Below are 57,266 nucleotides of genomic sequence, written 5' to 3'. Positions count from 1 at the left end.
GACGCCGGTCCGCGGGAATCATCCTGGCCGCGGGTGCCTCCCGGCGCCTGGGCCGGCCCAAACAGCTGCTGCCCTACGGCAGCGGAGTCCTGCTCGATGCCGTCCTGGAAACTGCCCGGGACTGTTCCTTCAGCCAGACGGTGCTGGCCCTGGGCGGCGCGGCGGCCGAGATAGAGCGAACCGTCGACACCAGCGGCTGCGATGTGGTGCTCAACCCGGACTTCGGCGAAGGGTGCGCGTCCTCCATCGCCTCCGCGCTCGCGGCCCTGCATCCGGACACTGACGCCGTGGTCCTGCTGCTCGGCGATCAGCCCGGTGTCCGGGCCGCGAGCGTCCGGGCCGTGCTCGGCGCCCTCGAGCAGACGGGTTCCGCCGCCCCTTCCGCCGCCGCCGCCAGTCCTGGCTCTGCCGGTGCTGGCCGTGCCGGTGCCGGTGCCGGTTCGCCCGGCATCGCGGTGTGCCGCTACGACGACGGCGTGGGCCACCCGCTGGCGTTTGCCCGGCGCCTGCTGCCGGACCTGGCTGCCCTGCACGGGGACAAGGCAGTCTGGAAGCTCCTCGAACAGCGCACGGACGACGTCATCGAGGTCCGCACGCCCGGTCCCGTCCCGCTGGACGTGGACACCGAGGAAGACTACAGGCGCGTCCTTGACAGCCTGCAGGGGGCCGTATGACGACGGCGGCGCGGGCCGGCGCGGAGGAGGACGTGCGGCGCCGGGTCCCGGATGTGGCGTCGCTGATGGCCGCGCTGGACCGCACCAACTACCTGGCCGACGTCGGACTCGCAACGGCCCTGTTCCTGGCCGTCCGCCTGCCGCAGCCCATCCTGCTCGAAGGCGAGGCGGGAGTCGGGAAAACGGAGGCCGCGAAGGCGTTGGCCGAACTCCTCGACACGCCGCTGTACCGGCTGCAATGCTACGAGGGGATCGACGCCGGCGAGGCCCTGTACGAATGGAACCATCAACGCCAGCTCCTCGGCATCCGGCTGGCCGAAGTCCGCGACACCGAGGTCACGGAAACGGACCTCTTCGCCCCCCAGTACCTTTTGCGGCGGCCGCTGCTGCAGGCGCTGGAACATCCCGGCCCGCGGCCCGCCGTGCTGCTTCTGGACGAGATCGACCGCGCCGACGCCGAATTCGAGGCCTTCACGTTTGAACTGCTGGCGGAATCCGCCGTCACCATCCCGGAGCTCGGCACAATCCGCGCCACCCATCCCCCCATCGTGATCCTCACTTCCAACCGGACGCGGGACCTTCATGACGCCTTGACCCGCCGCTGCCTCTACCACTGGATCGACTACCCCGGACCGGCCCGGATCGCCGAGATCGTGCGCCGCCGGGTTCCCGCCAGCAGCGGCCCGTTGGCGCTCCAGGCAGCGGCCGTCATAACCCGGCTGCGGATGCTGGACCTCGCCAAACCCCCGGGGATATCCGAGGCAATCGACTGGGTCTCGGCCCTGGCCGTGCTCGGCGTGGAACGGATCGACCCCGGAATCACCGAGCAAACGTGGGGCTCAATCGTCAAGAACCGCGATGACCTTGAACTCGTCGGCTCCCGCGGCGCGGCCTGGCTTGTGGACGGCACCGATGGCTGAGGACAACAACCCCACCCCCGCACCGCCGCCACGGGTCGAGGCAGCAGCCTTGTCCGCCGCGTTCGTTACGGCAATCCGGAGGGCCGGTCTTGCCACGTCGCCGGACCGGGCGGCACGGCTGGCCGAGGCGCTCCACCTGATCCCACCGACCCAGCTTGAGCAGCTCTACTGGACCTGCCGCGTGGTGCTCGTATCCGCGCGCGAACAGGTGCCCCTGTTTGATGCCGTCTTCGCAGCCGTGTTCCGCCCGAATGCCGGCACCGCACAACCGGGCCGGGCGGCCCGCCCGGCAGTGCCGGCACCGCCCGCAGCGGAGCCGCGGACCAGGCCCGCGACAGCAGGCACCCGGGAGGCGGGCACGGCCGCCGGCAAGGACCAGGATCCGCGCGTGGCCTCCCCCGGCCGGGACAGCTCCGCGGAGGACCGCCGCGCCGACAGGGAGGCCGTCCTTGCCATGGTTTCCGCGGACGAACACCTCCATGAGACCTCCTTTGCCGAGCTTTCTGCCGATGAAGTACACGAGGTGCGGCGGCTGGCCGCGGCGCTGCAGCTGGCGACACCGCCGCGCCTGAGCCGCCGCACGCGCACGTCGGCACACAGCACAGCGAGCCTGGACGTCCGGGCGACAGTGCGCGCTGCCCGTCGCTCCGGTACAGACGCTCCACTGTTGCTCTATGCCCGCCGCCGTGAGCAGCGCCGCAAACTGGTGCTGCTGTGCGATGTTTCCGGATCGATGGAACCGTACGCACGCGTCTTTGTATCCCTGCTGCAGGGTGCTGTGACCGGGGCCGGGGCCGAAGCTTTTGTCTTCTCCACGAGGCTGACCAGGCTTACGCGGCAACTGGCCCTGCGCGATCCGGACCAGGCCCTGGCCCGCGCCGCCGTCTCCGCGCCCGACTGKGCCAGCGGAACCCGGATCGCCGAGTGCCTCCGGCGTTTCGTCGACGAGCACGGCCGCCGCGGACTGGCGCGTGGCGCCGTGGTGGTGGTGTTTTCGGACGGCTGGGCCTACGAGGATCCGGAACAGGTCGCGGCGCAGATGGCCCGCCTGCGCCGGCTTGCCCACAGGATCATCTGGGTGAATCCGCGCAAGGCGGCGCCCCAGTACCAGCCCCTCGTCGGCGGGATGGCAGCAGCTCTGCCCTACTGCGACGCATTCGTCAGCGGCCACAGCTACCGGGCTTTGGCAGAGCTGGCGGCCGCAATTCGGGGTAACGGCCCGCAACCAGGCCACCGGCACGGACGAGCGAAAGGCAAGGAACCAGCTCATGCAAATTGACAGCACGTTCTCGGTGGTCGCACCGATAAGCCAGGTGTGGGACACACTGATGGACTTTGAAAGGGTGGCCGGTTGCCTTCCCGGGGCCAAGATCCTGAACAAGCTCTCGGATGAGGCCTACCAGGTGGGCATGACGGTAAAGCTCGGCCCGGTCACGATGCAATACAAGGGCCTGCTGAACGTCATTGAAAGAAACGCCTCGGAACGCCGCGCCGTCCTTGGCGGCAAAGCCCAGGAGACCCGCGGACAGGGCACCGCCGAGGCCACCGTCACCCTGACGCTGGCCGAAGACGGCGGGGCCACACGGGGGTCCGTCAGCGCAGATCTCGCGCTGTCCGGCAAGGCCGCGGCCATGGGCAAAGGCGTAATCGGGAGCGTCACGGAGCAGATGATGACCCTCTTCGCGAACAACCTGCAGGCCATGCTCGCAGAGGGCCCACGGCCGGTCCCCGAAGCACCCGCGGAGCCGGTCCCGGCCGCTGTCCCGGAACCGGTCCCGGCGTCGGCCGCACCCGAGCCTGCCCCGGCCGCTGTCCCGGTACCAGTCCCGGCGTCGGCCGCGCCGGGCGGCAGCCTGGATGCGCTGAGCCTGGCCAGGGGAATGGCGGCGGAGCAGCTGTCCAGCCCGGTGAAAGTCCTCGGCGTTGTCGCGGTCGTGGCGTGCGTCGCCTACTGGGCCGGCCGGCGTTCAGCGTTCCGGCTGCTCCGGCTCTGCGGCAGGCTCTGAGGAGCGGCGATGCGCGATGTCCTGGCGGCCATGTTGCCCGACTGGCGAAGGGGTGCCACAGCAGGCTTGGCCACCGTCGTGAGCACTTTCAAATCGGCGCCACGGGTCCCCGGGGCCGCCATGCTGGTGACGGCCGACGGCCAGGCCGTGGGCTCCGTCTCCGGCGGCTGCGTGGAGGGTGCCGTGTACGAACTGGCCACCCAGGTCAAGGACGACGGCGAGCCGGCCCTGGTGCGCTACGGGATCAGCGACGACGACGCCTACGCCGTGGGCCTGACCTGCGGTGGCATCATCGACATTTTTGTTGAACCTGTCTCCCAGCGCCGCTTTGCCGAGCTCGACGCCGTCGCGCAGGACATTACCGCCGGGCGCCGCGTGGGGGTCGCCACGGTCATCGAACACCCGGATGCCGACCGCGTGGGGCGGCACCTCATCGTCAGGCCGGGGGGATGGGAAGGCGACTTGGGCTCTGACCGGACCAACCGCGCCGTCGGCGACGACACCCAGGGCCTTCTCGCCGCCGGCCGGACGGGTATCTTGAACTACGGCGTTGACGGCGAGCGGCTCGACACCGGCATGCGCGTCTTCTTCGCCAGCTACGCGCCGCCGCCACGCATGGTCGTCTTCGGCGCCATTGACTTCGCCGCGGCGCTGGCCCGGCTGGGCGCTTTCCTGGGGTACCGGGTAACCGTCTGTGATGCGCGGTCCGTTTTCGCCACGCCAGCGAGGTTCCCCGACGCCGCCGAGGTGGTCAACGCGTGGCCCCACCGGTATCTGAGCGACCAGTTCGCCCAAGGACTGCTGGATTCCCGGGCCGTGCTGTGCGTCCTGACCCACGATCCGAAGTTCGATATCCCTGTCCTGGTGGTGGCCCTGCGCGGCAGCCCCGTCGCGTTTATCGGCGCTATGGGATCCAGGCGCACGCACGAGGACAGGATGGCACGGCTGCGCGAGGCAGGACTGAGCGAGGCAGAATTGTCCAGGCTCCACAGTCCCGTGGGCCTTGATCTCGGTGCCCGCACGCCGGAGGAAACGGCCGTGTCCATCGCTGCAGAGTTCATCGCCCGGCAGTGGAGCGGCAGCGGGGAGCCTTTGCGGGAACTCGGCGAACGGATCCATCACGACGAGCAGTTGTGAGCGTGCCGCCATGAACAGCCAGCCATGATTGCGGACGACGCCCTGCGCTGAACGATGGCTGCGCTGCTGCTGGCGGCAACGCTGTACACGGCGTTCCGTGCCATTCGACAGTCGCCACCGGCCACCCGGGTGGGTTTGGCCTCCACGTCGCGATGATGACGGCTATGACGCTATGCTCGCCCCCCGGATTCCAGTGGCCGCGGCCCTCGCTGCGTAATTAGAAGAACCCGCAGATTCACTCATGCACGTCGACCCCCGGGACTCGTCAGCAGCCCGGATGGACTGTCGATTTGTCGGGGAAAGCCGCCGGATGCTCGATTCGATGGACGCATGAGCCCTAGACTATAAGACACGCTGGGACGCAATCCTTCCGGGGGAAGCAGGACGGTATGGCAGCCACACAGCATGGATATTGCCTGAAGGGCCCGGACGTCAAAGGCCTTCTGCGCCCCCGCCTGATCCCGTGCATTGAGGGCGCCACAAGCGCACGGCTTGGACTCGTGATCGCTCCTCCCGGAACGGGCAAAACGACTCTCCTGGCGCAATGGGCGGCGCATCGCTCCTCCACGGTGGCATGGTTCCGGCCGAGTCCGCGTGACGCGAAGCCGGGCCGGATGCTCACCCGATTCGCCGCCGCGCTCGCCATGGCTGCAGACGAGGAATCCCCCCGGTCCTTCGCCGAGTTGGAGCTCTTGGCCGGCCGGCTTGAAAAGCCGCTCGTCTTCGTCGTCGATGACCTGCATGCGCTGGCGCATACTTCCGCGGAGTCGGAACTTGAGCGGCTACTCGCACTGAACTCACCACAGGTTCATTTCCTCGTGGGCAGCCGCCGCCCGCCACCGTTCAATCTGGCCAGGTCCGAGCTCCCCGCTGCCGTGACGGTTTCCGGTGATGACTTGCGCTTTCGCGCCAATGAAGTGGACCAACTTTTCCGGAATATGTACAAACAGCCCCTGAGTTCGGCGGGGACGCTGAACCTGGTGCAGAGGACCGATGGCTGGGCCGCTGCGTTGCACCTCTTTCACCTGGCAACCAAGAACCGTTCCGAAGTCGAACGAAGGCGAGCGGCCGAGTCCCTCGGCCCGGCGCCGCAGTACGTCACGAGCTACCTGACACACCATTTCCTTGCCGGGGTGTCGGAGGACATGGAACTGCTGCTTCGCCAGACTTGCCTGTTCGACGTACTCACTCCGTCCCGCTGCGACGCGCTCCTTGAACGCCGTGACAGCCGGCAACTGCTGCGGCGCCTGGAGCAGCTCGGTGTCATCTCGAGCGAGGACGGCGGTGCAAAGGTGCGGGCCCCCGAGGTGCTTCGTCAATACTTCGTTGCAGCGTTGATCGAGTCAGAGCACAGCTTGCCGCAAAGTACGCGTGAGCGCACAGCGAAAATCCTGGAACAGGAGGGCGACGTCGGCGCGGCACTGCGGGTGCTGGCAGAAGGCCAGGACTGGGCCAAGGTGGGGAGCCTTCTGCACAGGGCGCGAAGCACCGCTGTACAGCCTGGCACTTGCGAATGGGCAGCCCTGGTTCCACGGCCTGCCGTGCGAGATGATGCCGCGTTTGCGGTGGCCACGTCACGGCGGCTCGTCGACGACGGCTGCATGGCGGCCGCCTACAGAACCGCCGCGCAGGTCCCTGCGTTGACCAGCGTTCCCGAGTGGCTTGCGCTGGCCCGGAAGCTTCAGCTGATGGCCGCATCGTGGGCCGGAGGCGCGCCCACCACGGGCCCCGGCCCGGCGCGCGGCTTGCGGGACGCGACTCGAGGGAATCCTGGCGGCGTGGCCCGATCGATGGGCGACGCCCGCCGGCCCCAGGAATTTCTTGCCAAGGGGCTGGCCTGCCTTCTGGCCGGTGATCAATGCTCTGCCCTTCCACCGCTGCGGCGGTGTGCCGGACTGCTCGACGACGAACCGGTGGCCGCACTTGCTGCCCAGCTTGCGCTGGCAGTTTTTGGGCCGGAATCCACTGATGCGGACCTTAGCGGCCCTGCCGCCGAGCTGGACGCCGTCCAGCGGCAGGCCCAACGCCGCGGTTTCACCTGGCTTGCCCGCGTCGCGCAGGGTGTCCAAGCCGGTCTGCCGGGATCCTCAAGTTCTCAGGACGCCGTCCGGTCGATCATTGACAGCTGTGAGCAGAGGGGTGACGAGTGGGGTGCGGCATTGGTGGCCGCTTCTGCAGCCCTGATGCAGTGGCGGGCGGGACGCCCGGATACCCGGGCGTTCGACGCGCTGGCCGGGCGTTTCCGAGGTCTCGATGCTGGGGCCCTGGAAGCCTGGGCGCAGTCGGCGCAGGCCCTCGTTAGTGCCACGATGGATCTGCCGGGAGCCGCCGAGGAGTCGCGTTCCGCGGAGGCATTTGCCCGGGCGGCGGGTGTTCCCGGCGCGCTGGCGGTCGCTTACGCGGCCGTGGCGGCGCAGTGGCCGGAGCACTACGACGAACTGATGAATGTGGCACGCGAGACCGGCAGGTCGGCCGGATTGGTGTGCCGCCCGTGGACGTGGATGTTGCCTGCGCCGCCGGCGCTCGCGGCGCGGTTCGCCCTGCCCAATCCGGGGCCGGCGGCCGGCCGTGCGGAACTCGCGGACCGGGACGTCGGCGTTCCTGCAGTTGAGGTAGCGGACTGCTCAGCCCTGCCGGCCCTGCAGATAGGTTGTTTCGGCGGATTTGCGCTCCTCAGTGACGGAGTTGGCGTGAACTTGTCCAGGGTGCGGCCCCAGGCACGGACGGTGCTCCGGATTCTTTCTCTGAACGCCGGCCGCCCGGTTCACCGCGAACGGCTTGCGGGCATCCTGTGGGCAGACTTGGACACTGCCGCGGCACAGCATGCGTTACAGGTGAGTGTGTCCAGTTTGCGGGGTGCACTCCAGCCTGAGGGACAAGCCGAGGCCCAGCACCTCCTCATTCGGCAGGGCGAGGCCTACGCCTTGGTGCTCGGTAAAGGATCGGTGTTCGACCTCGCGGACTTCGACCGGACAATCCATGATGCATCGCTGGCACGGTCAGCGGGAGACAACGCTGCCGCCGCTGAAGGGCTCCGCCGTGCCGTCCAGCTGTACACCGGTGAGGTGCTCCCGGAAGATGGCCCCGCGGAGTGGGTGAGCGCCACCCGCGAACGGTACCGCCTGCGGGCCGCCGAGGCTGCGGCGTCGCTGGCGGGCTTGGAGCTCCATCTGGGCAACCCGGCCGATGCCGCCGCGGCCGCCACCCGGAGTGTTGAAATCGATCCGTGGCGGGACGAATCATGGCGGACCCTGGTCGAGACCTTCCGGCGCCTCGGGGATCCGGCTGCGGCGGAACGCGCGCAACGGCGATACGACCTCATTTTGAATTCTCTGGGCGTGCCGGCGGAATCTGCACGTACCAGCACAGAAGTCACCGCCGGCCGAAGAACTGGACTTCCTCGACGGACACGGGTCCGTCCGTCGGACCTGCCGAATCCAGGATCCTAAGCATCACGGTCGAGGTCTGGTCCGCCCCAAAGTAAAAGTTCTTGGGACCTGACTCGCAGCCGCTGAGGTCAACAGTGAGGGACGCTCGAGCTCCATCGCCGCGAACGGCGACGATCTCGGCCTTGACCGGCTTCTGTTCCTTGCCGGGGTCCTGATCCACACCGGACGCAGCACAGAAAATGACTACGTACGTCAAGCGAAACGGGGGGCCGAAACCGGCCTTGAGGTAGTCGACGCCGGCCTGCGCGGGGCCCCTCGACGCCCACGAGCGTTCAGAGCCGTCGAAGGCCAGGTCCGCACCGCGTCCCGGTTTGGAGCTCGACGCATCTTTATCCTGGACAGTAATTTTTTCCTCCGAGATTTCGTCCACCACGCGCGTCATGGCTGCGGCAATCACGCCCCGGCCAAGGTAGGCGACGCCGCAAAATAGTCCCAACACCGTGAGGAGGGACACGGCACCCACGGGGAAGCGGCGCTGTATCCGCCATCTGGGCCGGGTTCCTGCTGGCAGCGCGGGAGGCTTCGTGCGGCCCAGGATCTGCTGCCACCACGGCGGAAGGGGCGGTGCAGGCGCTGTTTCCTCGAGACCGGCCCCGCATTGTCGGCAGAAGTGCACGTCCGGCTTGTTGCCCGCCCCGCACCGGCGGCAGATGAGGCCGCCCGGAAACTGCGGAGGTTCGTCGTGCGGTGCCTGTGGTGTGGCCTTGTATGGAGCGTGGTCTCCCTCCTTTCCGGGTTGGCGCTCTTGCAGTCCGGCGCCATGTGTCGCGGCATCCCCTGTCGCCGTGCCGCCGATGCTCTCGGGAGCACCCACACGGGCGTTGCCCGCCACGTGCGCCCCCGACTTCGCTCCGCCGGACGGGACGGAGTTCCGCAGGTCCCTGGACGCAGTAACCGGTGATGCAGCGTGCCGGGTGTCCGACGGTCCGGGAACTATCGGAAGCTGTGCCGTCGTCACGTCTGGATCCAGGTTTGTGCTCGAGCCTGTCGGCATCGGGCGTGGTTCCTCCGCCTCGGCGGGCGTCCGCTGCCAGACAAGGTAGGCTCCGCAATTGCTGCAGAATCGCTCGCCGTCATTGTTGCGGGCGCTGCAGTCTCCACAGATCAGCACCGCGGGCTCCTCAGGAATCGTCAGCGTAGGGGGCAACTGCGGGCACTATCTCCAGGGTATGGGGAACATGCGCCGGTTTCACGGCATTGACAATGCCCTCCAGTCGCCGGATATTCACGTCCTCCCGGGCAGCAGCGTAGACCCGTATGTGCAGCATCGCGGCGGGCCTGCCCGGCAATTCCGTGCCCGGCGTCGAGGACCAGGTGGTGCCACCGCTGTCTTCAACTTCGACGTCCACCACACCTCCGACGGCGAGCCTGACAGCGTCGGCGACCCCCGGGACGGTGCCTCGGCGGCGGTGGATCGCTGCGGCGTGCGCCACAACGTCGCGGCGCCGTGCCGTGGACCATGACTCGTCCAGGCGTACGCCCACCCAGTCGGCCAGCCAATTCAGGAAGTCTTCAGGGGCCAAGCTGGGATTGAGGTAGGAGTCGAGGCCGTCCAGCGTCGTGAATACCGGGGCCAGGGCGTCGTCGAAGGCGAGCAGGAACCGTTGGAGGAAGGCGTCTTCCTGCAGCACGGCCGGCAGCCCGGCGGCCAGCGGCACCGCGCTGGGCAGACCCTCTACCATGCCCCGCATCTCAGACCCCTTCCGTCACCCGAACACGATGGTCAAAGGAGAACACCAACGCATTCCGTTCCAGTTCAACGCGTTGCTGTGGCTCACCACGCTGGCCCGTGATGGGGTCGGCCGCGAACACCAGCACTTCGTCGACGATTTCGGTTCCGGCCAGCCGTTGAAGCACCGCATGGACTTCGCCTGCCTGCACGGGACGGCCGAACGGCCATCCTTCTCCGTCCGGACCGCCCCGGATTGGATCAAAATACTCGTAGAGCGCCCGGAGCGCGTTGCGCTTCAGCGCCTCGCGCGACACTCTGGGCCGCGTTGTGAGTTGGGCGACGACGGTCACCCCACGGTAGTAGGGCGGTTCTACCACGACCCTTGTGCCCACCGGACGGCGTGCGTCCAGATACGATGCGACCACAGAGAGCGTCTCTTCGTCCGGCACCAAATCCTCGAATGTCAGCCTCTGATCTTTGTCCGGGACAGCCGCCGGAACCACCAGCACCCTGACTCCGCCAGCCTCGTCAGGACCGTTGGCCGGGATGCACCGGACCCTGGCAATGTCCGGGGCGGCGCGCTTCGCCAGTTGCTCGTAGTCTTCGGCTGTGATGGCCCGGTCGCGGGTCCGCAATGCAAGGGCCCCACGGAGCTTGGCCTGTTCGATGGTTTCCGGAGCCACTCCGCCGTGGGCGGCACGGCGGTTCTCGACGCTGTTGACAAAGGGAATGCTGGACCGAAGCACTGACAGTGCCCGGGCAGCAACGTTACCCGTGGGTCCCCCGCCCGTGCGGTACAGCGGAACCCTTACGGGGCTACCGGCAGGCGGGACGGCACCGTAATGGCGCAGCGAGCCGTCGGGCTCGCGCACAGCAGGGGGGAAATGGACGAGGCCGGCCGTGCGGTCGAAGGCAACGACCCGGTCCTCAGGACCGCATCCTGCGAACGAGTCCACCTCGGTCCAGGTATCCCAGCCGGAACCGGAGGCGATCTCCACCACGAACGGCTCGCCGCCGGGAACTACGGGGTGACGCCCCACTTCAAACGACTGTCCCGGAACACCTTCGGACATCCCGATAACCTCACCGGCAATCGTCTCTGCATGGACGCCCGGAACAGACCCGCCGATAGTGAAAGCGTTCACGAAACGCACAGTGGGGGAAGCGCTGTAGGGCGGGTAGCCGTCCTTGGGGTCCACCACGCGGCATCGCAGCCAGCCCGCTCGGACTCCCCCCATCAGTGAGGCCGTGTGCGTGTGTGGCACATGGATGATCACGTCGCCGGGCCGGTTGAGCCCGCCGGTCCCGTCGCTGTCCAGCTCGCATGATGCCCAGTCGGCGCCATCCCAGGCCTCCCAGACAAGCGGCGGGTTGCGGGGGTTTACGCCCACACCCCGGACCTCGCACGCGAACCGCAGGGCCACCGCACAGGAAGGCGCCTGATCGTTCAAGCCGAGTAGCAGCACGTCCCCCGGCAGCGGTGGCGTACCGAAGCAGGCGAAGTCCCCGTCCCCGTGCAAAGCCTCGGAATGGGGCACAGGAACTCCCCCGCGGCCCTGCGTCATGACGTGGCCCAGCCGTCTGGGCGGCACGGTCAGGTCCCTTGTCGTCGTGAAGACCACCGCCTCGTCCTCTTCGGTGCGCCGGGTCGACACCTCTGTTCCCTGCGGAATGACGACAGTGTCCGGCTGCGGTGCTGACAACCACATCAGGAGCTCAACGGAGGCGGCGGTCGGCGGATGCAGCGTGACACCGAGCAGTTCCAGAAATGCGATGTAGAGGCGGTCAGGTACGCGGTTGAGCCGGTAGAAGAGTTGATCCACCATAAACGCGAATGTTTCGATCAGGGTGACGCCGGGATCGGAGACATTGTGGTCGGTCCACTCCGGACAATACTGCGCGACCATGCGTTTGGCGTCATCCACAAGGTCCTGGAACCGGCGGTCATCAAGGTTGGGTGACGGGAGCATTAGGAAGCAGCCTCCTGACCGGTGCGCGGAATGACGTAGAAGGGAAAGACAAGGTTCCGGGGGTCGTTGGTTCCCCGGACGGTGTACTGCACATCGATCAGCAGCACTCCGTCGTCGGCCCCGTCAAAATGGACCAGCACCTTCTCGACGTCGATCCTGGGTTCCCAGCGGTCCAGCGCCACCCGGATCGCGTAGGCGATGTCGCCGGCTGTTGCCGCGTCTGCCGGTGCAAAAACATAATCATGGATCGCGCAGCCGAATTCCGGGCGCATCGGCCGCTCGCCCGGAGAGGTCGCCAGGATGAGGTGGATGCTCTCCTCGATCTCGCGCTGGTCATGAACGAGCGCGATGCTGCCGGTCCGGTCGGTGCGCAGCGGGAAGGCCCAGCCGGCACCAATGAATTCCTGTCCCACCTTGCTGCCTCCTATTCCCCCAGCGGACTTGTCTGTTGCGTTGGGGTTCAGTTGATGCGGACCAGGCCGCCCTTGACCGTGGTCGTGGCACCGCCGGACAGCTCGGCCGTCGCGTCGCCAGCCACCTTGACGCTCGGGGCCTTCACTTCGGCCGACCCGCTGCCCGTGATCTTCACCGACGCTCCCTTCAGGTCCAGGCCCGAAGTCGCTTCCACGGTCACGTTCTTGCCCTTGATGACCACATCTCCCGTGGACGTAGTGACCGAGACATCCTTCCTGGCCGTGATGGTCACGGGGCCCTCGGACAGGATTTGGATCCCAGCGTCAGGTTTCTGCACGAGCGAGACCTTTTGCTTGCCGCCGTTGGTGCTCACGGTGAGCTGTTCGCCGTCGGGCGATTCCAGGAACTCCACCAGCATCCCCGTGCGGGAGACAAATGCGCGCCGTTGGACGGCGCCGTCAGTGGAACCCACATGGTCCGCCCAAGGTTTGTCCGGCTTGTCCTTGCCATTGAACAGGCCACCCAGGACAAACGGCTGCTGGAAGCTCCCGTGGCCGAAGGCAACAAGGACCTCGTCGCCGACCTCAGGGAGGACGACGGCGCCGCGCGAGGCGCCGGCCCCCGCCTGGACGGTGCGCGCCCACCAACTCTCGTAGGTGTCGGAGAGGACCGGAAACTTCACCTTGACCCGGCCTTGGTTCTCCGGGTCCTTCGCGGCGGTCACCACGGCGTTGACGACGCCGGGAACTGCAGCCCTGCCGTTCCCACCGGCCGCGACTCCGTAGAGGGAACGCTCGGACTCATGGCTCACGGCGAACGTCGTGAGGTATCCGGTGTCGGGGCTGAAATCGTGCCGGGAGGAGCTCAGCGTGTAGCTCCCGTCGAAGGGCTTCCCGGCCCCATTCAGGGTGACTGCAGCACCGGCCCGCAGCTGGGGGTTTCCGCGGGCCACACCTTCCAGTTCAGCGAACGCGCCGCTCAGTCGGGAGGCGAGGGCCGCTGCGGTGGCGTCGCACTGTGCCGCCTGCTCGAACGCTGTAGCCGGAGCCACGTACCGCGGGCTATCGAACTTCTTGGCGAGGGCAACCGGGGTCACCTCGGGGAGCTTGGCGCTGCGGGTCGTTGCCGGGGCGACGGAAACGATGGCCCGTTTCGCAGCAACGTCCCAGCCCCTGACCTCCACATCGGGGACCTGGTCGGCGGAGGTGACCGTGCCCCGCAGGGACACAAGGTTCACTCCCCGTTGGAGCACCAGGGGCTCGTTCCTCGCCCCGCCGGCATCCGGCGGGGCTGTTGCCGCATCCGTCGACGCGGTGAAGTGCATCGCGCCGCCGGACACGGAAAGGACCACACCAGACTCGACGGCCAGCCTGTGCAGGAAGTCCCAGTCGCTGATGCCGTCCTGTGCCACATGCTGCAGCACGGGGCCTTTGGCGTCGATCGTGCCCGCCTTGATTCCGGCGCGCTGGGCCACCTTGCGGACGATGTCCGCGGCGGTGCTCTGCAGGTAGGCCTCAACGCGGCGTCCCCGGAACAGCCGGTGGGAATGGTCCAGGCCTCGGACGATTGTGTACAGGCCGTCGTGGTCCATTTCCGTTTCGAGGGCAGTGACCTCACCGGAGAGCAGGGGCACCGGGCCTCCGGGGCCGCTTTGTTGGACGAGCAGCTTGACGGGCGCCCCGATGCTGATCCCTGCCTTGTCCAGCACTGTGGAGTACTCATCACTGAAGCGGAGCAGGAACAGGTCCGGAACGTTACTGCTGTCGTCGACGTAGCCCGAAACCAGACGTGCGGCAATATCCGGGGGAAGCGGCTGCCCGGCGACTTCCACCAGCAGCATGTTGCTGAATTCTTCACCGTGCGCCACGGATCACCTCCCGTCCCTCGGCCGGGCCATCCCGCAGTGCCACGGACGGCAGCTCATTCACGGCGGGCAGCAGCACAGAGGTGCCGGACCGCAGCCGCATCGGATCATCAATGCGGTTGGCTGCCGCAACCGCCCGCCATAGAGATGCGTTTCCGTATTCGTTGTAGGCGATGCCGGCGAGAGTCTCACCCTCAATCAGGACATGCACTCGTCGCGGCACCAGGGCGCCGGACGTCGGGTTCTGCTTTGGCGGATCACCCGCTATCTCTTCAAGCGCCACGGTGCAAGTGGCGCGCACGGGAACCCCTGCAGCCGTGAAGAGGGTGTATTTGACTTGCACGCTGGCGATATAGGACAGCGACCCCGTCAGCTGCCCCCAGCGGAACAGCACCCACGGCGGTGACCCCTTGTTCTGCTTCAGGGACGCCGGGGTGGGAGTGCAGCAGGAAAACAACTTTTCCACCCGCTTGACCACGGCGTCGTCCTGCTTCGCGGACGCGTCAAAAAACATCTCCAAGGAGAGCTTGGAGGGCATCGGCCCGTTGTACTGCGGCGGCCCCGCTTTCTTGTTGCCCTTGGCGGTCTGCCGGGTCCAGGAGGCCGCCTTGCCCAGCGTCAGCTCCTTCGGGTTGAACTGAAATTCAATCCTCCCCAGCTGGGGTCCGGCCTTGTCCAGCGAGCCGTCCTTTGACGGTTCGAACAGTTCCAGGTACGCGTGGGAGAGCTTTAGTGCCGCCTCTCCGCCGGCGCCTGCAGGGCCGCCTGCGCTGGCAACGGCTGCAGGAGCGGCAGCGGTACTTGGCGCCCTGCCCGCTACCGCACTCGTGGTCATGTCTGGCTCCTTCGGCTAGCGCGTCTTTGAAACAAAGCCATGGTGGGCGATCTCCAGCGTCTCCATGACGACCTTCGGCTGGTCCGGGTTCAGCGACGGGCCCTTCCACCGCACGGGGACGACGTCGTAAAGCTCCCAGCCGGCGATCTTCCGGCCATTGCCGGTCATCGCCTCGATGATTCCCGTGCACCGGGTGTAGCCGGAGGCCATGTCCGCGAACCATTTGGCAATCTTTTCGGTGTCCCGTCCGAGCGGCCGGCTCAATGTGATGTTGGGATATTTGAGCCGCGTGGGCAATTGCCAGATGAAGGAGTTGTTTCCGCCTTCCTCCCGGGACTCGATCACTACCTCACAGCCCAGTCCTTCGCACGTGGTGAACGTTCCGAGATCCAGATTGTCCAGTGCCACGGTGTAGCGGACGCTGACCGCCGTATCCACATCCTCCAACATGATCTTCCTCAGTTCGTGTCTGTCCGCAGACCGCGGCGCTCGCGGTCCAGCAGCATTTCGGCCTTGATGCGCCGGATCAGCGGTCCGGCAAGCCGCTTGGCGAGATCCTCAAGCTGTTCAGGCGTCGCCCCGGCCGGGATGCCCGACGCCGTTGCTCCCCTCACTGCCGGTCCTTGCTCCGCCGATCCGGCCGGACCGGCGTCCGTGCCGCCCTGGACCGCTACGCCGCCATCGGCCTCCCCCGGCCCGCTGGCGGCCCGTGCCGGAACGACCGGCGCAGCCGCCGCAGAATCACTCCCCGGGAGCCCGGTCTCCCGCTGAACGGCTTCACCGCCCTCGTCCCGCTGCGGCGACGGAGAGGCGAGACTCAGGATTGCATCTTGTGGCCTGTCCGATCCGGATTCGAAGGCCGCGTGGGCTCCCGGGCCCGTCGGGATCGCCGTGAACGATGTGTTCGAAAAATATCCCAATGTCGCCGTACGTTCCGGCGTCGAACCGACGGCTCCGGGAACCGGGCCCGCGGAGGCGCTCAAGCGTTGCAGGCGGGCCGGCTGTTCTCCGCCATGTGGTGGCGTAGGCGGGACGGTGAGCACTTGCGTCGGAGGCGCCGACCCGGCCGGGAAGCCGGTTGCTGCCGCGTCCAATGGGCGCGTTCCCTCTGCTGAATATCGCTCCACTGAAATCGTCCGCTGAATGACTCTTCCGACGGCGGCGCTCAGTCCGGGTGGGGCGTCCGGTTCTGCGCCGGGGGCAGCATCGGCCAGAAAGCCAGATTCCGTCCGGGGGCCGGAGTCCCCCTCGATGCCGAGGCCATTGTCGGATTCAGATGGCATGTCGGCCGTTGGAGCGAATGCCGTTGCCGCGGCGGCGACACCCTGTTGGCCCTCATCGGGCCAGGCAGTGTTCGCCGGTGAGTGTGCTGGCCTAGTTGCCGCTGGCAGCGTCAAGGCCCGAGCCTGGGCGCGCGGCGCGGGCGCCGCTACGGGCAGGGCAGTCAGCCGTTGCCAGGTATCCGTGGCCGGTCCCGGGCCGGCAGCGGGGACAATCCGTAGGACAACCGGTCCGACTGAGGTGGGGATTGCCCGGGTCTGCAGCTCGGCTGCCGGCTTGGCGGTGCGCTGGATCCCGAGGGAGCCATGCGGAGAGGATGACGGGTCAGTTGTCGGTTTCACGGCTCCGGTTTGGCCGCTGGCTCGTGGCTCGTCGGAGGACGATTCCGCGCTCTGACCCTGGACCGGAGCAAGGGCGGCGGCGGGGGCGGCCAGTTCCTCCGCGGTCAGTTCCTCCGCGTGCGGGGCCGTTTCGGCTGGGGAATCGTCCGAGAGACTGCGTTGAACTGAGGGGCTGCCGGCTGGCATGGCCTGTTGGCCCGTGGCAGGACCAAGTACAAGTGGAAGCGGGGCGGCTGCGGGCCGCTCATCGACCCGCGGTATGTCGGGATGAATTGTCAGGGCGGGCTCGGGAGGCCCGTTCACAGGCCGGGCTGCTTCACGCACCGCGGAGGAGGACACCGCTGGGGAAGACAGAGCCGGGAAAGACACCGCGCCGAAAGTCTCCAGGGAATCCGAACCGTGACCGGCGTCAGTGACATTGGACAGGAGGTCGACGGCGTGCCCGGAACGGGAGACGACCGGCATGCTTGCCGGGTTTCCTTCAGTGGTGCGGGGTGCCGGATCATTCGCACCGGGATGACTGTCCCCTGCCCGGTCAATTGCTCCGGCAGACCCAGTGGCCGAGAGCGGCGGCGCGGACCCGTCGTCCGGAGCCGGGGCATCGTCCGCCGGCGGGGAGACAGTCGCTGTTGTTGTCCCGGCGTCAGCCCACGGGGCTGGCTCGCCAATCCCGGGGTCCGGCGCCCCGGTGGAATCGAGGCTCGGCGGATCTGAAGGTACTGCGGACGTGGTCGCGGGTCCGGGGGCCGTTCCTCCTCCATTACCCGGAAGGGTCGCGTCAACGGCGTCAGGAGCACTGGCGCCCCGAATGCTGGCGTCAGCCGCCGGTGGAACCACGGGCGCACCAGCGGTTTCGGGGGTTGACGTCCGCTGGACCGGCAAGGGGAAGGAACCGGGACGAGAATCGGGGAAGACATCGGGAGCGGTCCCGGGGCAAAACTCCGGTGTCGCGGCCAGCTCCGAAAACGACAGTGGCATGCCGAGCCCCAGCCTTGGCGGGTGAGGCGCTTGCCGGAATGACGGCGAAGAGTCCGCCGGGGTCGAAGCCCGCTGCACAGCCGGTGCCGACGGCAGTGGCACGTACGTCGCACTTCCGTCAGAGGTGCTGCCGTCGGTGGACCTGGTGCGGGACGGGCCGGAGGGCTCCCCGCGCGAAACCGGTGCGGACACCGATGGGCCCGGGGATGAACCCGGAGACTGCAGTGGCGCCGCATCGACATGCAGCACAGGAAAGGCGTCCGGTGCCGCCGCGGTAAGGGAAAGGCCATCCAGGGTTCCACTGGCCTGGGGGTCGCCGTCCGGCCAACCGCCATCCTGCCAATCGCCGCCCAGCTGGTTGCCGCCCTGTGTGCCGCCGTCGGTCCCGGCGCGCTGGATCGTCGGCATGCCGCCAAGCCTGCCCGGCACCGGCCGGACGTGTGGCGCCGGAGGCGGCAACAGTGTCATCTCCACTGAGGGCGCAGTGTAGCCGCCGGAGCCCGGATCGGGACCGCCGCCGTCGACGTCGATAACGCCTGCCGGCGCCTGTGTGCTGACCAGGTGGGTCATGGGTCCGGTGAAGGACGGATCGCCCCATGAGGCGAGGGAGCCGGTGAAATGGTCCGGGTCCGACGTCAGCTGAATGCTGCCGGCACTGCGCTGCAGCGGCGGCAGGAAAGCCCAGCCGGCGGGCGCAATCCGGGGCTCAGCAGCCGCGGGTGCTGCCGCTTCGCGCGGTTCCTGGCCGGGCGGGGGCTCGGGCCGCTCCCGTTGCCAAGGCCACCGCATGGTTCACCGTTCCTGGGTCAGGCGCGTGTTGATTGCCGCTATCTCCCGGACATAGCGAAGCCGTTGGCCGTGTTCCAGATCCAGAATGTCATCCAGGGGCCAGTGGAAGTGATAGGCCACGTACGACACCTCCTCGTAGATCCGGTCCGGCGTGTACGTCATGATTCCCCCAGGCGGCCACCGGCGAGGTCGGCGGTAAAACGGTGGGAGCATTCCGGGCACGTAACAGCGATCCGGGTATGGCCCTCGGCATTGATCCGCCGGTAGAAGTCCTGAAGGAATGCGACGTCGGAGGCGAACATGTTTTCCACGACGGCAGAGGTGACAGCCCCCAGCGTGCCGAGCGAGGTGATCACCCTGCCCAGAAGGACCACAGTCGTGTAGGCGGCATTCTCCTGGACGCGGGCGTCATAGAGCGGCAGCAGTTCGTCCCGGGCGGTCGCCAGCCGCATGACGCCGGATTTGTGGACGGTCCCGTCCTGGTCCACGTAGCCGCGGGGAAGCTCGAAGCTGAACTCGGTACGCAGCGGTTGACGCCCCTTGTCCGGCCTCCGGTCAGCCGGGACGCCGGGGGCATCGGCCTCCGGGTCCGGCATCACCACCGCTCCATGTGTCCGCTGCATCACGAGATAGTGGATTCGTCGTAGCAGATGACGAACTTCTCTGTGGCCTGCTCAGTGGCGCCGGCCTTCAGCGAATTCAGTTCGACGCTCTTCACCCAGCAGTTGACGAAGTTGTAGGTTTTCAGCGTCTCGCCTTTGTAGTCCAGGAGTGAGACGGCGGCAGTCTTGCGGGCCCCGGCGACGTCGCCCTCCATGACTTTCTTGAGCCAATCGGTCACGGTTTTGCTTTCGGTCAGTCCCCTGGTGACTGTCAGCTCGCCCGCTTTCGGCCGGCCGATGAGCTGGCGGACGACGTATTTGCCGTCCTTCGTCTGCTGCTTCAGTTCGATCTTGTCGACCTCGGTCTTGAGGCCGCTCACCTCGATCACTCGCGGCACTTCGATGCCGTCAATTGTGACCGTGAATCCGTTCGCTGATGAGTTGTCAAAATCGCCGAGGGCCATGGTCTTGCTCCTTTTGAACTGGGATTACTCGCTCACGAGGCTGGTGCCGCCGGAGAACTGGGACAGCTGGAAAATGACGAACTCGGCCGGCTTGACCGGGGCCACGCCTATCTGGCAGACCACTTGTCCGGCGTCGATGCCCTCGGCCGGGTTGGTCTCTTCGTCGCACTTGACGAAGAACGCCTGTTCAGGCGTGAGCCCGAAGAGGGCGCCCTTGCGCCATTCGTTGGTCAGGAAGGCGCTGATGGTGCGGCGGATGCGCGCCCACAGGGCAGGGTCGTTCGGCTCGAAGACTGCCCACTGGGTGCCCTGCAGGATGGACTCCTCCAGGTAGTTGAAGAGACGGCGGACGTTCAGGTACCGCCATTCGGCGTCGCTGGACATGGTGCGTGCTCCCCAGACGCGGATGCCGCGGCCCGGAAAAGTGCGGATGCAGTTGACGCCGATGGGGTTCAGCAGTTCCTGTTCCGTCTTGGTGATCTGGGTCTGCAGGCTTGTGACGCCGCGGATCACCTCATTCGCGGGCGCCTTGTGGACGCCGCGGGTGTCATCGTTGCGGGCCCAGACGCCGGCCATGTGGCCCGACGGCGGAATGAACCGGTTCGTTCCGGTGCTGGGGTCGAAGGCTTTCACCCAGGGCCAGTAGAGTGCCGCGAACTTGGAGTCATAGCCGCCGCCGTCCATGCGCCAGTTCTTGATCTGCTGGGCATTGAGGTTGGGCGGCGGGTCGATGATGGCTATGCGGTCCCCCATCAGCTCGCAGTGGGCAATGGCGGCGAGCTGGACGGCTTTGACTGTTTCCAGATCGATGGCGCCTTGCTCGTAGGCGGCCAGAAGGTCCGGCACGGCCACCATGGTCACTTCGTCGACGGCCTCGAGGCCGCTGAATCCAGTGCGGTCGGCGGCATCGCCGACGTAGTCGTCCACGTTCAGTTTGTCAGTTGTTGGCGGTTCAGGCTCCGGCTCCGGTGCGACCAGCTGGATGGTCCCTTTGTCCGGTTTGACCAGGGCACCGCCCGTGGCAATCTCCTCAATGGTGACGATCTTCGATTCGGCGCTGATCTTGGTGGCGACGTTATTGTTGCCACGTTTGGTGGTGACGTTGTCCCAGACCTCGGGCGGCTTGCCCTCCACCGTTATGACGATCTTGAACTGGTCCTCGGACGGATTTTCACCCCCTGGGTCGGCAATTTCGACCGTTACAGGCTTGGGGTTGGCTGCCGTGGACTTGGCGGTCACGCGGTATCCGGCGAATTCGGCCGTCGGGGACGCCGTCACTGCCTTTGGCTGTTGCTTCGGTTTGTCCTCCCGCGCTCCGTCGGCGCCGATGCGCACCACGTAGCAATTCCCTCCGCCGTTGAGGAAGTAGCCGTAGACGGCATGGGCAAGGTACGAGCCTGGGACGAAGTCCCCAAAGGTGTCGGAGAACTGGGTCCAGTTGGACACAAGGGTTGGTTCATTGTCCGGACCCTTGGCAGCAAGCCCGACGAATGCGGCGACTGCCGTGCCTACTCCCTCGATTGGACGAGTGCCCGCTCCGACCTCGTTTACATACACACCTGGCGAAAGATAGTTCGGCATTTTGTCTCCTCAGTGAACCCAAAACGTGGTTCAAGGGTCCCGCGGAGGCGTGTGCGGCGGTACGGCTATCTGGATGCGCTCATGGGAAGGGTGGAGTGCACGAAGGGGCAAGCCAAGGAGCGGGACGGCGAAACGCTCAATCCGAGCGGCTGTCGATCATGGCGGCGATCTCGCCCTGCTGTCTAGTTGCGCCAGCCCGTATCTCCTGTTCGCTTGGACACTGTGGTTCCTTCTGCCCCTGCGTTAAACGTGCTTCTTTATGGTGATCAAAATCATTCTTCACAGCTGCAACAGTTCGTCCGATGGCGCCTTTTGACAGCATGAAAAACGCCCTCTTAGCATTTTCAGGTGTGTCGCCGGCCCCAACTCTTCCGGGGACCTTTCCGGTGACGACACGCAGTTTGAATTTCCTCAAGAGACTAAAGTCAGCATTCTCCCCAAAGTCCTTTCTCTCGCGTGCACCACGATAGATCAGGATGGTAGCCATAGAGCGATACTCTGCAGACGTCACTTTCGGCATCCCCAACGCCTTGAACATGCTGTCGATGAAGCTTCGGGGAATCACGTGTTCGGACCACGTTGCACGCAGCGGGTCCTTGCCTCCCGGCCGGGGACTCGGTTGAGATTCGTGCGCAGTCACTTTGCCGAGTCCTGCAGGCACTGGACTGACAGCAGTCAATGCCTTTACGCCCGTGACCGCTTTCTTTTCGGGATTGACTCTGCCGTACACGGACCATTTCCCATTTTCCTGAACCGGTTCCAGTAATTCCAATCTATACCGGATCCGGATCGCACTTAACAGCGGTCTCAGGACACGCTCGCCAATAGCATTGCCCTCAAGTCGGTTAACCGCCTTCACGCCGGCGGCCACCCCCTTGTCGAGGCGAGCCTGCTTCTCGTTGGCGATCTGCTCGGGCGTCTTCTCTTTGATCCCAAGCTTTTTCTTCGCCTTACCCAGCAATTCCTTGCCTTTGGTCTTGAGTTTGCCGCCCACTTTCTTCGCGAAACCCATGAACTTCTTGCCAAACTTGATCGCCTTGGTGACCACCCAGTCCACCACCGCATTTATCGGTTTTTGTAGAGTCTCCAGGATTTTCTTGATCTTGCCAGAGATGCCGCCTAGCCCCAGGAGCGAAGCCAAGAAGCCGATGAGCACCGGCAACATCTTGGCCAGCGTCTTTTCGATGTATCCCGCTACGGCACCTACCCMACCGGCAGCGATAGATTCCACTGAGTCGAGGATGGAGTCGACAAACGCTTTGATTTGCTCGGCTTTCTCCACGAAGAACATCACGACGTCGTAGATCATCTTGCAGGCTTTGACGAATGCCGAGGCCGGGTTGAGTAAGGAGATCAGCCAGACGATGCCGGCTTTGATGATCTCGACGGAGACCATCTCTTTGATCTGGCTCATCACCATCTCTTTGATATCCCCAACCTTTTCCAGTACCCACTTCCACAATCCGCCGATGCCTTCAGTGACCAGGATCCTGACGATCTCGAAGCCTTTCTCGAGCTTTCCCATCACGGGCTCGCCGATCTTTTCAACGATTCGCGCCCTGATGTGTGCCCAGGTCATCCCGAAGATGGACATCAGAAGCTGGACGATACCCCTGAGATCAAACTTCGCTGGCAGTTCAATACCTCCTTCGGCCAGGGCACCAAGTAGCCATCCCTGCAGGCCTTTCTTGAGGTGTGCGGCGATGTTCTGTCCAAACTGGACGATGCCACCTTTGACGGCGTTGACGAAGTTGCCCAGAAATCCGATTGGGTCCTTGATTATCTTTCCGACGGCGTTCGCCGCCCGCGCAAGGACTGTCAGGAGCATGTCCTTGAGCTGCATGATCGTCTTGATCGCCCCGCCGACCGCGTCCTTGGCCTTGTCCCACCACCCCTTATTCTCGTCCTGCATGGCCGTGACCTCCGCATCCACGGCCGTCCGGGATTCGACGTACTTCGCTGCAAGGTCCTCGACCAAGGCGTCCTTCTTAGAGTCCACGTCGTTTTCCAGCTGGTCGAACTGCTCAGCGAACTGCGCTGCCGCCGCCTGCGCGACCTTCTGCAAATTCTTCGGCTTGGAATCCACGTAGGCCTTGATCTCGGCGCGGCCCCTCGCGATCCGGTCCTTGGCTTCAGAGAGCTTGCCGCCAATTGTGTCGGCGACTTCCCCGATCAGCCTGCCCATACCCGCTTCGTAACCGCTGCGCGCAGATTCATAGATCTTGTTCGCCTCGGGCGGCAGACTTCCCAATTTGTCACTGAGCCAGCGCGCCTTTCCGTCCCACCCCGCATAGCGTTCATCTTTGTAGCGTTGCATTCGGCCGTTCAGGTCAGCGGTGAAGGCCTCGCGCACGCCCTTTTCGCCCGCCGAAAACTGCGTGGAAACCGCCCCGTCCAGAGAACCCAGAATGGTGGCCACGTCACTTTTCGTTGCGTCGAAGATGGCCTTGACCTCGCCTGCCACCTTTGCGCGTTCTGCCTCGTCCTTGGACTTCGCTGAGTCCTTCGCGGCGGCTGCTTTGCCGAGAGCACCCTTCTTGGCTGAGAGCATGCCTGCCAGCCCGGAAGCACCCGTGCCCTGAGCGGCCTGCTTGGCCGAACCAAGTTGGGCGGCTTCCCTTTCCCTGAAGGCCGCGGGTGCTGACGCCGAGTGCTCTTCGCCAACTTTCTTTGCGGACAGGGCCCCGACGAATTGCGGCTCATTAGAGTTGGCCAACTGCTGTTCCGAGACGTCCGCCTCGGCCATCGCAGCCTCGGTATCGCGCTTGCCGCCGCTAAGGTCGGTCTGGGCGGGCGGGGCCGAAACCGGCATTCCCGCCGCAGCGTCGACCCGGGCAGAGGCAGGTTGCGGCTCGGGCACCAGCGGCGTCACGGGCTTGTCCACGGCCTTCGATTGGTCCGGCGCGGCAGCCGTTTTGTCTGCGATGTCCTTCGCGGAGGCAGCCTTTCCATCGGTGACCTTCCCGGCCACTTGATTCTTGACGCTCTCGGCTTTGCCCGACTTACCGAAATCCTCAGCCTCTTCCAGCGTCTTGGGCGCCTGCGCCGCGATCGCGGCCTTCACCGCAGCAATGAATCCCGCCTTGTCGAAGCCGGCGGGCTTAGCCCCGGCCATTGCTGCGGCCTGGGCTTCCTTTGCCTGGGCCTCTTTGTCTCCTGCTGGAGGGACTGCCGCATTCCTGGCCTTGTCGACCTCTGCCCGGGGTGACGGGTGTTGTCGGAGGGTCCGGCCCTGAGATGCGACCTTCGATGTGACGGCGAGAAAGCGCGGATCGCTGCTGGGAGCCAGGCCCGTTGGCCGGACCGGGCCGGGGCTCTCGGCCAGCCGTTGGACATAGGAGGCCACTGCGGCGTTACCGGCGCTGCGCTGCATCATTTGGAGCATGGCGGGTGACCCAGGCTGTTGGCGCGCGACTGCTGGCCCAACGCGTTGCGCCGGAACCTTGCCGGGTCCGCTCTGGAAAGTCGTGGCCATGGACTGCTCCCGCCAGGATCAGCCCGGCTCTTCTTCTTCCGCCTCGTCACGCTGCACGGCCTGCGCGTCAACGAAGGACCCTTGGGCGGTGTCCTTCTCCTCTTCGTCGTCCTCGCGCTGGACCACGGCGGCGGCGCCGGCTGCGAAACGCTGCGCAGTTGCAGGAACGGCCGGTGCGGACATAGCCCGCTCGGCGGTGGCGGTCGCCTCACGTTCAAACCTGTCGGACGGATCACTCACGCGCACCCCGGTTCCCGTGGCGGTCCCGTCCACCGGGCCGCTCCGCTGCTGGACCACATGTGTCAGTTCGTGGGCGATCATCGTACGGCCGGCGTCGGAGCCGGGATCGTAATTGTCCCGCTGGAACACGATATTGGAACCCACCGTGTAGGCGTGGGCGTTCACCGATGCCGCGGAATTGTGGGCGGCCTCCCCTGTATGGACGCGGACGTCGGAGAAGTTGTGGCCCAGGCGGCCCTCCATGTCAGCGCGCACGGGCTCCTCCAACGGCTGACCGGCTCCGGACGAGACGACGTCGAGCACAGGTGACCCTTCCTCCTCCGCGAGGCCGCGCACACCGCTGTTGCCGACGGCGCGCTGAAGCGCCAGTAAGCCGCGGGACCCGACGACGTCGGTCCGGGCGGCGGCCGCCGCCCGATACAGCACCGCAGGCTCCGCTGCTTCCGCCCGCGCCGGCTTGGCCCCCGGGACGTCGACGTCGGACTGGTCATGGTCGTGGCTGTGCATGGCGCACCCCTTTCATCAGACCTACACCGACGATGCGCCCGGCAAGGACGGCCCGCAAGCGCCGCCACGGCGCCGGAAAGGGCAGGCGCTCCTGCCCGAAAGGGCAGCGGTGCGACCTTAGGCGCCGGATCTCTTCGCAGTGGAAAGCAGCCCCCAATACGGGCCGAACTCGCTCTCCAGCGTTAGCCGCCCCAGCTTGCGGTATTCGCGTTGCACGGCGGTGACCAGATGCGCCATGGTCACCGTCCCGCCGTCGTCGGCTGCCAGGTACGCGCCGGTGACGGCCGCGGACCGGATCGCCCCGCCGGCCAGTTCGAAGGCCTGCCCCAGGAAGACGAGGTCAATGTCCGCTGCCCGGCCGATCGTCCGTCCGAGGCACCGGTCCCAGAGCACGCTGCGGTGCGCCGCATCAGGCAGCGGGAAGTCCACGACGACGTCGAGCCGGCGGGTGAACGCCTCGTCGATGTTCGCCCGCAGGTTCGTTGCCAGGATGGCCAGGCCGTCGAACGTCTCCATCCGCTGCAGCAGGTAGGCGCTTTCGATATTTGCGTAGCGGTCATGGGCGTCCTTGACCTCGGATCGACGCCCGAAGACGGCATCAGCCTCGTCGAAGAGCAGCACCCCATTGACGCCCGCCGCAGCCGTGAAGATCCGCTCGAGGTTCTTCTCCGTCTCCCCCACGTATTTGTCGACGACGGTGGCCAGGTCCACGACATACAAGTCCAGTCCCAGCGCCCGGGCGACCACTTCGGCGGACATCGTCTTCCCGGTCCCGGAATCTCCGGCAAACAGGKCAGCCACTCCGTGCCCGCGTCCGGCTCCCGGCCGCATGGCCCAGTCACCGAGGACCTTTTCCCGGTGCTTGGCCCGCAGCGCCACCTCCTTGAGGGCCAGCAGCACGGCATCGGGAAGGACCAGGTCATCCCAGCCCACCACCGGCTCCACCCGGCGGGCCAGCCGGTCAAGGGCCGATCCGTTTTCGGCGCGTGCCCCGGCACTGAGATGTGAAGCGGTGATGCGGCCGTTGGCGGTCAGGGTGGCCTGCACCTGAGCGGATCCGGCGGCCCGGGCAACCTGCTCCGGGCGCAAGCGGAACGCCGAGGTGGCTGCCGCCACGTCCACCCCATCGAGCGGGCCTAGCGCGGCCCGCCACAGATCCGATCTCTCGGCCGACGTGCTGACCGGGACCTCCACCAGCAGCGGCGGATGCCTGGTCCACGCCGGGTCCCACGCGCCGTCCCCGGTGAGCAGCACAGGCTGCGGTTCGGCATGCAGGGCCTCCAACACGGCGGGTCGGTCCGCCACGGCAGCAAGGGGCCCTGCCACCAGTCCGGTGCCCCGGAGCCTCGCTTCCCGTACGGCGAGTTCCACCAGCTGGAGCGGATCCCGTTCGGCAGCCAGCCGCACCAAGTCCACATACACGCCGTCGCATCCCCTGGACCGCAGCGCCTCGGCTGCCAGCACGCGGCCGGAACCAGTGGCAGGCTCCCGAAGATAGGCGAGGAGGACCCCGGCTCCCAGTGCCCGGGAAAGCGGCGAAGCATCACCCCAGCTCACGGCCGGACGTTCGGTCAGCACAGCCTCGAGAGCCGGTTCGGCGGTGTCATCACCCAGCAGATGCCCGACGACGCGGTCCGGCACCCGCAGTGCCCGTCCGGGCAGCGGGCGCTCGGCGTCCTCGACGACAAGCAGCCCGCCCCTGATGAGCGGGCCGGAAAGCAGCCGGGCCCTGCCGTCGGCTGCGGACAGGGGTGTGCCGCAGAGCGCCAGAGCGACGGCCACGGAGGGGCGGCGGCGGGTGACGTCGTCGTTCAGGTAGCCGAATAGCTGCTCGAAGCGCGGATCCAGATCGGCGGCGAGCGCGACAAGAAGCAAATCGATGTCCAGGGGCAAGAGGCCGAAGGTGGCGCCGAGCTCCCGGAGCCGCAGCCGGTGCCCTGTTTGCTGGGCCTCGTCCGCTAGTTGTTCGCAGTGCAGCTGCCGGGATGAGACACGGCCTGGTCCCTCTTCGGGTCCGTCCCCGTCCACGGACCGGGGAACTTCCCCGAGCAGGCGGTCCACGGCCTCATCGCTGAGATAGAGCCCGCGGAAAGGGTCATCCGGCTGCGGGTCTTCGGCGCGGCGGGCCGMCACGAGCAGGCGGATGCGTTCCTCCACCACTCCGACGCGGCCGAGCACGTGGGCGAGACTGGGATTCGCTGTCATCTTTGCCGTCACCGATCAATCACCCGGCCGTCCGGCGGGGGCCGCGGATCGCGGCAGGCGGAGGGGTGTGCTGGCGGCGGCCCACGTCGGCGGCGCCACCTGTCAGGTCGGCCATATCCAGCTGAGTCCCCTGGGATGCCGGCGGCCCTGCCTGGTAGACAATGCCGGTGTCCACCGGGGCGATGACCACGATGTCGAGGGACGGCTTGAGCTCTCCCCCCAGGGCGGACCACACATCGGCGAACGCACGGTCCTCGGGCGGGGGAAGCCCTACCGTTACGGGCACCACCAACCCGGTCTCCGCGAGCGGGCCGACCACGAGATCGTCGGGGAGCGCGTCGTACTTGAGGAAGCAGCGCAGCAACTGGTCAAGCAGGCGGTGCTCGTCTTCCGGGCGCTGTGTCCACGCCGTGACCAAGTAGGACAGCTTGAAATAGCGGGGAGCGGGCCGGCGCGTCCGGACGTATCCGTCATCTCCTCTCTGCTCGGACAGGCCGCGTTCCCTGCGCCGGACGTCCTCACGGATGTCATAGAGGTACAGGTTGACGGTGGGAGCGTTGCGCCGGGCGGCCCAGTCCTTGGTAGGCGCGTCGAACACCACGTCCACCTCAGAGCCGCCCAAGGCCCCGTTCCTTACCAACGTGCGCAAGGCATCGTCAATCTGCGCAATCACGGTGTATCCCTCCCAATGAGCTCCGGCCCAGCCCGTACGTTGCAGCGGTCTCCCTGCCTATGGAGCCCGTGGCAGGCATCACGGCACCGTACAGTCCACCGTGGCCGCCTACACCACCGTCCGGGACCCGGGTCCGGGCACACCTACGGGCAACAGATCCGGGTGCTAGGGGCAGGGCCTAAATCAAGCCCTCCCGCAGTGCATATGCGACGGCATGGGACCGGTTGCGAAGCTGGAGACGCGTCGTAACGTCATGAACGACGTTCTTCACCGTCCGCTCCGAGTAGGACAGCTGGTTTGCGATCTCGGACGTGTCCAGCCCATCCGCCAGCAGCCGCAATACTTCTACTTCTCTGGGTGCCAAGCCGGTAAACATGATTCCGCGCGGCCCCAGGACGTGCCGCTGCAGTTTGCCGACCTGGTCCAGGAGACGGCCGAGCAGATCCGGAGGTACGCTGCCTTCACCGGCAGCGGCGGCCGTGATCACTGCCACCAGGCGGTCCGGTGTCGCTTCGCTGCGACGGACCAGGCCAACCACCCCGGTTTCAACTGCCTTGACGAGGTCGCCGTCGTCGAGGTGGCCCGCCACGAGGACGGCGCGGGACAAACCGCGCCGCTGCACAATGCGGAGCAGCGTCAGTGCGTCGTCGTCCACCGAGTCCGTTACGACGACGACCACCTGCGCCGGCTCAGCGTCGTTCGCCCTGACCACCCGCACTTCGGGGCGCGCCCGCAGCTCGCTGGCCACGCCCGCCTCGGAGATCGGGTCACGCGCGTGGACCCGGACAGTTATTGGTTCCATGAATCCTCCCATCGAGAATGCGGGGCTKACTGGGTGGGGCACGGTCTGCCGTACTTGCCTGTTCCATCCCGCTAGATCGACCATAGCGGGCGGTGCTCTTCGTGCAGTCAACACAGGCTCAACGGGCAGCAGCAATGCCCGCAAGTCCGGCCGACGGTGGTGCTGTGCCCCCGCGCGTCCCCCATAACCTCAGAGTACGGATGAGGACCTTTCGCCGTTGGACGCAGAGTAGGTCCGCAAGGAGGAGCCATGAGCACCACTGCAACACTGGATTCGCCGCTGGTCAGCCTTGAGCCCGGTGCCAGGGCGACTGTTCCGCTTCACATCCGCAACGACGGCGAAATCGTCGAGGAGTACAGGCTCCAAGTTGTGGGGCCGAGCGGCTCCTGGACGGAAGTGGTGCCCGGAATCGTGTCCCTCTACCCGGGCCAAGACGCCACCGCCTCCGTGGAGTTCCGGCCGCCGCGGTCCTCCGAAGTCCCGGCCGGGGAATTCCCCTACGCGGTGCAGGTGCTGCCGACCGAGCATCCGGAGGACGCGGTTTCTCCTGAGGGCATTTTCCAGCTTCTTCCGTTCCACGAGACGGCGGCTGAACTGCTGCCCCGGCAGTCCCGGGGGTGTTTCGGCGCCCGGCACCGGGTCGCCGTAGACAACTATGGAAATGTGCCCATCACCGTCACCCTCACCGGTTCCGATCCAGGCGATTTGCTACATATTTCCATGCGTGAGCCGACTCTGACCATTGCTGCCGGAACTGTCGAATTCCCCCGTGTTCGAGTGCGCGCGCGAAGAACGATCTGGCGCGGGATGCCTGCCGTGCACTCTTTCACGGTGGCTGCCAAACCGGCGGACGGCCCCCCTGTTGTGCTGGATGGAACCCACTTGCAGGAGCCTGTCCTGCCGCGGTGGATCGTCAAAGCCGTGCTCATCCTTATGCTTTTCGTCTTGATCCTGGTGGCCCTGTCGTTTGTGCTCCGCGATCCTCCCGGGGTAACCCGGGCTGCCGGGGTGAACGACCCCGTAGCATCGGCCAGCCAGACATCCGCTGCGCCGGTTCGGCTGTAGGCGCCCTATGCCTACTGGGCCAGCTCTCCGCGCAGGAGACACCGCGCTCTGCCCTTTGTTCGACGGCCCCAAACCGCATGCCGGCGGACCCGTCACCCCGGCCGCGGCCGTGGTGACCGTTCTCATCGGGGGAATGCCGGCCGCAGTCGCCAATTCCATTCCCGGTGGCATCGTCTGCGTTTCCCCTGCACCGAACGGCATCGCCAGCGGCAGCCTGACCGTGATGATCGGCGGCTTTCCCGCCGCTCGTGTGGGCGACCTGAGCCTGCACGGGACACCCATTGCTCCGGGTCCGGGGTGCCCCACCGTCATCATCGGCGGATGAGCACGGCCGCTGACGGACCCAGCCCGGCGGAGATCCGGACTAGGAAGAACATGGCGAAGCAGTCGGAGACGGGGTTACCCCTTGAGTCTCTGCCGGCCCCGCTCCGAGTGTCGGCGTCGTCTGAGGCACGGCGCATTCCTTCGGCTCGAGTCCTGCGGCCGTTACACAGGAAGCCGGACTCCCGCCAGATTCCACTGGTGCACACGTCACACACCCCGAGGGACTCCCGTCAGGTTCCAAGGTTGGGCACGTCACACATGGTGCCTGCGTTCCGTTGGGCTCGGCCGCCGGACACGTCACACAAGATCCAGGGGGTCCGTCGGGTAAGGCMGCCGGACAGGTCACGCACGGCGCAGGAGACCCGTCGGGCCCCGGCGGCGGACACGTCACACAGGTTGCCGGTGTTCCATTCGGCGCTGCCGACGAACACGTCACGCATGGCGGCGGCGGCGTGCCTGGTACCGCCGTTGGGGACGTGCAGGCTGGTGTCGGGGACTGCGTAGTCTCAGTGGGGGCCGGAGTGGGCGTCTGAGTGGACTCTGTCGGTGTCGGAGTGGACGACTCACTGGACCCAGTCGGCGGCGGACTAGGCGACTCACTGGACCCAGTCGGCGGCGGACTAGGCGACTCACTGGACCCAGTCGGCGGCGGACTGGGCGCAGTGGCGGAACCGGAGGACTGAGCGGTCTGCTGAGCAAAGGGATCAAGCGGCCCTGTGGGCGGGCCACAGCCCGCAACGCCAAATTGCAGCAGGATGAGCAACCCGATGCAAGCAGCGCATCCACGACGAGTACCCATATTGTGTCCCGCTCCGCTCGTAGACGGTTCGCCTGCTGAAATCCCTGCGCGAAAGGGGTCTGGCCCACTACGCATCCAGCTTGCGGTTCGCACCCGACTGAAGCACGCCTCGGCGGGGCACACTTTCGGGCAGACTTGACGGCCGTAATGTTTGAGACCGCGGACGGCTTGAGCCGCTGCCTGGTCGGGCCGCACAGTAGGTGACTGGTCCGCCGTCGGGCGTAAGCTCGTGCCATGGCGAGATACTTCGATGTGCACCCCGAGAACCCCCAAGCGCGTTCCATCCTCCAGGCGGTAGAGATCGTGCGCTCAGGCGGCCTGATCGTTTACCCCACAGATTCCTGCTATGCCCTCGGCGCGCAGCTGGGAAGCAAGGAGGCGCTGGACCGAATCAGGAGCATCCGCCAACTCGATAACAAACACCACTTCACGCTCGTCTGCAAGGACTTCGCGCAGTTGGGCCAGTTCGTCCAGATCGACAACGATGTCTTCCGCAGCATCAAGGCCGTCACCCCCGGCAGCTACACCTTCATCCTGCCCGCCACCCGGGAGGTCCCCAAGCGGCTGCTGCACCCGAAGAAGAAGACAGTCGGCGTGCGCATCCCGGACAACCACGTGGTCCAGGCACTTCTCGCCGAGCTCGGCGAACCCCTGCTGTCCAGCACGCTGCTGCTACCGGACGAGGAAGAGCCTCTTACGCAGGGGTGGGAGATCAAGGAGCGCCTGGACCACGTAGTGGATGCCGTGATCGATTCCGGCGACTGCGGTGCTGAGCCAACCACGGTGATCGATTTCTCCAGCGGCGTCGCGGAAGTCGTCCGGCGCGGCATGGGCGATCCTTCCCGCTTCGAGTAGCGGAAGACGCCCGGCGGCGACGGCACAGCGTACATTGCGGGCCGGGTCCGCTGCGGGCTGGGTGCGGTGCCGGCTAATCGTGGCGAGCTAGGCGGATTCCGCCGCGCTCGTCTGCCGGTTCCGCAGCCACCGACGGACGAGGTCGATGGCGGCGACGAGCCCGGCCAGGGGCGAGAGCACCGCTGCGGCATAGACGAACATCATCCAGGTCAGGGTGGTCACCGGGGCCTGGCGGGTGCTCAGGAGCGACAGTCCGCCGAAGAGGCCCAGGATCCAGAACAGGATGACCCCGGACAGCACTGCAGCTGCGGGGAAGTACTCGTTCGTGACGACTTTCTTCAAGGTTTCCATGGGCCCTCCTCACACCCGGCGGTGGGACTGCCCGCCAGGGTCATTCCAAGTATGGGGCCCGGCACGACGGAATTTCCCGAGAATCCCGGCCACGTGACCAAGCTAACTCCTCGTCCCGGCGGTGGCAGCCTTTTGTGCCCTTCAAATTGGCGCTGCCGGCCCGCCGGGGACGGGGATGCGGGGCGTCAGACCGCGGCCCGGACGCGCTGGAGGAAGGAATCAAGCACCCGTCCGGCATTCTCATGCATGCGCCGCGACTCCGCCGCCGGAAGCTGCCGGCTCTTGGGCGCGTTCAACCGCTCACCCAGGTAGAGCAGCGCCGCCAATACCTCGGAGAGTTCGGAATTACTTTCCGCACGCTGGCGCAGGAGCCGCAGATGAGCCTCCTGCAGGGCCGGGCCCGGGGTGCAGCCAAGATCGCGGTCAAAGAGCCTGCGGCAACGGTCATACGCCGCCAGGCCTTCCGCCGGCAGGCCGGCCTGTTCATAGGCTGTCACCAGAACCGTCCAGGCCCGCTCGTTCAAGGGTTCCGCCCGAATGGCAGCCTGAACCAGGTTGACGGCCTCGTCCGGTTTGTCCAGCAGGGCCGCCGTTTCGGCCGCGAGGATCTGCAGCGCCACTTTCTCGGCTGCATGGCGTGCGCGAGCCTCTTCCGCCCAGTCAGAGGCGAGCTCGAACCCGAGCAGTGGCTCGGCGGAAATCTCCAGGGCCTCGAGCATCAAAGGGTACGCCTCATCCGGAGCCAGCTCACCGGCGTCGCGGACCAGTCCACGGAACCGGAACAAATCCAGATCCACGAGGGTGGGGTCCAGGACGTAACCGCTGTTGGCCGTGCGGAGCGGACCGGTCTTGGTCTGGCCTGGCTGTATGGCACGCCGGATACCGCTGATATAGCTCTCGAGCGTCGCCACGGAGCCATCACTCGCGCCGGCGCCCCAGAGAAGATCGATCAGGCGGGTCTTGGACACGGGCGTGCCAAGGTTCAGCAGAAGAATTTCCAGTATGTGCCGGGGTTTGCATCCCCCCATGTCGGCGGCCGTCAACGCCACGCCGTCCCGGCGCACTTCGAATGATCCGAATAGGCGGACCGAAATGGAGGGTGTAATTTCCGTTGGGCTATCCACGATGTTCTCCGATTTCCCCAGGTAAAACGAACTCAATCGTCTGCGAAGAGCCGGATCAACATCGAAACCAGGCCGTACTGAGACACTGTTCCCTCCGGCTTTCCAATGACACCGTGACACGCCCGGCCGGGCGCAACAAGGCATGCCGCTACCCGATCTTTCGCCCAAAGAAAGACGGGTACAGGCGTCAGTACCGTTGAGTAAGGACGTGGAGCGGCGGGCAGGTATTTGCGGCGCCAAACAAGTAATTCCGCGGGCGGCCGCAATTTGGACCCAAGTAGTTAAGCAGGGCAGGAATTCGGCCTCGGCGGGACTATTTCAGCGGGTAAAATCGCCCTCTCTGGGCGGGATTTTCCCTACTGGTTGTCGGTCATCTCCGCGGGCACCGCCACCAGCCTGAGGTCCGAGCCGTCACGGAGCACGGCAAGTTCCAAGGGCTCCCCGATCGCTTCGGCGAACAGCAGTTTCTGCAGGCTCTCGGCGTTGGACACGTACATCTGTCCGACCTTCAGGAGGATGTCGCCGGCCCGGAGCCCGGCGCGCTCGGCCGGCGACCCCGGCAGGACTTCGACCACAAGCAGGCCCTCCCTGCGGCCTGTCCGGACGACGGCGCTTGGCTGCAGCTGGATCGGCGTGTTCACCAGACCCAGGTACGCCCGGCGGACACGGCCGTCCTTGAGCAGCGAAGCAATGATCCGCCGGGACGTGGCGTTGATTGGAACGGCCAGGCCGAGCCCGACTCCGGCCACGGCGGTATTGATGCCGACGATCCGCCCGCGGGCGTCCGCCAGCGCCCCGCCCGAACTGCCGGGGTTGAGGGCCGCGTCGGTCTGGATGACGTCCTCGATCACGCGCCGGCTCCGCCCGGACCAGACGGGGATGGAACGGCCAAGCCCGCTTACCACGCCGGCGGTGACGGAGCCTGCGAGCCCGAGCGGATTGCCCACGGCGATAACCAGCTGGCCGACCCGAAGGGATTCGGCGTCGCCCATTTCCGCCGGCGCCGCCGTGGGCGCCCTGCCGTGGACCACGGCAAGATCGGAGAGCGGGTCGGCGCCCACCACGTCAACAGCCGTGCTGGTGCCGTCGGCGAAGACGGCATGGCCGGACTGGGCGCCGCCCACCACGTGGGCATTCGTGAGCAGATATCCGTCCGAGGTGAACAGCACGGCCGAACCCGCACCGACCCTGAGCCTGCCGTTGCGCCCGTTGCCGGTCATTTCGAGCGCTGCGACGTGCTGTGTGACAGCCTCGGCCACGCGGATGACCGTTGCGGAATAGGAATCCAGGGGGTCTTCGGACACCTGGGATCCGGATACCCTGCTGATGGACGCGGCCACTGTGCACCTCCTGCAAACCGGTACTCATCCAAGTCAACCACCGCCGCCCCGGCAGTAGTCCTGGAGTGCCTACGCCGTCAGAGAAATACGCCGGATGAAGCGGCTGCGGTGCAACAGTTCAGCCCGGCGCGGATCCGCGGCTAGGCTCGGACGTAGATCCGCCCGACAGCCCAGGAGAACCTACGTGACACCAGCGTCCGCTTCCCCCGCTCCGCTGCCCCCACCGGGCCTTACCTGGGGCATCAAGCGCAGCTTCATGGATTACATCTCGGGACTGCCTGACGGTGCCGTCTCCGCGGCCGACGGCGCCACGGTGATCGCGTCCGGGGAGTTCTGTTTCGCCCCCGCCGGCTCCGAGTACGACCCCGCCAGCGGCACGGGCGTGCTGCGCTTCCGCGGCGATGTCCGCGTTGCCGGACACCACGGAATGATGTTCGTCCGGCTGCTGGATCCGTGGGTCGAGTTCACGGCCGGGCACGGGGTCCTGTCCATCAGCACGGGCGACGGCGGCGGGACGGACCGCTCGGATGTCGGCACCCTGCGTACTGCCGCGCCCCGCAACATGGAAGGGTTCCTGGTCTGGGAGCGCGTCGAGGTGGCCGTATCCCAGGCCGGTTCGGAACTGTTCGACGGCCAGTACGCCGACGGCCAGGCGATGGACCCACTCGTCATCCGGGTGCCTGCGTAAGCCGGACGGCGCCTGGGGATACGTGGCTCCTGCACTGGGCACCGGTCCGTCCGTCTGCAAGGATGTCAACTGTCGCGGCGCCGTCGGGGGCCGAAGTTCGTCGAAGGAGACCTCCATGGTTGAACCCGCCCTGATCGATCAAGAGGCCCGCCGGCATGTGCTCCAGGCGTTGGCGCCGGGCACAGGAATCGGGTGGGACGGGCCGGACCGGGCGGTCTTCGAAGAGCGCTTCGACCGCCATTTCCCGGCCTTGTTCCGGTTGTTCCACGATCTCTACGGCGCACGGCACGATTGGTTGGATCAGCTCWCGGCCCTCGTAATGCAGTCCGCCCGGTCGTGGGCCGAGAGGCCGGCGGAGCTCAAGAGCCTCGACGCCGAACGGGAACACAACACCGGCTGGTTCCAGGCCAACACCATGCTCGGCGGCGTCTGCTATGTCGACCGGTACGCCGAGGACCTGGCGGGTGTCCGCGCCCGGATCCCCTATTTCAAGGAACTGGGCCTCACCTATCTGCACTTGATGCCGTTGTTCCTGGCCCCCGAACCGCACTCCGACGGCGGCTACGCCGTCTCCAGTTACCGCGACGTCAATCCTAAGCTCGGCACCATGGCCCAGCTGCGTGAGCTTGCCGCCGAGCTGCGGGCGAACGGCATCAGCCTCGTCGTCGATTTCATCTTCAACCACACCTCCGACGAACACGAGTGGGCCCGGAAGGCGGCCGCGGGCGACCCGTCGTACAGCGACTACTACTGGATCTTCCCGGACCGGTCGATGCCGGACGCGTTCGAGCAAACTGTGCGCGAAATCTTTCCGGACGACCACCCTGGTTCTTTTGTCGATTTGCCGGACGGACGGTGGGTCTGGACCACCTTCCACACATTCCAATGGGACCTCAACTACTCCAACCCGGACGTCTTCCGGGCCATGGCCGGCGAAATGCTGTTCCTGGCCAACCAGGGCGTGGACATTCTCCGGATGGACGCCGTGGCCTTCATTTGGAAGCAGCTCGGCACGCCCTGTGAGAATCTGCCCGAAGCCCACACGCTGCTGCAGGCGTTCAATGCCGTGTGCCGGCTGGCCGCGCCGTCGCTGCTGTTCAAATCCGAGGCGATCGTCCACCCCGATGAGGTGGCCCGGTACATCGACCCCGCCGAGTGCCAGCTCTCCTACAATCCCCTGCAGATGGCCCTGATCTGGGAGGCGTTGGCCACCCGCGACGTTTCGCTCCTCAACCAGGCCTTGGAGCGTCGTCACAATATCCCGGACGGCACGTCCTGGGTCAACTACGTCCGCAGCCACGACGACATCGGTTGGACGTTTGCGGATGAGGACGCCGCCGAGCTTGGCATCAATGCCTTCGAGCACCGGCGGTTCCTCAATTCCTTCTACGTGAACCGTTTCCCGGGAAGCTTCGCCCGCGGCGTGCCCTTTCAGGACAACCCCCGCACCGGCGATTGCCGGATTTCCGGCACCACGGCGTCGCTGTGCGGGTTGGAGAGTGGAACAGCTGCGGCGGTGAACCGGATCCTGCTGGCCCATTCGGTGGCTTTCAGCACCGGGGGCATTCCGCTGCTGTATCTCGGTGACGAAGTGGGACAGTCCAACGACTACCAGTACGCCGTCGAGGAAGGCCACGGAACGGACAGCCGCTGGGTGCACCGGCCGCACTACCCGGCCGACGACTACGCACAGCGTGCGGACCAGGAAACCCCCGCCGGGGCGGTCTACGCCGGGCTGCGCCGGATGATTTCCGTACGGTCCGTGACGCCGGAACTGGCCGGCACCCGGCTGGTCGGGTTCGCCACGAACAACCCGGGTGTCCTGGGGTACCAGCGTCCGGGAGATGGAACGCTGGTCCTCGCGCTGGCCAACTTCACCGACAGCCCGCAGCAGGTAGCGGCTGTGACGTTTTCCGGCTTCGCGGCCGGCGCCGTGGACATCCTGACCGGCGCCCGGCTGCGCCTCGACGCGGGGCTTGTCCTGCAGGCCCAGCAGTTCCTCTGGCTCCGGGTAACGCCCCGGCCGTGAGGTCCTGGTCCGCGGCTCATCGGCCTGACGGGCCGGGACGTAGCCGTGGTGGTCAAAAGTTGCGGCGTAGCGAAGGAATGTCGTGTCCGGCCGCACACTGGTTGAGGAGAGCGTGCGGCCGGAATCTATGGACGAACGGCCCCGTGATGGCCGGCGGCCGACCTTCTTCGGCCTATTTCCACTGTCCCGCATCCGGCTGAGAATGGACTGAGAGCATCCTCTTCCGGGGGGACCGTGCGCGCCCGCGGACCGCTCCGGCCGCCGCCGGGGGTGTGGGCCCGGGCGGGAGACCACGGCAATGCCGCCGTGATGGTTGTCCGGATCCGCGTATTGACGCATTCTTGGAGCATGGCAGTGGGCAAACGAGCCTCATCCAGCCGTCCCGGCAGGGGCGAGATCCGTTGGGGCGTGCGGAAGCAGTCGACGGCGGTCGCCGTCGGGGTCGTTGCCGTGGCACTGCTGCTCGGCGGTGTGGTCCTCCTTATCCTGCTGCAGGCATCCCTGGCGCGATCGAGCGACGCCGCAGCCCAGCAGAAGGCGCTGGACGTGGTCGCCGAAATGGAGGATATGGACGTCGCGGATGCCCGCGCCTACATCGTTGATACAGCGCATGCGGGCCAGTTCGTCCAGGTGTTGGATACCGCCGGGTACGTATTGGCCAGCTCGGATCCCGAGGTCGCCAACGCCCCGCTCTCAGCCCAGCGGCCCGGCCCGGGCCAGACCATGACGCAAGACGTCTCGAGCCTGCCGAGCATCGGGGACACCGACGATTACCACATCGTCACCGTGGGAGCACGGACCGGCACGCTGAGCTATACGGTGGTGGTGGCCCAGGCCTCACAGATACAGGCCGACACCCTTTCCACGGTCGCGTGGTTCATGCTGGGAGCCACGCCGCTGCTGCTGGTCACCGTGGCAGCGTCCGTGTGGCTCCTGGTGGGGCGTTCCCTCCGCCAGGTGGAGCGGATCCGTGGCCAGGTGGCCCGGATCAACGCCGAGCGGCTGGATGGGCGCGTTGATGTGCCGCCCACCAACGATGAAATCCAGGCCCTGGCGCTGACCATGAACACGATGCTGGACCGGCTGCAGGCCTCGGACAGTGAACAGCGCAGGTTCGTCTCGGACGCCAGCCACGAGCTGCGCAGCCCGCTGGCCACGCTGAGGGCCGGAATCGAGATCGCCGCTGCGGACCCGACCGGGGCGATGTGGCTGCAGATGAAGGATGTCCTCGCCGAGGAGACGTCCCGCATGAGCTTCCTCGTGGAGGACCTGCTGACGCTGGCCAAAGCCAATGATGGCGGCCCGAAGGTGGAGCAGAAGGACGTCGATCTTGACGACGTACTGGACCAGGAGATCCGCCGGCTGCGGTCCACCAGCCGGAACCAGATCACAGTGGAGCTCGTTCCGGCACGGATCCGCGGCGACGCCCACCGGCTGGCGCAGGTCCTCCGGAACGTCCTGGACAACGCCGACCGCCATGCCCTGTCCCGGGTTGCCGTGAACCTGCACACCGCCGGGGACCGGGTCGTCATCACGGTCGACAACGACGGCGACCCCATTCCGGAGGCGGACCGGGAGCGGATCTTCGAACGATTTGTCCGGCTCGACGGCAGCCGCTCCCGGGAGGGCGGTGGCAGCGGACTTGGCCTGGCCATCGCAGCGGGAATTGTGGCAGCCCATCATGGGAGCATCCGGCCGACGGACGGACCAGCAGGTTACTGCAGGTTTGAGATGGCCTTTCCCCTTCCGGAACCTACGCAGACTGCGGAGCCGGTGGACGTCATTCCTCGCGAATCCCGGCGGCACGGGGTCCAGGGATCGGGTCGGCGCTGAGCAGGTAGCCCATGCCGCGCACGGTGGTCAGGGTGTGGATTCCGAACGGGACATCGATCTTGCGCCGAAGGTAGCCGATGTAGACCTCCACAACGTTGTTCGCGCCCTCGAAAGCCGGATCCCAGACGTTTTGCAGGATCTCCGCCTTTGAGACGATCTGGTCGTGCCGTCGCATCAGGTAGTGCAGGAGCCCGTACTCCCTGGCCGTGAGGCTGATGAGGGTATCGCCGCGGCGCACACTGTGGCTGACGGGGTCCAGCGACAAGGTGCCAAGAGTCATGATGACGGGCCGGGCTGGTGCTCCGCGCCGGATCAGCGCCCTGATCCGGGCCACCAGGACCAAGAAGCTGAACGGCTTGGTGAGGTAGTCATCAGCGCCCAGGTCGAAGGCATCGGTCTGGTCGTATTCGCCGTCTTTGGCCGTGAGCATCAGAACCGGGGTCCAGACTTTGCGTTGCCGCAATTCCTTCAAGACGTCATAGCCGTTCATCCGCGGCAGCATGAGGTCCAGAAGGATGGCATCGTACGCGTTCTCCAGCGCCGCAGAGAGTCCCCGCACGCCGTCGTGGGCGACGTCGACCACGAACCCCTCATTCTTCAGTCCGCGGCGCACTGTTTCCGCCAGGGCATGCTCATCCTCGACCATCAGAATCCGCAATCCGGCCCCCTCCCTTTGAGCCAGTATGGCCCTTGATGGGCCGGGCTGGAAGGAATCCGGTGCGTCTAGTGAGAGGGTGGTGCTAATTGCCGTCCGGTTAGGCCTGCGGGGCCGGCCCGAACAGCCAGCCCGAGACATCGCTGCGCAGGATCACATGGGGTCCTCCGGTGGAACTGACACTCCCGTTGGGGACGTAGTAGCCGCGCCCGGCCCCGGGACCGCCGGCGGCGCGGTCGATCGCGTCGGTGAGGCGCCGGGTCAGGTGCCCACTGGGGCCCAGGGACCGCAGTTCATTGAGTTCGTCCTGCGTGAGCCGTCCCAGCACTGCAGCGATATCGGCCATGGTGAATCCCTCCCGACGAATGGTGCGGATGGTGCCCAAGGTGGATGGTCCCTAAAGAATCAGGCTAGGGCACGCAAATTAACAGCACGTGACGCCCCGGTGACCAGTGGCGAACGAAGCGTGCAGGGCAGCGCCGCGGGCGGGCGCCTCCGGGTGTCGCGAGAGTCACTGCCACGACTCCCCCGGTCCCCAGCATTTACACGGCGTCATGCTGTACCGTTCAATCCCGGAGATCCGGAGATCCGGATCTCCGGAGAGACACTGAATCACACCCCCAGCAACTGAAATGAGTACCACCAGGTGGCAACCGATTATGACGAAGTACGCTCCGACGTCGCGGAATCCCGCAACGCTTCCCTGGAGGCGCTCCGTTCGGCGAATGCGCCTGACGCCCGCAGCGTTGTCCGCGAACTCGACGAGGCCGATACCTCCGAAGGCGTGGAGCTTCCGGGAGCAGATCTTTCCGGCGAGGAACTGACCGTCACGGTCATTCCGCAAAAAGAGGACGAGTTCACCTGCTATTCCTGTTTCCTGGTGCGGCACCGGTCCCAGCTGGCCAAGGAGAAGGCCGGCCACGCGTACTGCGCCGACTGCCTCAGCTAGCCCCCGGCAGGAGCCCAGCCAGGCAGGAGAATTCGAACCTGGCAGGTGAAGTTCCGGCACGCTGCGCTACAGTGTCGGCCGTCCGCCGACTACACTGCTGTCACATGCTTCACAATAGTGTCAGGAGGTAGCCGGACATGACCCGCCGGGGCCAGGTCGGCTACGCTCCTTGATTGACGATGCGGCGAGTGCCGGCACGTGGCCGGAGGCTGAGTATGCGTAAGTCCAACAGCAGGTTGGCGGACCCTGCTGCTGCGTCGTCGTCGGCCCCCGCAAATTCCCCGGGACGTTCCCACGCTGGGGCGGCTGAGCCGGCAGATGGACCGACGGGCCCGCGGACGCGGATCGGGATGCCCGCCCGCCCGCGGAGCCTGCAGCGTGAATGGTCCAGGGCCTTCACGCTGGTACTCGTGGCCCTGGTCGCCGGGGCCGCGGTAACCCTCGTCGGCGTCCGTGTTGTCACGGACCATATGCAGCACGCCGCCGCGCAGCACCGCGACGAGTCGGAGGCCGTCGCCGAACTGCGGGCCGGCCTTGATGCCCACGAACAAGCCGGGCTCCAACTGTTGTCCGCAGGGGCAGTGGATCCATCCGCCTTTTTGCAGCAGCAAAAGGACGTCTCCGCCCAGTTCGATGCCGCCGCCGGGATCCTGCCGGTGGCGTACGGCATGCGGGACGCAGTCCGCGAGGCCCGGACCGCGTGGCAGGAGGGACTGTCCGCGCACGGTCTCTGGGGAAGCCAGGTGGCCAGTCTCCACGGCAACCGCGTGGCGGAGGCGCCGGCGTTTGCCGCATCGGGCGCGAGGGCCCGCGCGTTGCTGGCTAACGTCCGTCGCGCCTCGCTTGACGCGCTCGACGACGGCGTCGCTCACGGTGCCGAGCTCCAGCAGATGGTGTCGACCGGCCGCATAGCCCTTTTTGCGCTGGCCGTGGGCGGCGTGTTCCTATTCCGCCGACGGATGACCAGGTACCTGATGCGCCCGGTGGAGGGGCTGTACCGTGGGGTCGTGAAGCTGCAATCCGGCGACTATAGCCACCGGATCAGCGTTGTCCGCGACGACGAACTCGGCCAGTTGGCCGAGGCCTTCAATTCCATGGCCGCCACGGTGCATGACAGTCACCTGGAACTGACCTTCCGCGCCACGCACGACCCCCTCACGGGGCTGGCCAACCGGGCGGTTCTCGCCGAACGCCTCGCCGCCGTGTTTGGCCCCGGGGCTCCTCACCCGGAAGGCAAGGAAGGCTTTGGCGCCGGGCGCAGCGACCACCGCGAAGGCCTGTTGATCATCGACGTCGACGACTTCAAGGACGTCAATGATTCCCTGGGCCATGAGGGCGGCGACGCGTTGCTTATTCAGCTAGCCCAACGCCTCCGGGGCTGCGTGCGCGCCCATGACCTCGTCGCCCGGCTGGGCGGGGACGAATTCGCGATCGTCGTGATGGATGACTGCGGCACGGCGACGGACGACGTCGCCGGGCGTATCCAGGACGCGCTGCGCGACCCCTTCAGCATCGATGAGGTCCGGCTCAAGGTATCCGTCAGCATGGGCGCCGCCCAGCGCGGCGCCGGGACTGCAGATCCAGCCGAGCTGATGCGGCAGGCCGACTTCGCCATGTACATGGCCAAACACGGCGGCAAGGGCCGCTACCAGCTCTTCGATGCCCGGGGCTACGACGAAATGACCTTCCGTGCCGCCCTCCGGGCGGACCTTGCCACAGCCGTGCAGGCCGGGCAGTTGCGCCTCGACTACCAGCCCGTGGTTAACCTGGGCACCGGTGAGATCGCCGGAGTGGAGGCCCTGGTCCGCTGGGAACACCCGACCCTGGGCCGGCTGGGACCGGCCGACTTCATCCCCCTGGCCGAGGAAACCGGCGAGATCGGTTCCATCGGCTGCTGGGTGCTGGACACCGCAAGCCGTCACGTCGCCGGCTGGCGCCGCTCCCCTGGCACGGCCGGGGACCTCTGGGTCTCGGTCAATCTCTCCACGCTTCAGTTGTCCAGCGACCGGAACCTGGCAGCCCTTGAGCGCATCCTGGCCCACCCCGATTCGCAGGCCGACAAAGTGATCCTCGAGGTCACCGAATCCGCCCTGGCCACGAGCGCCGATGGCGGAGTCGCCGCCCTTAACCGGCTGAAGAGCTTCGGCGTACGAATCGCAATCGACGACTTCGGGACCGGGTTGTCTTCGCTCAGCACGCTCGCGGTGCTACCTGCGGACATTCTCAAGATCGACCGCGCCTTCCTGTCCGGGTTGCCTGGGGACGCCCCGGCCACAGCGATGCTTGAGGGGATCCTGGAAGTGGCCCGGAAACTGGACCTGGCCGTCATCGCCGAAGGCATCGAGGACAGCGGGCAGCTGGATCTCCTGCGCTCCCTCGGTTGCGACATGGGGCAGGGCTTCCTCCTTGCCAGTCCCAGCCCGTCCCCTGTTCTCGAGGTGCTGCTGGCCTCGGGGGCTCTTCTGCAGCCACCGGCCGGCCTGGACGCGCCGGCGAACGGCGTATGAGCCTGAGTTAGCGTTGCCCTTCAAGGGCAGGGAAGTCCAGCGAGGGCTCGTCCGCGGTGGCGAGTGTCAGGACGGCCTCCTCGACGGTTTCGTGGTCCTCAAGTTCGCGTTCAACGCGGCGCAAGGCCACGGCCACGTCGTGTTCGCGGAGGTCCCCCAGTATGTCCACTGCCGCCACGACGTAAAGCTTGCGCGGGCCGACGTACTCGAGATGCAGATAGGTGATGCGCTCGATTTCGGGGTGCTCCAGGAGGCGGCGGGCCATGCTGCCCTCGATATCGCTGGTCACTGCCTGACCCACCAGGAAGCGCCGGTTCCGCTCGATCAGTACGACGGCGACGCCGGCCAGCAGGATACCCACGAGAATGGACCCCACGGCGTCCGGCACTGAAGATCCCGTGACCTGGTGCAGGAAAATCCCGGCGAAGGCGATGAGGAGGCCGATCAGCGCAGCCCCGTCCTCGGCAAAGACCGCGCGCAGCGTGGGATCGGAGCTCTTAAGGACCTGTTCGAGGGTGTTCCGGTCCAGCTCGCGCGCCGCCTTCCGGGTCTGCCGGAACGCCTGGATGAAGGACACGCCCTCAAGGACGAACGCGACCGTCAGCACCACGTAGGCGATCGCATAGTCTCCTGCCGGCTCCGGGGTGAGCAACTGCTGGATGCCGTGCATCACCGACACCACCGCCCCGGCCGTAAACAGGCCAAAGGCGGCGATCATGGACCACACGTAGGCCTCGCGCCCGTACCCCATGGGGTGGGCCTTGTCCCGTTTCCTCGCGGCCTTCCGTTCGGCGATCAGCAGGAAGACCTGGTTGCCGGTGTCGGCCCAGGAGTGGGCAGCCTCTGCAGCCATGGACGCCGAGCCGGAGATGAGCGCGGCCACGGTTTTGGCCACCGCGACCAGAACGTTCGCTGCAAAGGCGATGAGCACTGTCAGCGATGCGGTCCAGGACTTCTTGCTGTCACGCTTCACGCAATCTTCCCTCCCGTGGCTGTGGAATGCATGCCAGTGACTACGCTATCTCCCGCGCCCGGCGTTCACGGTGATCTGGTCCCATTCCTGCCTAGTAGGAGCACAATGAAACTAGTACGTTCATCCGCTCTTTTTCCACAAGCTGCTCGGAGTGGTGCGCTATGAATGCTCGCCGGACGCTGTCACCGCCGACTTCACCGCGCCGACGAAGCCCGGAACCTACCCGTACACCTGCACGTTCCATCCGGGCATGCACGGGGTGTTGATCGTCAATGAGCGCCCAAAGCCCCGAACAGTCAGTGCGAGTCTATGGATCCGGCATGACGTTGCGCGTCCTCACGGCCGCCGCCTTGTTCATTGACGCCGCCGTCCACATCCATCTGGCCCCGGGCTACCAGGCGGGGAACCCCGCGGGTATCGGCCAAGGCAATCTTTTCCTGCTGGAATCGGCCGCGGCTGTGCTGTCCGGGTTGTACGTATTGCTGCGCGGCAGCAGGGCCGCCTACGCCGTCGCGTTCGTCGTTGCGTTCAGTGCCTTTGCCGCAGTGGTGGCGTACCGCTACGTGAATATCCCCGCGTTCGGGCCATTTCCGGCCATGTACGAGCCCATCTGGTTTTTCGAGAAGTCCCTCAGCGCCGTCGCCGAAGGCGCCGGAGCCGTTCTGGCCGCCGTCGGCTTCGCCCGGGCCGGGCGGCGCACGCCGCGGCGCACCACGTCCCCGCAGTAAGCAAGCCGGTACAGCAGACTTGCTAGCATGTGGGCGGGGTGGTTCAGGCTGAAGCCGATGACACAGGGCACGCGACAAAAGGGTACGACGTCTACAGGCACGGCCTCCACTGGCCCGCCTTCAGTCCCGCTGACAGTCTCGTCGACAGGCACTGAGTCCGATGCCGCAGGGCAGTCTGGCCTGGCATCAGCGGCCGCCCGCCGTGCCGTTGCGGATGCCGGGACCGCTGTCGCCGCCTATCTTGTGGCCTGGGCCTCGCTCGGCTCGACAGTCCTCACTGGCCCGGCTCCCTGGTTCCTGGCTCTGGCGGCGGGCGCAGCGGTGATCGTAAGGGCAGCTGGCTCCGTTCTGCGGCGGACACCCCGGTTTTCCACCCCCGCGGACCGCGTTACCCTGGCCAGGGCCGCCATCGTGGCGTGCTGCGCCGCAGAGACTGTGGTTGGCTTCATGGCCGGAGCCGCGGCAAGCTCTCTGGTGGTTCTCCTGGGCACGGCAGCGTTCCTGCTCGATGCCGTGGATGGCCGGGTAGCACGGTGGACGGGGTCAGCGACGGCCGAGGGTTCACGGCTGGACTCGGACACGGACGCCGCGCTTGTTCTAGTGCTGTCCTGCGCGGCGGCGGGAACGTTCGGCCTGTGGCCCCTGGGCATCGGGCTGATGTACTACGCGTTCCTCGCAGCAGCCTGGTTCCGGCCGTCCCTGAAGAATCCGCTGCCGTCCAGCACCGTACGCAGGATCATCGGAGCCACCCAGCCCGCGGCCCTGTTGTTCGCCCTGTTGCCCGGCGTCCCTCCGGCCCTGGGAGCCATGGTCCTGGGCGCCGCGCTTGGGCTGCTGGCCTTTTCATTCGGGCGGGACGTCGTCGAGCTGGAACGGCTCCGCCGGGCGGCCCTCAACGCGGCGGCCAGCTCCCCCGCCTCATGCGCCGACACCCCGGCGGGCACTTAACGCGGTGCGGGTCTCGGCGCCAGGTTCACCGCCGCAGGGCCCTGTATGACTGCGCCGTCCGCGGCAAACCGCGAGCCGTGACAGGGGCAGTCCCAGGTCGAGTCGTCCGCGTTGAACGCGACAGTGCAGCCCAGATGCGTGCAAATGGCCGAGACGGCGAGGAGCTCCCCGGCAGGGCCGGCGTAGACGGCGGTCATTTCGCCGTCGATCTCCACTACGGCACCTTCGCCCGGACGCAGCCCGGCGACGGTCGGTTGTTCCGGTTGCTGGGGTTGAGGTTGGTCCGGCTGCGATTGGTCCGGGTGGCCGCTCTTCCCGACGGCCTGGCCGGTCGCCGGAATGCGGTTGGTGTCGAAGACCGCCGCCCAGGGGTTGTGCCGCCCCGTGAGCGTGTCGGCCAGGACCAGCGCCGCGGCGGTGCCGTTGGTCAGGCCCCACTTGCGCAGCCCGGTGATCACATGAACGTGCGCCGCCGTCGGGGTCAAAGTCCCGGCATAGGGCAACCCGTCGACGGGCATGGTGTCCTGCGTGGACCAGCGGAAGCTGGTCTCCCTGGTTCCGAGGCGCTCACGGGAGAATACCGCGAGGCGGCGGTACCGGACGGCAGCATCGGCGGTCTCGGCGGCCCGGTGGCCCTCGCCGCCGGTGAGAACGTAACGGGAACCGTCGACGTCGATCGCCAGGATTGAGCGCATCGGCTCGTCGACACTGATGAAGGTCCCGTCCAGGGGCGCCGCAGGTGCCAGGCAGGCAACGATGTACGAGCGGTGCAGGTAGCAGCGCTCGGCAAAGAGACCTCCGTCGCCGACGGGGACGTTGGTGGCAATGATCACCTCGCGTGCCCGGACCGTGCCGCGCCCGGTCTCGACGACGGCGGGCACACCATCGCGCACCGAGGTGACGCGCGAGTCCTCGAGCACGTGGCTTCCGCCCCCGTCCACTGCGCGGGCGAGGCCCTGCAGGTACTTGACCGCGTGAAGCTGCGCCTGGCCGTCGAACCGGACTGCGCCCCGGACAGCGAACGGCAGCGGCGTGTCAGAGGTAAAGACTGAAGGAAGGCCGAGCCGTGCGGCCAGCGCGGCCTCGTCGCGGACGCGGGTGAGTGCGTCGTCGGATTCTGCGTAGGTGTAGTTGGACACCCTGCGGAAGTTGCAGTCGATGCCCTCCTCTGCCACGACGCGCGCAATGTGCTCGATGGCGGCCTGGTTTGCCTGCCCGTACCTGCCTGCGACGTCGGGTCCATGCAGGTCAGCAAGTTCGGTGTAGACCAGCCGGTGCAGGGAGGTGACCTTCCCGGTGGTGTGCCCCGTGACGCCGGTGCCAATGCGCGCGGCCTCGAGGACCGCGACGGTGTGGCCGGCACGTTTGAGGGCCAGCGCCGCAGTCAGCCCGGCGATCCCTCCCCCAACTACGGCCACGTCGACCTCGAGATCCGAGTCCAGGCAGGGATAGCCAGTGCCGCCGGCCGTGGCGACCCAGAGCGAAACCTGTCGTCCTTCGAGCCGTTCACCCACGGCGGTGCCTCCCCTGAACTTCCGGAATCAGAGGCCCTCGACTGCTTCCAGCCGGCCGGAACGAACCGCGTCGGCGAACGCCTGGTAGTCCTTTTCGTTCTGGTCCGCGTACCGCTCGGAGAAGTCGGTGATCGACACGTCGAATTTGTCGCTCTTGCCGAGGTAGGCGGCGATTGCGATCGGGTCCCCGGACCGGGCGTGGGCACGGGCGAGGGTCCACCCGCATGCGTTGGCATAGAAATTCATGCCGAGCGGTTTCATGCCTTCCACAATGGCTGAGCCCTTCATGTCACGCAGTTGGCGCCAATACAGGTACCGGTTGTCCTGCACGCCCTTGGTCCACCCCAGGAAGATGTCACTCGCGGCCTGCATCATCCGCTGGCCCTGCACCACTCGCTCGCCCGGCTGCTTGAACCTGCTCTTCGGCAAGTGGTCCTCGAGCACCGACCTTGTGGCCTCCTTGACCTGGAGGAACAGCGGATCCTGCTCATCCCGGCCCTGGAGCAAGGCGATGAACGCCCGCGTGCCGACACTGCCGACGCCCACCACCTTGCGGGCGACATCGATGACTTCGAAGCGCTCCAGCAAGATACGTCGGTCGTCTGGCAGGGTCGCCCGGTAGGAACGGAGCTGCTCACGAACCGCCTTCTGAATCCCATCCGCAGACATGCCGAATGATTCACCCAGCTCCCGTGCGGGAATGACGATCGGCGGCTGGCTGACGATCCGGTACTCCCCGTCCACCCGCTCGGCGAGCTTGGAGAGTGCCTGCAGGCTGTCGCGGGTGTGGGCCTTGGCGACGTTCTGTTTCGCCACCTTTTCCATCCCGTGGGCTGCCTTCTTGAGGGCCTTGCCCTTTTGAGTTGCGACGGCCAGCTCGAGGGTTTCCATTAGCTGTTCCTCGGACAGGCGGGCGTACCAGATGTCCAGGGTGCCCATCTGCGCGAACTCTGCCATCGCCTCCCGGTACGCCCGTACGGCAGCGAGGGTGACATCATGCGTCTCTTCCTTGGTGTACTCGTTGTTGCGGGCCGCGATAGTGAAGCTCGCCGCCATCCGTTTGACGTCGTACTCGAAGGGGCCGGGCAGTGTCTCGTCGAAATCGTTGAGGTCGAACAGCAGGGTTCGCTCAGGAGATGCGAAGACACCGAAGTTGGACAGATGGGCGTCCCCGCACAGTTGGGACACCAGGCCGGCCCTGGGAGTGTCTTTCAGATCGGTTGCCATGATCTTGGCTGCGCCCCGGTAGAACGTAAACGGTGAGACCAGCATCCGGCCGTGACGCACCGGCACGAGGTCCTGTTCCCGGGTGAGGTTCTGTTCCTCGAGCAGCGCGACCGGATCGGGCCGGTCGGAAGCAGGCTTCCACCCGGTGTGGCTGGAGACGGGCGTCTTTTCCCGGCGGCCCTTGCCCTTCGCAGCACGTTCCTCGACGCTCGGATGCTTGACTTTTTTGGTCTCGGCCATGATCGGCGACCTCCCTATTAGGTCCGGAACCGCCACCGGCACTGCTTGCCTGGGTCAGTCCCCGCCGAGCGCGCCAATGCGCCTCGGCTCAAGCTACTGCGATTCTGGCCCCGAACCGGCCCATCGTCAACGCACCGCCGAACGAGCCTGCAGCGCAGGCACAAAAACACGATCTGTTCTTGTGCCAGGCGGCTTACCATCGATTCATGCTGTTCGGGTGATGCCACCCCGGGTCGTGGCGGGTTACGTTCATGACGAGTCGGGCCGATCCGCTCACGTCGCGTCAGTCGGCGCACACCCCCGCTAACAGTTGGAGAAATGATCATGGCCGAACAAGATACCCCCGTCCTCGACGCCCTCGCCGACATCACTGCCGTCTCGCTCGAACGCTCCACGCTCGAGCCTCGCGAGTTGATGCTGGCCCGGATCGCGGTACTCGTCGCCGTCGAAGCCCCTGCCGCCTCATACCTCCTCAACGCCGGCACGGCGGTGGACGTCGGCATCACGGCGGAGGATGTCCAAGGAATCCTCATCGCCGTTGCGCCCATTGTCGGCACCCCCCGTGTTGTGGCGGCGGCCGGCAACATCGCCGCTGCGCTCGGCTTCGCGATAGCAGTAGCCGAGGCTGAGCTCGAAGCCGAGCTAGAGGCAGCCGAGGCCGACGCCCAGCCCAAGGACTGACCCGCCAGGTGGTGATAGCCGCCGTAATGTCTGACTCTGGCTGCCTCCCGGCGTAGACTCCTCGCAAATAAGCGGACTGGCGTGCCGGCCCCCGCACTGCGCGCTCGCCGGCGTCGCTGGTCCCAGCGACGCATCGGTCACGATGCCCGGATCCAGGGGTGCCACTGTGAATAAGAACCGTCTGGAGGCCTTCAGCGACGGCGTGCTGGCCATCATCATTACCATCATGGTGCTGGAGCTTCATGTCCCGGCGGAACCCACATGGTCGGCGTTGCTCCACGAGCTTCCAACGGTGCTGAGTTATCTGCTGAGCTTTGTGTATGTGGGGATCTACTGGAACAACCACCACCACATGCTGCATTTGGCCGGGCGGATCAACGGTGGAGTTCTCTGGGCAAATCTGCACCTGCTGTTCTGGCTCTCCCTCATCCCGTTTACCACCCGATGGATGAACGACGCCGGCCTGGCACAGGTCCCCGTCCTGGTCTACGGACTGAATCTGCTGTTCGCGGCCATTGCCTACTACATCCTAAAAACGGCGCTGATCAGCCAGCAGGGACGCGGTGGTGCCCTGGATCAGGCCATGGGACAGGACTGGAAAGGCAAGGGATCGCCTCTCTTGTACATCGTGGGGATGGGGCTGACCTTTGTGAATCCGCTCCTGGGGATCGCCGCTTACACGGTGGTCGCCGCGATCTGGCTGATCCCTGACCGGCGTGTGGAGCGGTTTGTCGCGCACACGTGAGTCTCAAGGCGCACGTGAGTCTCGAGGCGGCTACTGCCGGACGCGTTGGGCCAGCGAGGCGCTCAGGAACCGCAGATGCGCCGGGGTGGGCCGTACCACGTTCGCCGCGTAGCCGGAGTGCTTGCCAAGGTACTTCTTGATGTAGGGACACACAGGAACGATTGTGAGGCCCGCGGCGACAGTTTCATCGAGTGCCTGTGCGGCCAGCATCCCGGCCAGCCCGCGGCCGCCATATTCCTCGTTGATCTCCGTGTGGTAGAAGATCCGCTGGTCTGCCGCGATGTCATCCACGTAAGCGGCCTGTCCGATCAGTGCGTCGGCGTCGAACAGTTCGAAGCGGCTGCGTTCCGAGTTGTGTCGGATCGTGATCGTGGTCAATATGGTCTCCTTGAGCKGGGCGGATTGGCCCGGCAGGCGGGCTTGTGGATGCAGGACTTGCCGGTGTGGACAGTTCAGCCGCGTGGCCGGATGCGGGCATTCGGCAGGGCCGGAGCCGGGAGGGCCGCAGCCTGCCCGGGCGGAAACGGGCCGAACCGCAGGTCCGTGCCTGCCCCCGCGGCCGAGGCCGGGCCAGAACCGTCCGGGGCACCGATTTCCGCCTGCCATTGGTCCCGGAACGCGACGATCTCGTCGTGGCTGCGTCCGACGAAGTTCCACCACATCACGATCTTTTCGCCCAGCGGCTCGCCGCCGATCAGGAGGACACGGGCACCGTCACTGCCCGCGGCCAGGGTCAGGGACGCATGACCGGCCGGAAGGTACGCCAGGTGGTCCTTGGCGACGGCGTGTCCGTCCAGGACAAGGTTGCCCGAGTCCACCAGGAGGCCATGTTCAAAGGACACGTCGGATTCGAGGGTCAGTTCCGCCCCTGCCTCGAGCAGGATCTCCGCGCCCAGCAGGGGCGTGTGGGTTGCGACTGGCGAGGCGGACCCGGCGAGCGTGCCCAGGAAGACGCGCATGGTCCAGCCGATTCCGGTGACCGGTTCGGGGCGATAGTGCTCGAACGTGGGTGCCATGTGGCGTGCGGCGTCCGGGAGCGCCACCCACAGCTGCGCGCCGTGCAGGACCGCTGTGTCGGGGGTGGAAAATTCCGAGTGGCTGATGCCGCGGCCAGCGGTCATGAGGTTCACTTCGCCCGGGCGCACCGTTGCGTGGAAGCCTGCCGAGTCCCGGTGTTCAATCTCCCCCGTGAACAGCCAGCTGACGGTCTGCAGCCCGGTGTGCGGGTGGCGCGGGACCTGCATGCCGCCGGAATCGCTGACCGGGTCCGGGCCATAGTGGTCCAGGAAGCACCAGGCGCCGATCAGACTGCGCTGGCGCTGCGGCAGGGTGCGCCGCACGTCCATCGCGCGTGGGCCGCCCAACGGGACCTGCCGCGGAACCAGTATCTCGACGCCGACGCATGTCATGTCTGTTTCACAGAGGATTTCCTGCGGCGCAACTTCGGTATTGCTCATGATGACAGCCTAGCTTCGCACGGTCCGCAGGTCAGCCGCCATGACATGCCCGGCGCCTGGCCGCTCGGCTTCAGATCCACGCGGAGCGGCGCAACGGGGGTTCATCGCCGCCCGGGCGCTGGACCAGGATCTGGTTCACGCCGGTGAGGCCGGCCTCGAAGCCAAGGGCGCTCGCGGCCATGTAGAGCCGCCAGATCCGGGCCCGTCCCGCGCCCGCGGAGCGGACGGCCTCGTCCCAGTGCTCCTCCAGGTTCCGCACCCAGGCCCGGAGCGTCAGGGCATAGTGGCGCCGCAACGCCTCAACGTCCAGGACTTCCAGGCTTGCTGATTCGAGCGCCTCGACCATGTCCGAAAGGCTGAGCATCTCGCCGTCGGGGAAGACATAGCGGGGAATGAACGAGTCCGGGTCCGGTGATGTAGGTCCGGCGTTCCAGGAGATCGCGTGGTTGAGCAGCCGGCCGCCCGGGCGGAGCAGCCGGTGCAGCCGGGACGAATAGTGCTCGATCTGTTCGCGCCCTACGTGCTCTGACATGCCGATGGAGCTGATCGCGTCGAACGGCCCGTCGTCCACATCGCGGTAGTCCTGCACACGGATGTCCACCCGCTCCGTCAGCCCGGCGTCCGCGGCCCTTTTGCGGGCCAGTGCCGCCTGCTCGACTGAGAGCGTGACGCCGACGACGTCGGCCCCGAAGTGTTGGGCGGCGTGCAGCGCGAAGCTGCCCCAGCCGCACCCCACATCCAGCACGCGCATACCCGGCTTGAGGCCCAGCTTGCGGCAGACCAGGTCGAGCTTGGCGGCCTGGGCGGCTTCAAGCCCGGCTTCGTCCGATTCCCAGACGGCGCAGGAGTAAACCATGGACAGGCCCAGGACGAGCGCGTAGAAGTCGTTCCCGACGTCGTAGTGGTGTGAGATGGCCGCGGCGTCGCGCCCCTTGGAGTGACGCCTGCCGTACCGGCCCACGCGGGCTTCCTCCGGCGGTGGTGCCGGGTTGGGCCCGAGCGCGCCGAGACGGACGGCAGCCTTGAGCAGCGCGAACCCTTCGCGGGGAGACGGCGGCCGGAACGGTCCGGGCTCGGCGAATTTTCCGGCCGAGCTGAGGGCGGCGAAGGCGGCGAAGATGTCGCCGGGTGCGTCGATTTCACCGGCCACATAGGCACGGCTCAGTCCGAGCTGCCCGGGGGACCACAGCATCCGGCGAAGTGCCCTCCGGGATCGGAATACGACAAGGGGAGCATTTTCCGGGCCCGCTTCCGAGCCGTCCCACGCCCTCAGCCTCAGGGGAATCCCGTCGGTGCCAAGGATGATCGCCAGTGCGTCGGCCAGCCGTGAAGCCGCATTCGTGGATGTCCCCATGTCCAGTGCCTCGATTCTCGTGACTCGTCTCCAATGCCGTGGGCTGCGCCCGGCAGTTCCAAACATAAGGGCGGAACATGGCCCTCAACCAGAGCTTAGGTCCCCATTCCTTGCCCACCGCGCTTTTCCCATCGTGGCGGGGCGGCCCTGCCGGCTCTGGCGCTTGGGGATGCGGTTGCCTATGGTGGGTCCTATGTCTGAGTCTTTCTCGTCCCTCGTGGACACGTTCAAGAATGTGGGTGTTTCCCGGGCGTACGGCCCCGCCATGAACATCGCAGGGGAAGAGGTCATCCCCGTCGCGGTGGTTACTTTCGGCTTCGGCGGAGGCAGCAGCACCGAAGACGCCCAGACCGGCGGGGGAAGTGGCGGCGGGGGCGGCGGCTTCGTCTTACCCCTGGGTGTCTATGCCAAGAGCCCGGCCGGCCAGATGACTTTCCGGCCCAACACCGTGGTGGTGCTTGCGGCGCTGGCCCCGTTGGTGTGCGCCGTCGGCATTTCGATCCGCGGCATTCTTCGCGCCGTCCGCTCCCGCCGGTAGCACCGTGGCCTAAAGGCCAAGGATTCCCCAAGCCGGGCAGTGCATCGTTTGGTTTGGGCAGCCTGGGTCTCGGGCAGCTCTGTGGACGGGCGTCGGATGGACATGATCGGCCATGAACTTATTCAGAACTGCATGCGCAGCTTCCTTGGGCGGGGCACTCCTCATGACAGGATGCGCTGCACCTGTCGCCACGCCGGGACCGACGACCACAGTGACGGCGACTCCCCCGCCATCGGTGGTGGTCTTCGATCCGCAGACCAGCGGCAAGGTTCTGGCCGAGCGGATCAAGGCCCGCGCCAAACCCAAGGAGCCCGGCATCACGATCTCTGATGTGGAGTGCAAGAACTTCCCGAACATAAAGGTGAACACGCATACGGACTGCCAGATGGTGGTCAACGGGGTCAAACGGGGGTATCGGGCCACGTTCACCCAGCGTGACGGTCACTACGAAATCAAGGCCCAGGAACTCACCTGGTAGCAGGCGGGGCGTACGACATGACGGGTTCCCGGTCGTCGTCTGCTTCCACCCAGGCCGCGAAGTCCTTCAGTGACATGAAGCAGTAGTAATCGCAGTAGCGCAGGTTCTTCTTCTCCGACTTGCTCATGCCGGTTATTCGATGCGGGCGCCGTCATGGATGGGATGACTACGGTCTAGGGGGCCTGGGCCAGCCGCTCGCCTTGGCTCTTGCCGGCGTCGGCGATGGCGATGGCCAGTTCGGAGAACACTTCCTCCGGTGTACCGGACGCAGCCAGTTCGGTGAAGTGCGCGTATTCGGGCATCGATCGGTAGGCGGCCCTCAACGAGTGGAGCTCACCGAGCGTTTCCATGTCCGTGCCGCGCGCCAACACTCTTTGATGCGCCTGTTCAGGGTCGATCACGAGGTGGACCACCACGTCAGGCTTTGGAAACTTCGTCAGAAGGAAGGGAAGCAGCCGGCCACGGGGAAGGCCCCGCGCCTGGCGTAGCGCAAGCTGGCAGTGCAAGTGGCGGTCCATGATGACCAGGCCCGGATGCCTGTGCGCCCTGGCGTGGGAAACCACCACATTCGCCGTGCGGATCGCTGTCTCTACGGCATCGGCCAGCCGCGGGTGAAGTTGTATGCCGAACTGTGCGCTCAGCAGTGACATCCTGCGCCGGCCTGCGTAGTTTCTAAGCAGCAGCGCCTTCTTGCCCGCCCGCCGTTCGGCGGCAACCGTTGCCTGTGCGGCGGTGGTTTTCCCCGATCCGTCAATTCCCGTCAAGACAATCAGCAATCCGGCTCCTTCTGGTGGTGGCGGTGTTCGTGCCCGGGTGAGCCACCCGGTGCCTTTCCCGATGACAGGGCGGCGTCGAGGGTAAAGGCGGACGGTCGTGTGAAAAGTCCAAGGCCCGGGACTTAGCGGGCTCCTGGGTGCGCCGCAGCCTCCGCTTACTACTACCAACGGTAGAGGTCGCTAAATCGTCCCCGACGGGCAATACGGGTCCGGATCGTCGGCCCTTTCTCGGGTTGATCCCAGCTGATCATCGGCGAGTAGCTGCAGAATTTGTGGCAGGTCAGCTTTGGTCGCGTGCCGGAGGCTGAAGGTTTCAGAGCCGACGCCGGCAGTCATTAAAGCGGGGACAGCGGAGGAACGGGAGGTCATGACCCCAGCATTCCATGAAGGCCCAGGGGCTTGCGACTAATGCTCTCTGTGGTGCCAGTCCCGCCGCAGGGATTCAAACAGTTCCTCCTAGCACACCGATGGAGCGGCCAACTGTTGGGTGTAGTGCTGCCTGTCCCAGGGCTCCGATCACCCTGGCGGCGCGGCTTTTTGTGAGCGGGTTCCGTCGCAGCTCGCAGCACCTCCGCTAGAGTCGCCACATGGAGCCCATCCGTCGATTCTCATCTGCCCTTTACTCGGCTGCCCTCGAGCCGTGGTCGTTTCTCGACCTCGCTGGCAAAAGTCCGCTCTTCGCATCACCCTTTGGCGACGTCTTTTTCCAGGCAGACAACGGCTTCTGGTTCCTTGATGTGCTTGCGGGTGAACTGCGTCATCAATGGTCGAACCAGGATGAGCTGAACGCCGAACTGAAATCTCGTTCAGGGCAGGATGAGTACTTGATGATCACTTTGGCCGGCCAAGCAGGAGTTCGAACTCTTTTGCCGTCAGAGAGACTTCCGCTCCGTCGAGGACCACGCGACGGGACCGCTGGTCAATGCTCAGGCCGCCGATTGTCCTGCTGATGTCCGTCTCGGGACGGCCGTCCGGGAGCCGCTCTTCGGAGCGGCGGGCCACTGCCCGGATCCTGGCGATGAGTTCCCGCATGCCGAAAGGCTTGACCAGATAGTCGTCGGCGCCCAGTTCCAACGCCAGCACCCGGTCGATCTCTTCATCCCGTGCACTGACAACGATGATCGGGGCCCGAGCCTGGCGACGACAAGCGCTCAGGCAACGATGACTGAAGCCATATCCCACAGCCGGGGCCGGGCTGCCGTCAGTCTGAAGTGGACGGCCTGTCGAACCCAGCGCATCATGCAGTCCGAGAGACCCCTGACCGCACCAGTCAGGCCGAGGCCCGGTACTACAGCGGCGCTTGTTGGCTGGGTGCCCCGTCCCGATAGATGTGGCGCAACCGGGACGCGACAGCGAAAATCCAGGCCATCACCGTCACCAGAATGACGCGCTGCACCAGGCCCTTCCACTCGAACAAACCGCTGTCGGGCTGCTGGCTTAACTTGAGCAGGCCAATCCCGAGAGTCAGGACAACGCCGGCGGCCAGTGTCCACCCCGCCATGGGGCGCCAGGACCGGTCGCCACGGAAGCGCCGGTAGAAAACGAAACAACTAACCGGCGCTAGCGTGAAGAAGAGCGCCCCGAAGATTCCATGCACGACACCCTGCGCGGTGGCCTGGCTGAACATCGCCGACGGATCGGTGGTGAACAGTCCTGACACCATCAGGCTGACTCCCATGCACTCCACCAGCACCGGCCCGGCCCGGGAAGCAGCCCCGGTGCTGAAGTGGGCGGCGAGGCCGCGACCGAACACCACCACCAAGGCACCGGTCAGCACGAAGTTGAGCATCTGGACCCAGCCGTAGGGCCCAAGCGACAGTTCGCTGACGAACATGGAGTTCGGCGTGTAGCCCGGGCACAGCCACCCGTAGACGGTGAAAACGGAGACAAAAAGGACTGCCCCCACCATCCCCGCCCCAGCGGCCAGTCCGACGCGCCGGCGTCGGACCGCTGCGTGGCCCTGGACAGAACTCGAGATCACAAGCTGAAGCCTAGTGCGTCAAGGCGGAGACCTCGACGCCCACATGGTTACTGACCTCCCCGACGGCTGCGGCGCCGGGCGTGAATGAGCGTGCGCGGAGGCACACCCAACCGCTCCTATCGCGAGGCGAGCCGGTCCGCGTTGTTGCTCATGCGTTCGAGGACGCTGACAGCCATGGCATACTCATCCGCTCCGATGCCTGCCGTGAGCTCACGGCGGGCAGCTTCC

The 57,266-nt window shown here is 66.4% G+C and carries 52 protein-coding genes (1 of these 52 running past the window's edge); 20 read left to right on the top strand and 32 right to left on the bottom strand.

Features of this window, described 5'->3' with window-relative positions; translation table 11 throughout:
• The 6 genes from AC1D2F_RS12200 to AC1D2F_RS12175 form a co-directional block, all read left to right on the top strand.
• Positions 1-674: the 3' portion of a nucleotidyltransferase family protein gene (locus AC1D2F_RS12200; protein WP_476966814.1), read on the top strand. Its footprint begins 43 nt before the window's first position; only the last 674 of its 717 coding nucleotides appear in the window; its start codon lies off the left edge, out of view; the stop codon is at positions 672-674.
• Positions 671-1,594 (top strand): AAA family ATPase, encoded by a 924-nt coding sequence (locus AC1D2F_RS12195; protein ID WP_229992132.1) that lies wholly within the window; start codon positions 671-673, stop codon positions 1,592-1,594. Before AC1D2F_RS12200 ends, AC1D2F_RS12195 begins: the two co-directional genes overlap by 4 nt.
• Entirely contained in the window at positions 1,587-2,873 is a 1,287-nt protein-coding gene (locus tag AC1D2F_RS12190; RefSeq protein ID WP_476966813.1) for a vWA domain-containing protein, read from the top strand. Before AC1D2F_RS12195 ends, AC1D2F_RS12190 begins: the two co-directional genes overlap by 8 nt.
• A complete protein-coding gene (locus AC1D2F_RS12185; RefSeq protein ID WP_476966812.1) occupies positions 2,863-3,600 on the top strand; it encodes an SRPBCC family protein in 738 nt (245 codons plus the stop codon). The genes AC1D2F_RS12190 and AC1D2F_RS12185 overlap by 11 nt, the downstream gene beginning before the upstream one ends.
• A gap of 9 nt (positions 3,601-3,609) precedes the next feature.
• On the top strand, positions 3,610-4,737 hold the full coding sequence (locus tag AC1D2F_RS12180; RefSeq protein ID WP_476966811.1) for an XdhC family protein: 1,128 nt from the start codon (positions 3,610-3,612) through the stop codon (positions 4,735-4,737).
• Positions 4,738-5,126: 389 nt separating this feature from the next.
• Positions 5,127-8,186, top strand: coding sequence for an AfsR/SARP family transcriptional regulator (locus tag AC1D2F_RS12175; RefSeq protein ID WP_229992136.1), 3,060 nt, complete (start codon positions 5,127-5,129; stop codon positions 8,184-8,186).
• Here the strand turns inward: AC1D2F_RS12175 and AC1D2F_RS12170 are convergent.
• The 17 genes from AC1D2F_RS12170 to AC1D2F_RS12090 all read right to left on the bottom strand — a co-directional run bounded on the left by AC1D2F_RS12170 (position 8,110) and on the right by AC1D2F_RS12090 (position 28,879).
• Entirely contained in the window at positions 8,110-8,625 is a 516-nt protein-coding gene (locus AC1D2F_RS12170; RefSeq protein WP_229992137.1) for a hypothetical protein, read from the bottom strand. The two genes, AC1D2F_RS12175 and AC1D2F_RS12170, sit on opposite strands and share 77 nt — an antisense overlap.
• A 682-nt stretch (positions 8,626-9,307) precedes the next feature.
• On the bottom strand, positions 9,308-9,877 hold the full coding sequence (locus AC1D2F_RS12165; RefSeq protein ID WP_229992138.1) for a phage tail protein I: 570 nt from the start codon (positions 9,875-9,877) through the stop codon (positions 9,308-9,310).
• 1 nt (position 9,878) lies between these two features.
• Positions 9,879-11,828, bottom strand: a complete 1,950-nt coding sequence (locus tag AC1D2F_RS12160; RefSeq protein ID WP_476966810.1) for a putative baseplate assembly protein — start codon at positions 11,826-11,828, stop codon at positions 9,879-9,881.
• Entirely contained in the window at positions 11,828-12,241 is a 414-nt protein-coding gene (locus AC1D2F_RS12155) for a GPW/gp25 family protein (protein ID WP_229992140.1), read from the bottom strand. Before AC1D2F_RS12155 ends, AC1D2F_RS12160 begins: the two co-directional genes overlap by 1 nt.
• 47 nt (positions 12,242-12,288) lie before the next feature.
• Positions 12,289-14,109 carry a VgrG-related protein gene (locus AC1D2F_RS12150; protein ID WP_229992141.1) on the bottom strand — a complete coding sequence of 607 codons (1,821 nt, stop codon included), beginning with the start codon at positions 14,107-14,109 and terminating at the stop codon, positions 12,289-12,291.
• Positions 14,096-14,941: a CIS tube protein gene (locus tag AC1D2F_RS12145; RefSeq protein ID WP_476966809.1), complete on the bottom strand. Its 846-nt coding sequence runs from the start codon at positions 14,939-14,941 to the stop codon at positions 14,096-14,098. The genes AC1D2F_RS12150 and AC1D2F_RS12145 overlap by 14 nt, the downstream gene beginning before the upstream one ends.
• A 15-nt stretch (positions 14,942-14,956) precedes the next feature.
• A complete protein-coding gene (locus AC1D2F_RS12140) occupies positions 14,957-15,391 on the bottom strand; it encodes a phage tail protein (protein WP_223986869.1) in 435 nt (144 codons plus the stop codon).
• An 8-nt stretch (positions 15,392-15,399) separates the two neighbouring features.
• On the bottom strand, positions 15,400-15,555 hold the full coding sequence (locus AC1D2F_RS12135) for a hypothetical protein (protein ID WP_229992143.1): 156 nt from the start codon (positions 15,553-15,555) through the stop codon (positions 15,400-15,402).
• A 2,778-nt stretch (positions 15,556-18,333) separates the two neighbouring features.
• Positions 18,334-18,492, bottom strand: coding sequence for a DUF6760 family protein (locus AC1D2F_RS12130; protein ID WP_229992144.1), 159 nt, complete (start codon positions 18,490-18,492; stop codon positions 18,334-18,336).
• Positions 18,489-18,953: a hypothetical protein gene (locus AC1D2F_RS12125; protein WP_229992145.1), complete on the bottom strand. Its 465-nt coding sequence runs from the start codon at positions 18,951-18,953 to the stop codon at positions 18,489-18,491. The genes AC1D2F_RS12130 and AC1D2F_RS12125 overlap by 4 nt, the downstream gene beginning before the upstream one ends.
• Positions 18,953-19,396 (bottom strand): phage tail protein, encoded by a 444-nt coding sequence (locus tag AC1D2F_RS12120; protein WP_223986860.1) that lies wholly within the window; start codon positions 19,394-19,396, stop codon positions 18,953-18,955. Before AC1D2F_RS12120 ends, AC1D2F_RS12125 begins: the two co-directional genes overlap by 1 nt.
• Before the next feature lie 24 nt (positions 19,397-19,420).
• Entirely contained in the window at positions 19,421-20,977 is a 1,557-nt protein-coding gene (locus AC1D2F_RS12115) for a phage tail sheath family protein (protein WP_476966808.1), read from the bottom strand.
• 136 nt (positions 20,978-21,113) lie between these two features.
• The gene (locus tag AC1D2F_RS12110) at positions 21,114-24,353 is read right to left on the bottom strand and encodes a phage tail protein (RefSeq protein WP_476966807.1); all 3,240 of its coding nucleotides are present in this window, start codon (positions 24,351-24,353) and stop codon (positions 21,114-21,116) included.
• 117 nt (positions 24,354-24,470) lie between these two features.
• Positions 24,471-25,199 carry an eCIS core domain-containing protein gene (locus AC1D2F_RS12105; protein WP_476966806.1) on the bottom strand — a complete coding sequence of 243 codons (729 nt, stop codon included), beginning with the start codon at positions 25,197-25,199 and terminating at the stop codon, positions 24,471-24,473.
• 117 nt (positions 25,200-25,316) lie between these two features.
• Entirely contained in the window at positions 25,317-27,404 is a 2,088-nt protein-coding gene (locus AC1D2F_RS12100; RefSeq protein WP_476966805.1) for an ATP-binding protein, read from the bottom strand.
• 19 nt (positions 27,405-27,423) lie between these two features.
• On the bottom strand, positions 27,424-28,077 hold the full coding sequence (locus tag AC1D2F_RS12095; protein ID WP_476966804.1) for a Pvc16 family protein: 654 nt from the start codon (positions 28,075-28,077) through the stop codon (positions 27,424-27,426).
• A 178-nt stretch (positions 28,078-28,255) separates the two neighbouring features.
• Positions 28,256-28,879, bottom strand: a complete 624-nt coding sequence (locus AC1D2F_RS12090) for a response regulator transcription factor (protein WP_229992151.1) — start codon at positions 28,877-28,879, stop codon at positions 28,256-28,258.
• A 249-nt stretch (positions 28,880-29,128) separates the two neighbouring features.
• On the opposite strand from AC1D2F_RS12090, the gene AC1D2F_RS12085 reads away from it, so the two are divergent.
• The 3 genes from AC1D2F_RS12085 to AC1D2F_RS12075 all read left to right on the top strand — a co-directional run bounded on the left by AC1D2F_RS12085 (position 29,129) and on the right by AC1D2F_RS12075 (position 31,922).
• Positions 29,129-29,944 carry a COG1470 family protein gene (locus tag AC1D2F_RS12085; RefSeq protein WP_229992152.1) on the top strand — a complete coding sequence of 272 codons (816 nt, stop codon included), beginning with the start codon at positions 29,129-29,131 and terminating at the stop codon, positions 29,942-29,944.
• Between the two features lie 7 nt (positions 29,945-29,951).
• On the top strand, positions 29,952-30,269 hold the full coding sequence (locus tag AC1D2F_RS12080) for a PAAR domain-containing protein (protein ID WP_229992153.1): 318 nt from the start codon (positions 29,952-29,954) through the stop codon (positions 30,267-30,269).
• Between the two features lie 1,032 nt (positions 30,270-31,301).
• Complete coding sequence (locus tag AC1D2F_RS12075; RefSeq protein ID WP_364743404.1) at positions 31,302-31,922, top strand: L-threonylcarbamoyladenylate synthase; 621 nt, start codon at positions 31,302-31,304, stop codon at positions 31,920-31,922.
• Between the two features lie 87 nt (positions 31,923-32,009).
• On the opposite strand, the gene AC1D2F_RS12070 is transcribed toward AC1D2F_RS12075, so the two are convergent.
• From AC1D2F_RS12070 to AC1D2F_RS12060, 3 genes are all read right to left on the bottom strand, one after another.
• Positions 32,010-32,273 (bottom strand): hypothetical protein, encoded by a 264-nt coding sequence (locus AC1D2F_RS12070; RefSeq protein ID WP_229992155.1) that lies wholly within the window; start codon positions 32,271-32,273, stop codon positions 32,010-32,012.
• A gap of 185 nt (positions 32,274-32,458) precedes the next feature.
• A complete protein-coding gene (locus AC1D2F_RS12065; protein ID WP_229992156.1) occupies positions 32,459-33,397 on the bottom strand; it encodes an AfsR/SARP family transcriptional regulator in 939 nt (312 codons plus the stop codon).
• A 356-nt stretch (positions 33,398-33,753) separates the two neighbouring features.
• Positions 33,754-34,737, bottom strand: a complete 984-nt coding sequence (locus AC1D2F_RS12060) for a S1C family serine protease (protein ID WP_476966803.1) — start codon at positions 34,735-34,737, stop codon at positions 33,754-33,756.
• Between the two features lie 184 nt (positions 34,738-34,921).
• On the opposite strand from AC1D2F_RS12060, the gene AC1D2F_RS12055 reads away from it, so the two are divergent.
• From AC1D2F_RS12055 to AC1D2F_RS12045, 3 genes are all read left to right on the top strand, one after another.
• Positions 34,922-35,425, top strand: a complete 504-nt coding sequence (locus AC1D2F_RS12055) for an HtaA domain-containing protein (protein WP_476966802.1) — start codon at positions 34,922-34,924, stop codon at positions 35,423-35,425.
• Between the two features lie 115 nt (positions 35,426-35,540).
• Entirely contained in the window at positions 35,541-37,454 is a 1,914-nt protein-coding gene (locus AC1D2F_RS12050) for an alpha-amylase family protein (RefSeq protein WP_476966801.1), read from the top strand.
• A gap of 348 nt (positions 37,455-37,802) precedes the next feature.
• Entirely contained in the window at positions 37,803-39,287 is a 1,485-nt protein-coding gene (locus tag AC1D2F_RS12045; RefSeq protein WP_364743415.1) for a sensor histidine kinase, read from the top strand.
• Here the strand turns inward: AC1D2F_RS12045 and AC1D2F_RS12040 are convergent.
• Positions 39,235-39,945 carry a response regulator transcription factor gene (locus AC1D2F_RS12040; RefSeq protein WP_229992161.1) on the bottom strand — a complete coding sequence of 237 codons (711 nt, stop codon included), beginning with the start codon at positions 39,943-39,945 and terminating at the stop codon, positions 39,235-39,237. The two genes, AC1D2F_RS12045 and AC1D2F_RS12040, sit on opposite strands and share 53 nt — an antisense overlap.
• Before the next feature lie 97 nt (positions 39,946-40,042).
• Entirely contained in the window at positions 40,043-40,288 is a 246-nt protein-coding gene (locus AC1D2F_RS12035) for a hypothetical protein (RefSeq protein WP_229992162.1), read from the bottom strand.
• A gap of 300 nt (positions 40,289-40,588) precedes the next feature.
• Here AC1D2F_RS12035 and AC1D2F_RS12030 point away from each other — a divergent pair, with 300 nt between their 5' ends.
• Complete coding sequence (locus AC1D2F_RS12030) at positions 40,589-40,891, top strand: DUF4193 domain-containing protein (RefSeq protein ID WP_028276793.1); 303 nt, start codon at positions 40,589-40,591, stop codon at positions 40,889-40,891.
• Positions 40,892-41,241: 350 nt separating this feature from the next.
• Positions 41,242-43,398, top strand: coding sequence for a putative bifunctional diguanylate cyclase/phosphodiesterase (locus AC1D2F_RS12025; RefSeq protein ID WP_476966800.1), 2,157 nt, complete (start codon positions 41,242-41,244; stop codon positions 43,396-43,398).
• Positions 43,399-43,405: 7 nt separating this feature from the next.
• Here the strand turns inward: AC1D2F_RS12025 and AC1D2F_RS12020 are convergent, their stop codons facing one another.
• Entirely contained in the window at positions 43,406-44,371 is a 966-nt protein-coding gene (locus AC1D2F_RS12020; RefSeq protein ID WP_364743422.1) for a cation diffusion facilitator family transporter, read from the bottom strand.
• Between the two features lie 320 nt (positions 44,372-44,691).
• On the opposite strand from AC1D2F_RS12020, the gene AC1D2F_RS12015 reads away from it, so the two are divergent.
• Together AC1D2F_RS12015 and AC1D2F_RS12010 are read left to right on the top strand one after the other, a co-directional pair.
• Positions 44,692-45,099, top strand: coding sequence for a hypothetical protein (locus AC1D2F_RS12015; protein ID WP_364743424.1), 408 nt, complete (start codon positions 44,692-44,694; stop codon positions 45,097-45,099).
• A 57-nt stretch (positions 45,100-45,156) separates the two neighbouring features.
• Positions 45,157-46,047 carry a CDP-alcohol phosphatidyltransferase family protein gene (locus tag AC1D2F_RS12010; RefSeq protein WP_229992166.1) on the top strand — a complete coding sequence of 297 codons (891 nt, stop codon included), beginning with the start codon at positions 45,157-45,159 and terminating at the stop codon, positions 46,045-46,047.
• Here the strand turns inward: AC1D2F_RS12010 and AC1D2F_RS12005 are convergent.
• The gene (locus AC1D2F_RS12005; protein WP_364743427.1) at positions 46,044-47,561 is read right to left on the bottom strand and encodes an FAD-dependent oxidoreductase; all 1,518 of its coding nucleotides are present in this window, start codon (positions 47,559-47,561) and stop codon (positions 46,044-46,046) included. The genes AC1D2F_RS12010 and AC1D2F_RS12005 overlap by 4 nt on opposite strands.
• Before the next feature lie 27 nt (positions 47,562-47,588).
• The gene (locus tag AC1D2F_RS12000; RefSeq protein WP_229992168.1) at positions 47,589-49,028 is read right to left on the bottom strand and encodes a DUF2252 domain-containing protein; all 1,440 of its coding nucleotides are present in this window, start codon (positions 49,026-49,028) and stop codon (positions 47,589-47,591) included.
• 324 nt (positions 49,029-49,352) lie between these two features.
• Between AC1D2F_RS12000 and AC1D2F_RS11995 the strand changes: the two genes are divergently transcribed.
• Together AC1D2F_RS11995 and AC1D2F_RS11990 are read left to right on the top strand one after the other, a co-directional pair.
• Positions 49,353-49,709: a carboxymuconolactone decarboxylase family protein gene (locus AC1D2F_RS11995; RefSeq protein ID WP_229992169.1), complete on the top strand. Its 357-nt coding sequence runs from the start codon at positions 49,353-49,355 to the stop codon at positions 49,707-49,709.
• 166 nt (positions 49,710-49,875) lie between these two features.
• Complete coding sequence (locus AC1D2F_RS11990) at positions 49,876-50,454, top strand: TMEM175 family protein (RefSeq protein ID WP_229992170.1); 579 nt, start codon at positions 49,876-49,878, stop codon at positions 50,452-50,454.
• Positions 50,455-50,484: 30 nt separating this feature from the next.
• Here the strand turns inward: AC1D2F_RS11990 and AC1D2F_RS11985 are convergent, their stop codons facing one another.
• The 3 genes from AC1D2F_RS11985 to AC1D2F_RS11975 form a co-directional block, all read right to left on the bottom strand.
• Positions 50,485-50,832 (bottom strand): GNAT family N-acetyltransferase, encoded by a 348-nt coding sequence (locus AC1D2F_RS11985; protein WP_476966799.1) that lies wholly within the window; start codon positions 50,830-50,832, stop codon positions 50,485-50,487.
• Between the two features lie 74 nt (positions 50,833-50,906).
• Positions 50,907-51,911: a pirin family protein gene (locus AC1D2F_RS11980; protein ID WP_229992172.1), complete on the bottom strand. Its 1,005-nt coding sequence runs from the start codon at positions 51,909-51,911 to the stop codon at positions 50,907-50,909.
• A gap of 70 nt (positions 51,912-51,981) precedes the next feature.
• Positions 51,982-53,265: an SAM-dependent methyltransferase gene (locus AC1D2F_RS11975; RefSeq protein ID WP_229992173.1), complete on the bottom strand. Its 1,284-nt coding sequence runs from the start codon at positions 53,263-53,265 to the stop codon at positions 51,982-51,984.
• 193 nt (positions 53,266-53,458) lie between these two features.
• On the opposite strand from AC1D2F_RS11975, the gene AC1D2F_RS11970 reads away from it, so the two are divergent.
• Together AC1D2F_RS11970 and AC1D2F_RS11965 are read left to right on the top strand one after the other, a co-directional pair.
• Positions 53,459-53,803 (top strand): hypothetical protein, encoded by a 345-nt coding sequence (locus AC1D2F_RS11970; protein WP_229992174.1) that lies wholly within the window; start codon positions 53,459-53,461, stop codon positions 53,801-53,803.
• Between the two features lie 163 nt (positions 53,804-53,966).
• Positions 53,967-54,281 (top strand): hypothetical protein, encoded by a 315-nt coding sequence (locus tag AC1D2F_RS11965; RefSeq protein WP_229992175.1) that lies wholly within the window; start codon positions 53,967-53,969, stop codon positions 54,279-54,281.
• On the opposite strand, the gene AC1D2F_RS11960 is transcribed toward AC1D2F_RS11965, so the two are convergent.
• From AC1D2F_RS11960 to AC1D2F_RS11945, 4 genes are all read right to left on the bottom strand, one after another.
• Positions 54,271-54,408: a hypothetical protein gene (locus AC1D2F_RS11960; RefSeq protein ID WP_229992176.1), complete on the bottom strand. Its 138-nt coding sequence runs from the start codon at positions 54,406-54,408 to the stop codon at positions 54,271-54,273. The genes AC1D2F_RS11965 and AC1D2F_RS11960 overlap by 11 nt on opposite strands.
• 46 nt (positions 54,409-54,454) lie before the next feature.
• On the bottom strand, positions 54,455-55,057 hold the full coding sequence (locus AC1D2F_RS11955; RefSeq protein WP_229992177.1) for a nucleoside/nucleotide kinase family protein: 603 nt from the start codon (positions 55,055-55,057) through the stop codon (positions 54,455-54,457).
• 831 nt (positions 55,058-55,888) lie between these two features.
• Positions 55,889-56,239, bottom strand: a complete 351-nt coding sequence (locus AC1D2F_RS11950; protein ID WP_476966798.1) for a response regulator transcription factor — start codon at positions 56,237-56,239, stop codon at positions 55,889-55,891.
• A 106-nt stretch (positions 56,240-56,345) separates the two neighbouring features.
• The gene (locus tag AC1D2F_RS11945; protein ID WP_476966850.1) at positions 56,346-56,966 is read right to left on the bottom strand and encodes a DUF998 domain-containing protein; all 621 of its coding nucleotides are present in this window, start codon (positions 56,964-56,966) and stop codon (positions 56,346-56,348) included.
• Positions 56,967-57,266 lie beyond the last annotated feature (300 nt).

The sequence above is a fragment of the Arthrobacter sp. P1_B3 genome (assembly GCF_056406615.1).
This window is presented reverse-complemented; position numbering and strand designations above follow the sequence as displayed.

Excerpts from the sequence above, each read along its gene's own strand:
- AC1D2F_RS12195 (WP_229992132.1), top strand. The coding sequence starts at position 671 with ATGACGACGGCGGCGCGGGCCGGCGCGGAGGAGGACGTGCGGCGCCGG.
- AC1D2F_RS12185 (WP_476966812.1), top strand. The coding sequence starts at position 2,863 with ATGCAAATTGACAGCACGTTCTCGGTGGTCGCACCGATAAGCCAGGTG.
- AC1D2F_RS12180 (WP_476966811.1), top strand. The coding sequence starts at position 3,610 with ATGCGCGATGTCCTGGCGGCCATGTTGCCCGACTGGCGAAGGGGTGCC.
- AC1D2F_RS12175 (WP_229992136.1), top strand. The coding sequence starts at position 5,127 with ATGGCAGCCACACAGCATGGATATTGCCTGAAGGGCCCGGACGTCAAA.
- AC1D2F_RS12165 (WP_229992138.1), bottom strand. The coding sequence starts at position 9,877 with ATGCGGGGCATGGTAGAGGGTCTGCCCAGCGCGGTGCCGCTGGCCGCC.
- AC1D2F_RS12160 (WP_476966810.1), bottom strand. The coding sequence starts at position 11,828 with ATGCTCCCGTCACCCAACCTTGATGACCGCCGGTTCCAGGACCTTGTG.
- AC1D2F_RS12145 (WP_476966809.1), bottom strand. The coding sequence starts at position 14,941 with ATGACCACGAGTGCGGTAGCGGGCAGGGCGCCAAGTACCGCTGCCGCT.
- AC1D2F_RS12140 (WP_223986869.1), bottom strand. The coding sequence starts at position 15,391 with ATGTTGGAGGATGTGGATACGGCGGTCAGCGTCCGCTACACCGTGGCA.
- AC1D2F_RS12130 (WP_229992144.1), bottom strand. The coding sequence starts at position 18,492 with ATGACGTACACGCCGGACCGGATCTACGAGGAGGTGTCGTACGTGGCC.
- AC1D2F_RS12125 (WP_229992145.1), bottom strand. The coding sequence starts at position 18,953 with ATGCAGCGGACACATGGAGCGGTGGTGATGCCGGACCCGGAGGCCGAT.
- AC1D2F_RS12120 (WP_223986860.1), bottom strand. The coding sequence starts at position 19,396 with ATGGCCCTCGGCGATTTTGACAACTCATCAGCGAACGGATTCACGGTC.
- AC1D2F_RS12115 (WP_476966808.1), bottom strand. The coding sequence starts at position 20,977 with ATGCCGAACTATCTTTCGCCAGGTGTGTATGTAAACGAGGTCGGAGCG.
- AC1D2F_RS12105 (WP_476966806.1), bottom strand. The coding sequence starts at position 25,199 with ATGCACAGCCACGACCATGACCAGTCCGACGTCGACGTCCCGGGGGCC.
- AC1D2F_RS12090 (WP_229992151.1), bottom strand. The coding sequence starts at position 28,879 with ATGGAACCAATAACTGTCCGGGTCCACGCGCGTGACCCGATCTCCGAG.
- AC1D2F_RS12085 (WP_229992152.1), top strand. The coding sequence starts at position 29,129 with ATGAGCACCACTGCAACACTGGATTCGCCGCTGGTCAGCCTTGAGCCC.
- AC1D2F_RS12080 (WP_229992153.1), top strand. The coding sequence starts at position 29,952 with ATGCCTACTGGGCCAGCTCTCCGCGCAGGAGACACCGCGCTCTGCCCT.
- AC1D2F_RS12075 (WP_364743404.1), top strand. The coding sequence starts at position 31,302 with ATGGCGAGATACTTCGATGTGCACCCCGAGAACCCCCAAGCGCGTTCC.
- AC1D2F_RS12070 (WP_229992155.1), bottom strand. The coding sequence starts at position 32,273 with ATGGAAACCTTGAAGAAAGTCGTCACGAACGAGTACTTCCCCGCAGCT.
- AC1D2F_RS12045 (WP_364743415.1), top strand. The coding sequence starts at position 37,803 with ATGGCAGTGGGCAAACGAGCCTCATCCAGCCGTCCCGGCAGGGGCGAG.
- AC1D2F_RS12035 (WP_229992162.1), bottom strand. The coding sequence starts at position 40,288 with ATGGCCGATATCGCTGCAGTGCTGGGACGGCTCACGCAGGACGAACTC.
- AC1D2F_RS12025 (WP_476966800.1), top strand. The coding sequence starts at position 41,242 with ATGCCCGCCCGCCCGCGGAGCCTGCAGCGTGAATGGTCCAGGGCCTTC.
- AC1D2F_RS12015 (WP_364743424.1), top strand. The coding sequence starts at position 44,692 with ATGACGTTGCGCGTCCTCACGGCCGCCGCCTTGTTCATTGACGCCGCC.
- AC1D2F_RS12010 (WP_229992166.1), top strand. The coding sequence starts at position 45,157 with ATGACACAGGGCACGCGACAAAAGGGTACGACGTCTACAGGCACGGCC.
- AC1D2F_RS12000 (WP_229992168.1), bottom strand. The coding sequence starts at position 49,028 with ATGGCCGAGACCAAAAAAGTCAAGCATCCGAGCGTCGAGGAACGTGCT.
- AC1D2F_RS11995 (WP_229992169.1), top strand. The coding sequence starts at position 49,353 with ATGGCCGAACAAGATACCCCCGTCCTCGACGCCCTCGCCGACATCACT.
- AC1D2F_RS11980 (WP_229992172.1), bottom strand. The coding sequence starts at position 51,911 with ATGAGCAATACCGAAGTTGCGCCGCAGGAAATCCTCTGTGAAACAGAC.
- AC1D2F_RS11975 (WP_229992173.1), bottom strand. The coding sequence starts at position 53,265 with ATGGGGACATCCACGAATGCGGCTTCACGGCTGGCCGACGCACTGGCG.
- AC1D2F_RS11970 (WP_229992174.1), top strand. The coding sequence starts at position 53,459 with ATGTCTGAGTCTTTCTCGTCCCTCGTGGACACGTTCAAGAATGTGGGT.
- AC1D2F_RS11965 (WP_229992175.1), top strand. The coding sequence starts at position 53,967 with ATGACAGGATGCGCTGCACCTGTCGCCACGCCGGGACCGACGACCACA.
- AC1D2F_RS11960 (WP_229992176.1), bottom strand. The coding sequence starts at position 54,408 with ATGAGCAAGTCGGAGAAGAAGAACCTGCGCTACTGCGATTACTACTGC.
- AC1D2F_RS11945 (WP_476966850.1), bottom strand. The coding sequence starts at position 56,966 with ATGGTGGGGGCAGTCCTTTTTGTCTCCGTTTTCACCGTCTACGGGTGG.